At 63.9% G+C, this 54,750-nt stretch carries 56 protein-coding genes (1 of these 56 only partly in view); 33 read left to right on the top strand and 23 right to left on the bottom strand.

All coding sequences use genetic code 11. The annotated features are described in order from the left end of the window. Positions 1-548, top strand: the 3' end of a protein-coding gene (locus tag FJV80_RS23550) for an HlyD family type I secretion periplasmic adaptor subunit (protein WP_246689034.1). Its footprint begins 778 nt before the window's first position; the window shows 548 of its 1,326 coding nt (coding positions 779-1,326); the start codon falls outside the window, past its left edge; its stop codon occupies positions 546-548. A 42-nt stretch (positions 549-590) separates the two neighbouring features. Here the strand turns inward: FJV80_RS23550 and FJV80_RS23545 are convergent, their stop codons facing one another. Further along, positions 591-1,901 (bottom strand): hemolysin family protein, encoded by a 1,311-nt coding sequence (locus FJV80_RS23545; RefSeq protein WP_095789100.1) that lies wholly within the window; start codon positions 1,899-1,901, stop codon positions 591-593. A gap of 228 nt (positions 1,902-2,129) precedes the next feature. Continuing rightward, on the bottom strand, positions 2,130-3,044 hold the full coding sequence (locus FJV80_RS23535; RefSeq protein WP_095789101.1) for a LysR family transcriptional regulator: 915 nt from the start codon (positions 3,042-3,044) through the stop codon (positions 2,130-2,132). A 125-nt stretch (positions 3,045-3,169) separates the two neighbouring features. Between FJV80_RS23535 and FJV80_RS23530 the strand changes: the two genes are divergently transcribed. Beyond that, complete coding sequence (locus FJV80_RS23530; RefSeq protein ID WP_142877537.1) at positions 3,170-4,192, top strand: NAD(P)-dependent alcohol dehydrogenase; 1,023 nt, start codon at positions 3,170-3,172, stop codon at positions 4,190-4,192. A 13-nt stretch (positions 4,193-4,205) separates the two neighbouring features. Here FJV80_RS23530 and FJV80_RS23525 read toward each other — a convergent pair whose 3' ends face one another. After that, positions 4,206-4,913: an LssY C-terminal domain-containing protein gene (locus FJV80_RS23525; protein WP_142877536.1), complete on the bottom strand. Its 708-nt coding sequence runs from the start codon at positions 4,911-4,913 to the stop codon at positions 4,206-4,208. A 100-nt stretch (positions 4,914-5,013) separates the two neighbouring features. Here FJV80_RS23525 and FJV80_RS23520 point away from each other — a divergent pair, with 100 nt between their 5' ends. Next, complete coding sequence (locus FJV80_RS23520) at positions 5,014-5,724, top strand: gamma-glutamylcyclotransferase (RefSeq protein ID WP_095789103.1); 711 nt, start codon at positions 5,014-5,016, stop codon at positions 5,722-5,724. A gap of 16 nt (positions 5,725-5,740) precedes the next feature. Here the strand turns inward: FJV80_RS23520 and FJV80_RS23515 are convergent, their stop codons facing one another. The 3 genes from FJV80_RS23515 to FJV80_RS23505 all read right to left on the bottom strand — a co-directional run bounded on the left by FJV80_RS23515 (position 5,741) and on the right by FJV80_RS23505 (position 8,404). Next, positions 5,741-6,547: an extensin family protein gene (locus FJV80_RS23515; RefSeq protein WP_095789104.1), complete on the bottom strand. Its 807-nt coding sequence runs from the start codon at positions 6,545-6,547 to the stop codon at positions 5,741-5,743. A 193-nt stretch (positions 6,548-6,740) separates the two neighbouring features. Further along, on the bottom strand, positions 6,741-7,778 hold the full coding sequence (locus FJV80_RS23510; protein ID WP_185975254.1) for an extensin family protein: 1,038 nt from the start codon (positions 7,776-7,778) through the stop codon (positions 6,741-6,743). 200 nt (positions 7,779-7,978) lie between these two features. Further along, positions 7,979-8,404 carry a DUF3775 domain-containing protein gene (locus FJV80_RS23505; protein ID WP_095773590.1) on the bottom strand — a complete coding sequence of 142 codons (426 nt, stop codon included), beginning with the start codon at positions 8,402-8,404 and terminating at the stop codon, positions 7,979-7,981. A gap of 141 nt (positions 8,405-8,545) precedes the next feature. On the opposite strand from FJV80_RS23505, the gene FJV80_RS23500 reads away from it, so the two are divergent. Together FJV80_RS23500 and greA are read left to right on the top strand one after the other, a co-directional pair. Further along, positions 8,546-9,082, top strand: a complete 537-nt coding sequence (locus FJV80_RS23500; RefSeq protein WP_142877535.1) for a tetratricopeptide repeat protein — start codon at positions 8,546-8,548, stop codon at positions 9,080-9,082. A gap of 270 nt (positions 9,083-9,352) precedes the next feature. Further along, positions 9,353-9,826, top strand: a complete 474-nt coding sequence (gene greA, locus FJV80_RS23495) for a transcription elongation factor GreA (RefSeq protein WP_008877613.1) — start codon at positions 9,353-9,355, stop codon at positions 9,824-9,826. A gap of 31 nt (positions 9,827-9,857) precedes the next feature. On the opposite strand, the gene waaC is transcribed toward greA, so the two are convergent. The 3 genes from waaC to rfaD are packed head-to-tail and all read right to left on the bottom strand — an operon-like array spanning position 9,858 to position 12,759. Beyond that, the gene (gene waaC / locus FJV80_RS23490) at positions 9,858-10,832 is read right to left on the bottom strand and encodes a lipopolysaccharide heptosyltransferase I (protein WP_142877534.1); all 975 of its coding nucleotides are present in this window, start codon (positions 10,830-10,832) and stop codon (positions 9,858-9,860) included. After that, a complete protein-coding gene (gene waaF, locus FJV80_RS23485; protein ID WP_142877533.1) occupies positions 10,829-11,836 on the bottom strand; it encodes a lipopolysaccharide heptosyltransferase II in 1,008 nt (335 codons plus the stop codon). The genes waaC and waaF overlap by 4 nt, the downstream gene beginning before the upstream one ends. Beyond that, positions 11,809-12,759: an ADP-glyceromanno-heptose 6-epimerase gene (gene rfaD / locus FJV80_RS23480; RefSeq protein WP_142877532.1), complete on the bottom strand. Its 951-nt coding sequence runs from the start codon at positions 12,757-12,759 to the stop codon at positions 11,809-11,811. Before rfaD ends, waaF begins: the two co-directional genes overlap by 28 nt. Before the next feature lie 132 nt (positions 12,760-12,891). Here rfaD and FJV80_RS23475 point away from each other — a divergent pair, with 132 nt between their 5' ends. From FJV80_RS23475 to gmhB, 4 genes are all read left to right on the top strand, one after another. Further along, positions 12,892-13,524 carry a LysE family translocator gene (locus tag FJV80_RS23475; protein WP_095773595.1) on the top strand — a complete coding sequence of 211 codons (633 nt, stop codon included), beginning with the start codon at positions 12,892-12,894 and terminating at the stop codon, positions 13,522-13,524. A gap of 114 nt (positions 13,525-13,638) precedes the next feature. After that, positions 13,639-15,129, top strand: coding sequence for a D-glycero-beta-D-manno-heptose-7-phosphate kinase (gene rfaE1, locus FJV80_RS23470; protein ID WP_142877531.1), 1,491 nt, complete (start codon positions 13,639-13,641; stop codon positions 15,127-15,129). A 7-nt stretch (positions 15,130-15,136) separates the two neighbouring features. Further along, positions 15,137-15,709: an SIS domain-containing protein gene (locus FJV80_RS23465; protein WP_095773597.1), complete on the top strand. Its 573-nt coding sequence runs from the start codon at positions 15,137-15,139 to the stop codon at positions 15,707-15,709. After that, positions 15,702-16,355: a D-glycero-beta-D-manno-heptose 1,7-bisphosphate 7-phosphatase gene (gene gmhB / locus FJV80_RS23460; protein ID WP_142877530.1), complete on the top strand. Its 654-nt coding sequence runs from the start codon at positions 15,702-15,704 to the stop codon at positions 16,353-16,355. The genes FJV80_RS23465 and gmhB overlap by 8 nt, the downstream gene beginning before the upstream one ends. Positions 16,356-16,370: 15 nt before the next feature. Here gmhB and FJV80_RS23455 read toward each other — a convergent pair whose 3' ends face one another. Both FJV80_RS23455 and FJV80_RS23450 read right to left on the bottom strand, forming a co-directional pair. Beyond that, positions 16,371-17,165, bottom strand: a complete 795-nt coding sequence (locus tag FJV80_RS23455; RefSeq protein WP_095773599.1) for a glycosyltransferase family 2 protein — start codon at positions 17,163-17,165, stop codon at positions 16,371-16,373. A gap of 246 nt (positions 17,166-17,411) precedes the next feature. Beyond that, a complete protein-coding gene (locus FJV80_RS23450) occupies positions 17,412-17,891 on the bottom strand; it encodes an Lrp/AsnC family transcriptional regulator (protein ID WP_019860544.1) in 480 nt (159 codons plus the stop codon). A 247-nt stretch (positions 17,892-18,138) separates the two neighbouring features. On the opposite strand from FJV80_RS23450, the gene trxB reads away from it, so the two are divergent. After that, positions 18,139-19,113 (top strand): thioredoxin-disulfide reductase, encoded by a 975-nt coding sequence (gene trxB, locus FJV80_RS23445; protein ID WP_032931359.1) that lies wholly within the window; start codon positions 18,139-18,141, stop codon positions 19,111-19,113. A 90-nt stretch (positions 19,114-19,203) separates the two neighbouring features. After that, positions 19,204-20,100 (top strand): LysR family transcriptional regulator, encoded by an 897-nt coding sequence (locus tag FJV80_RS23440; protein ID WP_095773600.1) that lies wholly within the window; start codon positions 19,204-19,206, stop codon positions 20,098-20,100. On the opposite strand, the gene FJV80_RS23435 is transcribed toward FJV80_RS23440, so the two are convergent. The 3 genes from FJV80_RS23435 to FJV80_RS35250 all read right to left on the bottom strand — a co-directional run bounded on the left by FJV80_RS23435 (position 20,092) and on the right by FJV80_RS35250 (position 23,765). Further along, a complete protein-coding gene (locus FJV80_RS23435) occupies positions 20,092-20,631 on the bottom strand; it encodes an isoprenylcysteine carboxylmethyltransferase family protein (protein WP_095773601.1) in 540 nt (179 codons plus the stop codon). The two genes, FJV80_RS23440 and FJV80_RS23435, sit on opposite strands and share 9 nt — an antisense overlap. Positions 20,632-21,361: 730 nt before the next feature. Next, on the bottom strand, positions 21,362-23,413 hold the full coding sequence (locus FJV80_RS23430; RefSeq protein ID WP_142877529.1) for an elongation factor G: 2,052 nt from the start codon (positions 23,411-23,413) through the stop codon (positions 21,362-21,364). 199 nt (positions 23,414-23,612) lie between these two features. After that, positions 23,613-23,765 carry an EAL domain-containing protein gene (locus FJV80_RS35250; RefSeq protein WP_245437788.1) on the bottom strand — a complete coding sequence of 51 codons (153 nt, stop codon included), beginning with the start codon at positions 23,763-23,765 and terminating at the stop codon, positions 23,613-23,615. Between the two features lie 161 nt (positions 23,766-23,926). Here FJV80_RS35250 and FJV80_RS23420 point away from each other — a divergent pair, with 161 nt between their 5' ends. Both FJV80_RS23420 and FJV80_RS23415 read left to right on the top strand, forming a co-directional pair. Further along, positions 23,927-24,322 (top strand): cupin domain-containing protein, encoded by a 396-nt coding sequence (locus FJV80_RS23420; protein ID WP_095789115.1) that lies wholly within the window; start codon positions 23,927-23,929, stop codon positions 24,320-24,322. Between the two features lie 105 nt (positions 24,323-24,427). Continuing rightward, complete coding sequence (locus tag FJV80_RS23415) at positions 24,428-25,945, top strand: MFS transporter (RefSeq protein WP_142877528.1); 1,518 nt, start codon at positions 24,428-24,430, stop codon at positions 25,943-25,945. A gap of 69 nt (positions 25,946-26,014) precedes the next feature. On the opposite strand, the gene FJV80_RS23410 is transcribed toward FJV80_RS23415, so the two are convergent. After that, positions 26,015-27,217, bottom strand: coding sequence for a pyridoxal phosphate-dependent aminotransferase (locus FJV80_RS23410; RefSeq protein WP_095773722.1), 1,203 nt, complete (start codon positions 27,215-27,217; stop codon positions 26,015-26,017). Positions 27,218-27,437: 220 nt separating this feature from the next. Here FJV80_RS23410 and FJV80_RS23405 point away from each other — a divergent pair, with 220 nt between their 5' ends. The 3 genes from FJV80_RS23405 to FJV80_RS23395 all read left to right on the top strand — a co-directional run bounded on the left by FJV80_RS23405 (position 27,438) and on the right by FJV80_RS23395 (position 30,073). After that, positions 27,438-28,325, top strand: a complete 888-nt coding sequence (locus tag FJV80_RS23405; protein WP_095789117.1) for an EAL domain-containing protein — start codon at positions 27,438-27,440, stop codon at positions 28,323-28,325. Further along, positions 28,322-29,170 (top strand): EAL domain-containing protein, encoded by an 849-nt coding sequence (locus FJV80_RS23400; RefSeq protein ID WP_095773607.1) that lies wholly within the window; start codon positions 28,322-28,324, stop codon positions 29,168-29,170. Before FJV80_RS23405 ends, FJV80_RS23400 begins: the two co-directional genes overlap by 4 nt. Positions 29,171-29,464: 294 nt before the next feature. Next, positions 29,465-30,073 carry a glutathione S-transferase family protein gene (locus tag FJV80_RS23395; protein ID WP_142877527.1) on the top strand — a complete coding sequence of 203 codons (609 nt, stop codon included), beginning with the start codon at positions 29,465-29,467 and terminating at the stop codon, positions 30,071-30,073. A gap of 345 nt (positions 30,074-30,418) precedes the next feature. On the opposite strand, the gene FJV80_RS23390 is transcribed toward FJV80_RS23395, so the two are convergent. Beyond that, positions 30,419-30,631: a cold-shock protein gene (locus FJV80_RS23390; protein WP_010910991.1), complete on the bottom strand. Its 213-nt coding sequence runs from the start codon at positions 30,629-30,631 to the stop codon at positions 30,419-30,421. Positions 30,632-30,904: 273 nt separating this feature from the next. Between FJV80_RS23390 and FJV80_RS23385 the strand changes: the two genes are divergently transcribed. Continuing rightward, on the top strand, positions 30,905-31,234 hold the full coding sequence (locus FJV80_RS23385; protein WP_064989843.1) for a hypothetical protein: 330 nt from the start codon (positions 30,905-30,907) through the stop codon (positions 31,232-31,234). A gap of 38 nt (positions 31,235-31,272) precedes the next feature. On the opposite strand, the gene FJV80_RS23380 is transcribed toward FJV80_RS23385, so the two are convergent. Next, positions 31,273-31,842: a methylated-DNA--[protein]-cysteine S-methyltransferase gene (locus tag FJV80_RS23380; RefSeq protein ID WP_095789118.1), complete on the bottom strand. Its 570-nt coding sequence runs from the start codon at positions 31,840-31,842 to the stop codon at positions 31,273-31,275. A gap of 181 nt (positions 31,843-32,023) precedes the next feature. Between FJV80_RS23380 and FJV80_RS23375 the strand changes: the two genes are divergently transcribed. The 12 genes from FJV80_RS23375 (at position 32,024) to dgt (ending at position 43,095) form a co-directional block, all read left to right on the top strand. Further along, entirely contained in the window at positions 32,024-32,941 is a 918-nt protein-coding gene (locus FJV80_RS23375; protein ID WP_142877526.1) for a lytic transglycosylase domain-containing protein, read from the top strand. 5 nt (positions 32,942-32,946) lie between these two features. Then, on the top strand, positions 32,947-33,435 hold the full coding sequence (locus FJV80_RS23370) for a GNAT family N-acetyltransferase (protein WP_142877525.1): 489 nt from the start codon (positions 32,947-32,949) through the stop codon (positions 33,433-33,435). Between the two features lie 190 nt (positions 33,436-33,625). Continuing rightward, on the top strand, positions 33,626-34,894 hold the full coding sequence (locus FJV80_RS23365) for an ABC transporter substrate-binding protein (protein WP_142877524.1): 1,269 nt from the start codon (positions 33,626-33,628) through the stop codon (positions 34,892-34,894). Positions 34,895-34,923: 29 nt separating this feature from the next. Then, entirely contained in the window at positions 34,924-35,838 is a 915-nt protein-coding gene (locus tag FJV80_RS23360) for a sugar ABC transporter permease (RefSeq protein WP_142877561.1), read from the top strand. Position 35,839: 1 nt separating this feature from the next. Next, positions 35,840-36,664: a carbohydrate ABC transporter permease gene (locus tag FJV80_RS23355; protein WP_142877523.1), complete on the top strand. Its 825-nt coding sequence runs from the start codon at positions 35,840-35,842 to the stop codon at positions 36,662-36,664. A gap of 129 nt (positions 36,665-36,793) precedes the next feature. After that, positions 36,794-37,216 (top strand): lysozyme inhibitor LprI family protein, encoded by a 423-nt coding sequence (locus FJV80_RS23350; protein ID WP_142877522.1) that lies wholly within the window; start codon positions 36,794-36,796, stop codon positions 37,214-37,216. 142 nt (positions 37,217-37,358) lie between these two features. Continuing rightward, positions 37,359-38,102 (top strand): DUF899 family protein, encoded by a 744-nt coding sequence (locus FJV80_RS23345; protein WP_142877521.1) that lies wholly within the window; start codon positions 37,359-37,361, stop codon positions 38,100-38,102. Between the two features lie 174 nt (positions 38,103-38,276). Then, a complete protein-coding gene (locus tag FJV80_RS23340; protein WP_142877520.1) occupies positions 38,277-39,275 on the top strand; it encodes a YihY/virulence factor BrkB family protein in 999 nt (332 codons plus the stop codon). A 126-nt stretch (positions 39,276-39,401) separates the two neighbouring features. Then, positions 39,402-39,947 (top strand): DUF4142 domain-containing protein, encoded by a 546-nt coding sequence (locus FJV80_RS23335; protein WP_142877519.1) that lies wholly within the window; start codon positions 39,402-39,404, stop codon positions 39,945-39,947. A 272-nt stretch (positions 39,948-40,219) separates the two neighbouring features. Further along, positions 40,220-40,684 (top strand): cupin domain-containing protein, encoded by a 465-nt coding sequence (locus FJV80_RS23330; protein WP_142877518.1) that lies wholly within the window; start codon positions 40,220-40,222, stop codon positions 40,682-40,684. A gap of 138 nt (positions 40,685-40,822) precedes the next feature. Further along, entirely contained in the window at positions 40,823-41,215 is a 393-nt protein-coding gene (locus FJV80_RS23325; RefSeq protein ID WP_142877517.1) for a RidA family protein, read from the top strand. Between the two features lie 278 nt (positions 41,216-41,493). After that, a complete protein-coding gene (dgt, locus tag FJV80_RS23320; protein WP_142877516.1) occupies positions 41,494-43,095 on the top strand; it encodes a dGTP triphosphohydrolase in 1,602 nt (533 codons plus the stop codon). A gap of 48 nt (positions 43,096-43,143) precedes the next feature. Here dgt and carB read toward each other — a convergent pair whose 3' ends face one another. The 3 genes from carB to FJV80_RS23305 all read right to left on the bottom strand — a co-directional run bounded on the left by carB (position 43,144) and on the right by FJV80_RS23305 (position 48,907). Further along, positions 43,144-46,647, bottom strand: a complete 3,504-nt coding sequence (gene carB / locus FJV80_RS23315) for a carbamoyl-phosphate synthase large subunit (protein ID WP_142877515.1) — start codon at positions 46,645-46,647, stop codon at positions 43,144-43,146. Between the two features lie 250 nt (positions 46,648-46,897). Then, positions 46,898-47,881, bottom strand: coding sequence for an SH3 domain-containing protein (locus tag FJV80_RS23310; protein WP_246689033.1), 984 nt, complete (start codon positions 47,879-47,881; stop codon positions 46,898-46,900). 267 nt (positions 47,882-48,148) lie between these two features. Further along, positions 48,149-48,907, bottom strand: a complete 759-nt coding sequence (locus tag FJV80_RS23305; protein WP_142877513.1) for a metallophosphoesterase family protein — start codon at positions 48,905-48,907, stop codon at positions 48,149-48,151. Positions 48,908-49,118: 211 nt separating this feature from the next. On the opposite strand from FJV80_RS23305, the gene FJV80_RS23300 reads away from it, so the two are divergent. Then, a complete protein-coding gene (locus FJV80_RS23300) occupies positions 49,119-49,589 on the top strand; it encodes a nucleoside deaminase (RefSeq protein ID WP_095792858.1) in 471 nt (156 codons plus the stop codon). Positions 49,590-49,621: 32 nt separating this feature from the next. Here FJV80_RS23300 and FJV80_RS23295 read toward each other — a convergent pair whose 3' ends face one another. Continuing rightward, on the bottom strand, positions 49,622-49,978 hold the full coding sequence (locus FJV80_RS23295) for a helix-turn-helix transcriptional regulator (RefSeq protein ID WP_095773624.1): 357 nt from the start codon (positions 49,976-49,978) through the stop codon (positions 49,622-49,624). A 206-nt stretch (positions 49,979-50,184) separates the two neighbouring features. On the opposite strand from FJV80_RS23295, the gene FJV80_RS23290 reads away from it, so the two are divergent. Beyond that, complete coding sequence (locus FJV80_RS23290; RefSeq protein ID WP_142877512.1) at positions 50,185-51,363, top strand: MFS transporter; 1,179 nt, start codon at positions 50,185-50,187, stop codon at positions 51,361-51,363. Between the two features lie 81 nt (positions 51,364-51,444). On the opposite strand, the gene FJV80_RS23285 is transcribed toward FJV80_RS23290, so the two are convergent. Further along, entirely contained in the window at positions 51,445-51,900 is a 456-nt protein-coding gene (locus FJV80_RS23285) for a MarR family winged helix-turn-helix transcriptional regulator (protein WP_142877511.1), read from the bottom strand. Between the two features lie 211 nt (positions 51,901-52,111). On the opposite strand from FJV80_RS23285, the gene FJV80_RS23280 reads away from it, so the two are divergent. Then, a complete protein-coding gene (locus FJV80_RS23280; protein WP_142877510.1) occupies positions 52,112-52,906 on the top strand; it encodes an SDR family oxidoreductase in 795 nt (264 codons plus the stop codon). 213 nt (positions 52,907-53,119) lie between these two features. On the opposite strand, the gene FJV80_RS23275 is transcribed toward FJV80_RS23280, so the two are convergent. Continuing rightward, positions 53,120-53,719, bottom strand: coding sequence for a LysE family translocator (locus tag FJV80_RS23275; RefSeq protein ID WP_142877509.1), 600 nt, complete (start codon positions 53,717-53,719; stop codon positions 53,120-53,122). A 96-nt stretch (positions 53,720-53,815) separates the two neighbouring features. On the opposite strand from FJV80_RS23275, the gene FJV80_RS23270 reads away from it, so the two are divergent. Then, on the top strand, positions 53,816-54,685 hold the full coding sequence (locus FJV80_RS23270; RefSeq protein WP_095773629.1) for a LysR substrate-binding domain-containing protein: 870 nt from the start codon (positions 53,816-53,818) through the stop codon (positions 54,683-54,685). Positions 54,686-54,750: the final 65 nt, after the last annotated feature.

Below are 54,750 nucleotides of genomic sequence, written 5' to 3'. Positions count from 1 at the left end.
TGGAAGAGGCGCTGACGAAGCTGGACGAGGTTCGCTCCAACCTGGCCGACATCGAGGAACAGATCAGGGCGGCCGAGGCGGTGCTGCGGCGGACGAGGATCAAGGCACCGGCCGCGGGCATCGTGGTGTCCTCGACCTACAATGCCAAGGGCAGTGTGATTGCCCGCGGTGAGAAGATCATGGAGATCCTGCCTACCGCACCGGGCCTGATTGTCGATGCAAGGCTGCGGCCGAAGGACGTCGATCAGGTCCGTGTCGGCCAACCGGCGAAACTGCGATTGTCCGCCTTGAACATGCGGCTCACCCCCGAGGTTTCAGCCACCGTGGCACAGATTTCCGCGGACCGGCTCGTCGACGAGGCTACGCATGAGCCCTATTTCCGGGTCAAACTCAGGATTGCCGCCGACCTGCCGCCCGGCGTGAAGCCCGAGCAGCTTTATCCCGGAACGCCGGTCGAGGCGTTCATCAACACTGGCGACCGGACTTTCTTCGAGTATCTGGCACGGCCGATGCTCGATTCCTTCGCTCGCGCGTTCACGGAGCGGTAGCTGTCGCCGGCGGCGCAATCCACCGGGCCGACATTCAGACAATCACCGCACCGCCTCGCGGTGGGTGCCGGACAGGCGGGTGGCGATCAGCTTGTCGATGCGGCGGCCGTCGAGGTCGACCACCTCGAAGCGCCAGCCTTGCGCGTCGACGCATTCGCCGGTCGCCGGCAGATGGTGCATGTGCGACAGCACATAGCCGGCGACGGTTTCGTAGTCGCGGTTTTCGGGCAGGTCGAAGCCCAGAATCTCGGCCATCTCGTCGGCCTGCATATAGCCGGCGAGCAGCCATGAGCCGTCCTCGCGCTTGACGGCGTTTTCCTCGTCGCCGGCATCGAGGTCCGCCCGGAACACGCCGGTGATGGCTTCGAGAATATCGGCCGGCGTGACGATGCCTTCGAAATGGCCGTATTCGTCATGCACCAGCGCCATCGGCACGTCGGATTCCTTGAGCTTGTGCAGCACGTCGAGCGCGTCGGCCTGGTCGTAGACGATGGGGGCGGCGCGCACATGCTTGCGCGGGTCGAGCGTGCGGCCGGCAAGGATCGCCGCCAGCACGTCACGGGTCTGGACGACGCCAACCATGACATCGACGCCGCCGTCACCCGCCGGCAGGCGTGAATGCTGCGTTTCCATGAGGAGCTTGCGGATCGTCGTGTCGTCGGACTGCAGGTTAATCCAGTCGACCTCGGTGCGCGGCGTCATCACAGCGCGCACGGCGCGGTCGCCGAGCCGCATGACGCCGGCGATCATGCGCCGCTCGTCGGATTCGATGGTGCCGTGATGCTCGGCCTCGGCGACCAGCATCTTGATCTCCTCGTCGGTGACCTTCTCCTCGCTTTCGCCACGCTGGCCGAGCAGCCACAATATGGCGCGGCCGGAAATGTCGAGCAGGAACACCAGCGGCGCCGAGATGGTGGCGAGGATGGTCATGGCCGGCGCCGCGCGGGCGGCAACGCGCTCGGGGTCGCGCAGCGCGATCTGCTTGGGCACCAGTTCGCCGACGATCAGCGAGAAATAGGTGATGATGGCAACGACGATGCCGACGCCGAGCGGATCGGCGACGCTTTCGCGCATGCCCGCCGAGGCCAGGAACACGGACAGCCGGTCGCCCAGCGTAGCGCCGGAGAAGGCGCCGGAGAGCACACCGACCAGCGTGATGCCGATCTGCACCGAGGACAGGAACTTGCCGGGATTAGAGCCAAGATCCAGCGCCCGGCCGGCGCCGTTGACGCCACGGTCGATCATCGCCTTGAGCCGTGCCGGGCGCGATGAAACGATGGCGAGTTCGGACATTGCCAGAAGGCCGTTCACGCAGATGAGGACGACCACGATGGCGATTTCGACGTATAGCATGAGGGCTCAATAGCATTGCGGCGGGCCGCTCGAAAATAGTGAAAGCGCGTCACGCGCAAATGGATGACACGCGGCCCGCTTTCAGTCTTTGTGTTGATGCATGTCGTTATCCCAAAACCGAAGCCACTTTTGGGCGACATGCATTGTGTTGAAGCATGTCGTCATACCAAAGCCGGGACCACTTTTGGGTGACATACATGAGGTATCTTGGAATATGACGCGTGTCTTTCAGGCCTTGTCCCAAGGCGGCGCCGAAAGATGTTCGACGAGGGCGTCGACGACAACCCGCACCTTTGGCGTGAGCGCGCGCGTCACTGGCCAGACGGCGTGCACGACGACGTTTTCCACCGCACAATCCGACAGGACCATTTCGAGGTCGCCCTGCCTGAGGCTGTCGGCCGCCAGCCAGGTCGGCAGGAAAGCGATGCCGCAGCCGGCAAGGGCGGCGTCGAGCATCGGTTCGCCATGGCCGAGGACAAGCCTCGCCTTGGGGGCGAAGGTCGTCTGGCGGCCGTCGCCATGTCTGATCAGCCGGGGGCGGACGACGCCGTCGCGGCCGTAGCCGATGACGCTGTGATGGGCGAGATCCTCGACCGATCGCGGCCTGCCGTGCTCGTCGAGATAGGCGGGAGCGGCGCAGATGGCCGAACGCTGGGCATAGATGCGTCTGGCCGCCAGCGACAGGCTGTCGTCCAGTTCTCCCATGCGGATGGCAAGGTCGATGCCTTCCTCGATCAGGTCGACGCGGCGGTCGTTGAAGGAGATCTCGACCGTGAGTTCGGGGAATTTCCTGGAAATCTCGAACAGGACGGGTGCGACGCAGCGCCGACCAAAGGCGAGCGGAACATCGACACGCAGCCGGCCGGAAGGGATCTGCCGGCGCGCGGCGAGCAGCGACTGCGCCGCCTCGATCTCGGCCAGCGCCCTGATGCAGGCCTCATAGTAGCTCACGCCTTCGCTGGTCGGCCTGAGACTGCGCGTGGTGCGGTTGAGCAGGCGAACGCCGAGGCGCTGCTCCAACTGGGCGACCGACTTGCCGATCGCCGACTTCGTCACATGCAGCCGCTCGCCGGCGCCGGTGAAGCTGCCGGCCTCCACGGCCTGGACGAATGCGATGATGCCTTGCAGGTCGGTCGTTTCCATGATGATTCCAATTGGCGAATATTGATCCTCAATCAGTCGTCAGATATGCCGCATTGGAGCTCTATTTTCCATAGCCGAAGAGCATAAATGTCTCGCGTGGCCATCAATCACGGAGCGCGAGCAAGATGAGCACCCAAATCAACCGATCCTGGCAGATGAGCGGTTTCGGCCTGTCCAGGCTGAGCCAGGTGACGGGCAGGATGCCGCAACCCGGGCCGCACGGGCTTCTGGTGCGCACGAAAGCCGTGTCGCTGAATTACAAGGACAGGCTGATCGTGGACGGGACGCTGATCCCCGACCTTACCTTTCCCTTCGTGCCGACCTCGGATGCGGTGGGCGAGATCGTCGCTGTCGGCAGCGCGGCCAGTCGCTTCCAGGTCGGGCAGCGCGTGCTTGGCCAGGTCATCGCCGACTGGCCGGATGGCGATGCGCCGCCGATGCTGCACAAGCATACGCTGGGGTCCTCGCTGCCGGGCGTGCTTTCCGACCATGTTATCTTCGGCGAAGACGCCGCCGTGCTGGCGCCGCCATCGCTCAGCGATATCGAGGCGGCGACGCTGCCGATCGCCGCCTTGACCGCCTGGTTTGCGATGGCCGAGGCGACAAGGCCGGTGGCGGGCCAGACCATCCTCATCCAGGGCACTGGCGGCGTGTCGCTGTTTGCCTTGCAGTTCGCCAAGGCGTTCGGCCTGCGCGCCATCGTCACCTCGAGCAGCGACGAGAAACTCGAGCGTGCAAGAAAGCTCGGCGCCTGGCAGGTGATCAACTATCGCACCCGGCCGGCATGGGACGAGGCGGCGCGTGAACTGACCTGTGGGTTGGGCGTGAACCATATTCTGGAAATGGTCGGCGGCGACAATGCGCGGCGATCGCTGAACGCGCTGGCGTCTGGCGGCCGCCTGTCGATCATTGGTCTCCTAGGCGCGATGGAGCTCAATTTCCCGATCGTGCCCTTCATGCGCAACCGCATTGTCGTGCAGGGCCTGTCGATTGGCCATCGCCGGTCCTTCGAGCGGATGAACCAGGCGATCGAGGCGCTCGGCATCAGGCCGGTCATCGACAAGGTCTTTGGCTTCGACGAGACGCCCCAGGCCTTGCAGCATCTCGAGAAGGGGCCGTTCGGCAAGATCGTGATCCGCACGGGCTGACCTCGCCGTCCGGTCACTGCGGCCGCTTCAGCACGCCGATGATTGCCTTGCCGTCGGTGAAATAGGGGTCGCCGCCGCCATTGCGGCCAGTCCTGGTGGCGCCGATGCCCGCCATGTCGCTGGTCGATGCCAGCAGACCGGCCGCCTTGAGGTCGCCGATCAGGAAGTCGCGTTCGGCGTCGATGTCGGGACCGATGTGATGGGTGATGGCACCGGTGTCGTGGCTGAGGCCGACGCCGCGATCGAAGCTGGCGGCACCCAGCCAGAGCGGACGGCCGTCGTCGCCGACCGTATCGGTCTCCCAGAAACGCACGTGATGGCGCTGGTCGGCGCTGTCGCCGACCGGCTTTTCGAAAGCGAGATCCTGGGCGCGGCCCTCGAACAGCAGGCGGCTCATCGGCGCATCGGGATAGGGGCGGGAAAACAACACACTTTCGCCGATGTCGATCGCCGTTCTCAAAGTGATCGCGTCGGCTGTATCCCAACCGGCAATGGCGAAGGCGTGGACCACCTCCCTGCCGGTGCCGACAAGGCCGACATTGATCGGGTCGCCTGGAATGCCTTGCGGCGTGTGCGTCACCATTTCGAAGCGGTGGTCGCGGAAGCCGCGCTCGCGGAACGTCCAGAATTCCGGCGCGGCGACATAGGCGAGAACGACCCAGGCGCCTAGCAAGGACGCCAGCCAGATTGTCGCGCGTCGCCGAAGGCTTCGTTGGCTCATGAAAGAGGCTCGATTCGTGCCGTATCTGTTGCCCGACGGTCCCTGGAAATCAATGGTCAGCCGGTCTATCGTCGGCCATCGTTTTTGCGCGGGGGCGAGAATGAAGGGGAAACCGGCAGGCCGCGGACCAATGGCGTTGACCGCCGACCTTGTCGCGAGGGTCGAACGCATCGAACCGGATCCCGGCCCCGAGCCTGGGACAGCCGAGCATAGCGACGCGGAGTTCGACGGCCTTGTCGAGCAACTCCTGTCGCAATACCGGCCTGAGGCGCTGTGGGTCTTTGCCTACGGCTCGCTGATCTGGAATCCTGAATTCGTTCCTGTCGAGCAGCGCCCAGCCACGGCGCCAGGATGGCACCGCTCATTCTGTCTGAAACTGACCCGCTGGCGTGGGACCCGCGAATTGCCAGCCCTGATGCTGGCTCTCGACCGCGGTGGCAGTTGCAACGGCATTGTTTACCGGCTGCCCGTGGAAGATCATTTCGGGCAACTCGGCCAGTTGATGCGCCGTGAGATCGATGCCAACCCGCCAACCAATGTGCCGCGCTGGATTAAGGTTCAGACGAGGGACGGTCCGCTACGCGCCCTGGCCTTCGTCGCCGCGCCGGATGGCAAGGCCTATGCAGGACGCCTGCCGCCGGAGCAGGTCGCCGATACGCTGGCGCGGGCTGCCGGACATTGGGGTTCGTCGGCGCAGTATCTCTTCCGGACCGTCAGCAAGCTGGAGGAAAGCGGTATCCACGACCGGAACCTCTGGCGCGTCCAGGATCTGGTGGCACGGCAAATCATCGCTTCCACCGCTGGCGCATGAGCCGCCTGATCATCTGTTACCGGCAGGCGCGATAGCCGTTCCTGCGGTTCTTGATGTCGAAATGGAAATGGTTGCGGTGGTCGTAATTGTAGCCGGGTCCCAGCACGGTGGTGAAATACTGGCAGCCATCGGCGCGTACATTGTTGAGGAAGCCGCGCGTGCGGAAGGCGAACAGGCCGGGCTTGCGCACGTCGATGTCGTCGCCATTGTTGAGTTCGATGCTCATCACGTCGAGCGCATTGCCCTTGCCGTGCTCGGACAAAACACCTTCGCCGGCGATGTTGCGGCAGGAGTAGCTCGAGCCCTGGTGGATGGTCTTGACGCCGGAGAAGTAGCGCCAGCGGGCGGAGGGAACGAGTTCGTTCTTCGTCCAGGCGGCAAAGGTGGCGGCCATGTCGCAGGTCAGCGTCGCTGCGGGCTTCATCTCGACACTGCCGATGGCCGTGACCTTTACGGGATAGTCGATGCCGCACTGGCCTTCATGGATCGGCGCCAGGTCGGTATAGGCGACATCGAGGCGCTTCAGCTGCTGGCGGCAATCGACTTCGCTGGCCGGTATCTGCTCGACCGGCGACATCGGCTCATCCATGCGTGGATAGGCGGCCTGCGTCATGTAGGGATTGGAGGGGACAAGCCGCTGCATGCCGGTATATTGCGGCACGGCCGCGGTTTGCGCGCCGACATCGACCGCCGGCTGCAGCGACAGCACGCTGCCGGTGTTGCAGGCCGAAACCGCCGCGAGGGTAAGGCCGGCGGCCAGCAGCGTCGCGGGTTTCGATCGGCGCGCGGTGGCGAAAAACACGGCGCGAAATTTGCCGGCCATTGGCGGAATCCTGTCCCCGAACCTGATCCCGATCAGGTTCTACCTTTTGCCTGGCCATGATCTTTTCCGAAAACCGGGTTCCACTTTTCGGGATCATGGCCGGATATCCGGCATTTTAACGATCAAGGGTAAAGGAAAACTCAGCGCCCGCGTTCACCCCTGCGGCGGAAATACGGCCGCGATCCCAGAGGGCCTACTGGCAGAACGTGCCGCCATGCCTGCGCGGTTCGAGATCGAGGTGGAAGTGCAGCGCGTGGTCGGCGTCGGCGCCCGGTCCGAGCACGGTCTTGAATGGACCGCAGGCCGCCTTGCGCACGGCGTTGAGGAATTTGGCATCCTTCTCCGGCGGCGTTGGGCCGACCTCGACCTTCCTGCCGTCGGACAAGGTGAAGCTGGCGATGTCGAGCGCATTGCCGAAGGCGTGCTCGGACAGTTTCCCGGTGCCGTGGCGCGGACGGCAGACGAAGGCCGATGCCTGGCCGATCGATTTGAGGTCGGCGCCGAATTCGGCTTTCGCCGCCGGCTGGATGATTTCGGCGGCAAAGCGCGCCGCCGCTTCGGCCATCGGGCAGTTGAGCTCGGTGCCGGGGGCGATGGCGATCGACTTGCCAAGGCTCTTCAGCACCAGGGGGTAGGGGATGGAGCAGCCGATTTCGGGATTGCTTTCCGCATTGTGCTCCTCGAATTCGACGCCGAGCGCCTTCAGCCGTTCGCGGCAGGCGACTTCCTCAGCGGGCATCTTTTCGCCAGGCCGGTCGGCCGAGCGCGGGTCGGGAAGCATTTTCTCATCGCCGGCATCCACCGGTTTTGGCGGCGGCTGCGGGGCCATGGCAGGAGGCCCAACCTCTGGTTCCGTAGTGTCGGGTCTTTGTGTCGGGATCGGCACCTCGGCTGGCGGCTCCGGCTCGCTTTCCGTTTCGGTAGACGGCTCTCGGGACGAAGGTTCGGGGGCTGACGGCTCGGGATGTGCCTGCTTTGCCTGACGAGACTTTTCCTCATTGAGCTGGTTGGAGGCGTCCGGGGCCTTTGGACCTTCCGTCTTTTGCTCTTGCGCCGGTGCGGCGTCGGCCTTTGGAGCGTCCGCGGGACGCGGCTCCGGCACTGGAACCTCGGCGGGCGAGGTCTGCTGCTCCGGCGTTTCCTGTGGCGCCTGCTTGCCTCGCGCTCTCACGCGGTGCTTGACCCTCGGCCTTCGCGGCTGGTCCAGACGCTGCGTCGACGACTGATCCATCCGAGGGGATAGTGGCTGGTAATGCCTGTGACGATGTCTGGCGTCGGCCGGTGTCGCCAGCAGGACCGTAGCCGCCAGAAGCAGCGCCAAGGTGCAAAGTCGGGAAAAGCTCAGCGTTGCCATCGCTCCGAAACGGCGCCGGCATGCTGGAAGTTGCCTCGACGAACGCTTTGCGCCGATCACAATCGGTTACCACGGCGTTACGCGCCGATCGCTTCGAGGCCTTCCTCCAGCCAGTCGGCGAGCAGTGGCATGCCAAGCAGGTACTTGGCCGTGCGCTTGTTGGCGCGTTCGCGCGCCGCCGTCACGGCGTCCACCCATTCCGAGGCGTCGTAGTCGCCGCGGCCGACCCAGGCGAGCGCGACCAGTTCGGCGGCTTCATCGACATTGAGGTCGTTGATCAGTTCGCGCAGTTCCTCTTCGGTCAGGTTTTCCGAACTTTCCTCGACAAGGCCGTCATGGTGATGATTGTCGTGCGTGTCGCCGTCGAACTCGATCTCGTGTTCGGCACCGTCGGCATAGTCCTCGTTGACAGCGGCACTCAACGCCTTGGCCTTGAGGATAAACAGGCGCACGGTATCGGGGCCGATCGTAAGATCCCAGTCCTTTTCAAGCCGCCGCTGCACGGGCCGTCTCCGTCAGTCGTTTGCCCGGATGATAGCGGATTTCCGGCCTCCGTCACCTGATGTTCTCAACGTGATTTTTCCGGGATGAAACGCGGGACGCTTGGCGTTAGTGTTGCATTCTCACCCCTCAAGGAGGCTTCGATGCACAAAAGAATGCTGATCCAGGCCGCGACTGCCCTTGTCGCGCTGCAGTTCTTCGCTGTCCCGGTATTCGCCGCGGGCAGTAGTGGTGGCAGCGACCAGACTGTCACCCAGTGCAAGAAGGGAGAGGTCTGGGACAAGAAGAAGAAAAAGTGTGTCGCTCCTCAGGAAGGCATGCTGGACGACGACAGCATCTATGATGCAGGCCATGCGCTGGCGATGGCCGGGCGCTATGACGAGGCGATCTCGGTGCTTACCCTCGCCGCCAACAAGCAGGATCCGCGCATCCTCAACTATCTCGGCTATTCGCACCGCCATTCTGGCCGTGTCACGGTCGGTCTCGGCTATTACGAGGAAGCGCTGCGCATCGACCCGAACTACACCCTGGTGCGCGAATATCTCGGCGAGGCGCATCTGCAGATCGGTTACCTCGCCGGCGCCCAGCAGCAGCTGATGGAAATCGAGAAGCGCACCGGCAAGGGCTCGCGCGAATATGGCATGCTGTCCGAGCAGATCGAGCATTTCATGCGGAGCTGATCAGGCTCCCAAGCTTATCAAAGCGGCCGCGAGCGATCGCGGCCGTTTTTTGTTGCCGCCCGCCTCACCTGCCACCTCCTCTGGTGAAAGCGGGGATGATTTTTGCAAAACCGATTTTTGGGCGTGAAAAACCCGCGAAGATTGCTATATTGGGGGAAATTGCGGTGAAACGGTTCCGTTAGCCCGAGGCTGCCGGACCGTTTTCTTTTTGTACCCAACGACAAGGCTTCCCCCGAAACGCGGGGGTGGCGGCAGGAAAGGTCAGGCATCATGAACAAGGTCCCGATGACAGGCGAGGGGTTCGCGTCATTGAAGGAAGAACTGCGTTGGCGCCAGCAGGAAGAGCGGCCGCGCATCATCGAGGCGATCTCCGAGGCGCGCTCGCATGGCGACCTGTCCGAAAATGCCGAATACCACGCCGCCAAGGAGGCGCAGAGCCTGAATGAGGGCCGCGTCAACGAGCTCGAGGACCTGATCGCGCGCGCCGAGGTGATCGACGTCACCAAGCTCAGCGGCGACAAGGTCAAGTTCGGCGCCACCGTCGTGCTGGTCGACGAGGACACCGAGGAAAAGAAGACTTATCAGATCGTCGGCGACCAGGAAGCGGACGTGAAGTCCGGCCGCATCTCGATCTCCTCGCCGATCGCGCGCGCATTGATCGGCAAGGAAGTTGGCGACGCCATCGAGGTCAATGCGCCCGGCGGTGCCAGGGGGTATGAGATCGTCCAGGTGCAGTTTATTTAGGGCCTCTTGATAGTTCTATTTTTAAAAGGCCCTAAGCCGGCGCCTGCAATTTGAGATTAAGCAGCGTGCCGGCTTCCGCCACCACCTCCGCGGGCGTCAGACGTCCACCAGGGGCGGCCAGCAGTGTCGACGCAAATTGCCCACGCGGACCCGTCAAACCCGGCTCCGTCGCCAAAAACACGGCAACTGTCGGCAGGCCGAAGGCGCTGGCGAGGTGGGTCAGGCCGGTGTCGGCGCCGATGACCAGCGTCGAGCGGCCGAGAATGGCGGCGATGTCGGCCAGCGGCGATTTTGGCACCACGACCGTGGACGGCACGACCCTGGCGATGGCATCGGCAACGGACTTCTCACGTTCGTTCGACCAGGTGGTGACCGGCATCATGCCGCGCTCGACCAGCAGGCGGGCGGTTCCGATCCAGTCCTCGACAGGCCATTTCTTGTCCTCGCGGCTGGTGCCGTGCAACAGGAAGGCGGTTTTTCCGGTGATGCCGGCGAGAGCGCCGGGTGGCGGCACGATGCCTGAAGCAAGCGTCGACAGATCTGGCTGATAGCCAAGCGCCAGCCCGAACAGCCGCCGCGTCCGCTCGATGGCGTGCAGGTTGCGCGGCACGCCGTAGGTGACGTCGTAGAACAGGGTCGCCGAGGGTTCGCGTGCGCTCGACCGGTCGAAGCCGGCGATCGGTGCGCGCGCCTGCCGCGCCACCAGGGCCGATTTCAGCAGGCCCTGTGCGTCGATGACCAGATCGTAGCGGCATTTACGCAAGGTTCGGCGCAGCGCGGCCGCCTCACGCCAGGTGCTGTCCCTGAAAAGCGCCTTGCGCCAGCGCCGGATGGCCACCGTATGGATCCTGCCAACCGCCGGGTGCAGGGCGACAATGCCGGCAAACGCCTCCTCGACGCACCAGTCGAAGGAAACGTCGGGCCGGTGCAGGCTGGCATCCTCGACGGCCGGAAAGGTGTGGATGACATCGCCCATCGACGATGTCTTGACGATCAGGACCTTCATGCCGCGGCCGGGATTGCCAGCAGTCGCTCCGCCGCCGCCGCGACTTGGCCGACTTCCAATGTCTTCAGGCAGTTGAGATGGCCGAGCGGGCAGATCTTCTGGTGGCAGGGCGAGCAGGAGAGGTGCAGCCAGACCAGCTCGCGCCGTTCCGCCAGCGGCGGCGTGTTTTCGGGCGAGGTCGAGCCGTAGACGGCGACGATCGGCGTGCCGACGCTTGCCGCGACATGCATCAGCCCGCTGTCGTTGGACACAGCCAGCCTTGCCGCGGCGATCAGGTCGATGGCGTCCTCCAGACGTGTCTGGCCGGCGAGGTCGACGACGCCGGGGGCAAGGGCAGCGATCTCGGCAGTGACGTCGCGGTCGTTCTTCGAACCGAACAGGGCGACCTTCAGGCCCTTGTCCACGAACTCGCGGGCAAGGCCGGCATAGCTTTCGCTCGGCCAGCGCTTGGCCGGGCCGAATTCGGCGCCAGGCATCAGGGCGACGAATTTCTGCCGCGCCAGCCCGAAACGGTCGAGCAGGGCGGCTTGGTTGCCGGCATCCACGGTCAGATGGGGCGCGCGAAAACTGCCGCCCCTGGCGAGACTGAAATAGGCCTGCGCGGTGCGCCGTTTCACGGCGTTCGGCAGCGGCACGATGTCGGTCAGCAATCCATAGCGCATTTCGCGCAGATGGCCGACACGGCGCGGAATGCGGGCAAAGAAGGGGATCAGCGCCGATTTCCAGCTGCCCGGCAGGACATAGGCCATGTCGTAGCGGCCGCGCAGCAGGCGGCCGAAGCGGCGGCGATGGGTAAATTCGAGCGCGCCGGGTTTCAGCGGAAAGTCGATCTGCTGGCGGATCTCGGGCATGCGCTTGACCAGCGGTGCCGCCCAGGCCGGCGCCAGCACATCGATCGCGGCGTTGGGATGGAGCTCCTTCAGCGCCGAGAACAGGCACTGCGCCATCACCATGTCGCCCACCCAGCGTGGGCCGATCACGAGGATCGTTGGGCTTTCAGCCATTCGACATAGTCTCTGACACCGGTTTCCACTGTCCGGAACTGGCCGTTGTAACCGGCCGCGCGCAAACGGGACATATCAGCTTGCGTGAAGCTCTGGTAGCTGCCCTTGAGGTGGTCGGGGAAGGGGATGAACTCGATCTCGCCCTTGCCCAGCGTATCGATGACGGTTTCGGCGATGGCGCGGAAGGGTTGGGCGCGGCCGGTGCCGCAGTTGAAGATGCCGTTCGAGCCGCGCTTCCACAGCCATAGATTGACGTCGGCGACATCGCCGACATGGATGAAGTCGCGGCTCTGTTCGCCGGGGCCGAAGCCGTCATAGGCGCCGAACAGTTTCGGATTCTCGCCGCGCTCGACCTGGTTGAACAGATGGAAGGCGACCGAGGCCATGGCGCCCTTGTGCGCCTCGCGCGGGCCATAGACGTTGAAATAGCGCAGGCCCGCGACCTGCGAATGGTCGGTGTCGAAGACGGTGCGCCTGACATAGTCGTCGAACAGCTTCTTCGAATAGGCATAGACGTTGAGCGGCCGCTCGAGCGCCGGCTCCTCGCGAAACTCGGAACCGCCACCGTAGACGGAAGCCGAGGAGGCGTAGAGGAAGGGTACGCGCAGCGCCTGGCAGGCGTGCAGCAGCCGCTTCGAATAAGCAAAATTCACCTCCATCATGAACTTGCCGTTCCACTCGGTGGTGGTCGAGCAGGCGCCCTGGTGGAACACGGCCTCGACACGACCGAGCGAGCCGGCCTCGATGCGGGTCAGAAAATCGTCCTTGTCGAGATAGTCGGCAATGCCGAGGTCGGCGAGATTGGCGATCTTGTGGCCGTCGGTGAGATCGTCGACAACGAGAATGTCGTCATGGCCTTCGGCATTGAGCGCGGCGACGATGTTGGAGCCGATCATGCCGGCGCCGCCCGTGACGATGATCATGAAGGCCTCTGGTTGCTTGCGATTCCGGTCCTTATAAGGGAGGCCAGCCGGGCTGTCGACAAAGCAGGTGCAGGCGTCACAGTGGCGCCGCAAAGCTTCCGCTCAGTCAGCACCGATCATAAGGGACAGAAAATGCCGTCGACCGAACTGCTCATTGCGTTCTTCGCCACCACGGCGATCTTCGCCTATATCCCCGGTCCGGCCATGCTTTATGCGGCGGCGCAGACGATGGCGCGCGGGCGCTGGTCGGGACTGACGGCGGCACTGGGCATCCATCTCGGCGGTTATGTGCATGTCTTTGCCGCCGCCGCCGGCCTGTCGGTGCTGTTCCATGCCGTGCCGCCGCTCTACATGGCGGTCAAGCTGGTCGGCGCGCTCTATCTGATCTGGCTCGGCGTCTCGCTGTTTCGCAAACGCATCGAGGGCGACGTGGCGCTGCCCGCGATCGAGCGGAAATCGGCCCGCCGCGCCTTTTTCGAGAGCATCACCGTCGAGGTGCTCAATCCGAAAACCGCGATCTTCTTCATGGCGTTCCTGCCGCAGTTCATCGATGCCTCTGCGGCCCTCCCGGTGTGGCTGCAATTCGTGGTGCTAGGCACCATCGTCAACCTGATGTTCTCCTCGGCCGACATCGTCTGCGTGTTCCTGGCCGGCCTCGTCATCGGCCGGCTGCGGCGTTCGAGCCGGGCGCAGCGGCTGATGCAGCGGGCCGGTGGTGCCGTGCTGGTCGGGCTCGGCGTCCACGTTGCCTTGCAGAAGAGCTGAAGCGGCGCCGCCGTTGCGCCGGTTCGAATTGCGGTATATCGGCAGGCATGAACGACCGCCAGCCGACACCCCGTATGTTTCAGCGACTGTTTTTCCCCGCGCGTTGCCAGTGATATGATCAAGCACAATCCGCCTTCTCCCGAACCCTTGCACCGCGCCATTGCCCGCTTTGGCGGCGTCACCGTGCTGGTGGTCGGCGACCTTATCCTCGACCGCTTCGTCAACGGCGTCATCGAGCGGATTTCGCCGGAAGCGCCGATCCCCGTGCTGCATGGGCGCGGCGAGACCTCGGCCATGGGCGGCGCCGGCAATGTCGTGGCCAACATCGTCTCGCTTGGCGCGCGGGCCATTCCGGTTTCGGTGATCGGCACGGACACCGCCGGCGACAGCCTGGTGCGGATGCTCGGCGAGCTTGGCGCCGAGACAGCGGGGCTTTGGCAGCAGCGCGGCCGCATGACGTCGTCGAAGAGCCGCTTCAGCGCGCTCAACCAGCAGGTGCTGCGCTTCGACGAGGAAGAGATCAAGCCGCTGGACGCGACTGAGCGGGCAGGGCTGATCCGGCATTTCCGCGCGGCACTGGCGGGGGCCGACATCGTCATCCTGTCCGATTACGGCAAGGGCATCCTGCTCGACGGCGTCGCCGCCGAACTCATCGCCATCTGCCGCGAGGCGGGCAAGCCGGTGCTGGTCGATCCGAAGGGCCGCGACTATGCGCGCTATGCCGGCGCGACCGCCATCACCCCCAACCGCAAGGAGCTTGGCGAGGCCGTCGGCCACGCCGTGTTCGCCGATGACGAGATCGTGGCTGCCGCACGCGAACTGATTTCGGCGCATGGTTTCGACTTCGTCGTCGCCACGCGCAGTGAAAAGGGCATGAGCGTCGTCGGCCCGGTCGAGGCGCGCCATATCGCCACCCAGGCGCGCGAAGTGTTCGATGTCTCTGGCGCCGGCGACACGGTGATCGCGACGTTCGCGCTGGCGCTCGCATCGGGAGCCGATCCCGTCGCGGCGGCCTCGATCGCCAATGCCGCCGGCGGCGTCGTGGTCGGAAAACGCGGCACCGCGCGGCTGACGGTCGAGGAGCTTACCGGGGCGCTGTTTCGCTCGCACGGACCGACCGCCCACAAGGATGCCATTCTCGATGCCGCATCGGCCGCGCGCATGGTGGCGGCCTGGAAGGAAGAGGGCTTGAGCGTCGGCTTCACCAATGGCTGCTTCGATATTCTGCATGCCGGCCATGTCAGCCTGCTGCACGCGGCGCGCAGCCAGTGCGACCGGCTGGTGCTCGGCCTCAACAGCGATGCTTCGGTGCGGCGGCTGAAAGGGGCGGGCCGTCCTGTCAACGACCAGCACGACCGCGCCTGCGTGCTCGCGGCCCTTGCCTCGGTCGATGCCGTCGTTGTCTTCGAGGAGGATACGCCGCTGGCGCTGATCGAGGCGCTACTGCCCGACATCCTGGTCAAGGGCGCGGACTATACGATCGACACCGTGGTCGGCGCCGACGTGGTGCAGAAGGCCGGCGGGCGCGTCGTGCTGGTCGATCTCGTCGCCGGCAAGAGCACCACCGGCACCATCGGCAAATTGCGCGCCGGCTCTACAAGCTGAGGTTTTGATGTCTGAACTGAACGACTATCTGGTCCGCTCGGCGGCCGCGATCACGGCGATGGTCAAGCGTGACCTGACCGGCGAGATGGAACGGGCGGCGAGCGCCGTGGTGACGGCGCTTTCATCGGGCAAGGCCTTGCTGATCGCCGGCAATGGCGGTTCGGCGAGCGACGCCATCCACATAGCCGGCGAATTGGTCGGCCGCTTCCTGAAGGAGCGCAAGGCCTACAATGTCATCGCGCTGCCGGCCAATGCGGCGGTGCTGACGGCCTGGGGCAATGATTACGGCTTCGACACGGTGTTCTCGCGCCAGGTCGAGGCGCATGGCACGGTCGGAGGCGTGCTTCTGGCGATCTCGACCAGCGGCAATTCGCCGAGCATCCTGGCCGCCGCCGAACAGGCGCGGATGATGGACATGACGGTGATCGGCCTGACCGGCGACACCGGCGGCAAACTCAAGCCGCTGTGCGACATCCTGCTCAACGTGCCCTCGACCTCGACGCCGATCATCCAGCAGGGGCATCTGTGCCTCTACCATCACCTCTGCGAAGTGGTCGAAGCGCGTCTCAGCAATGGCTGACAGGACGGCGCCGCCACATCCGCTGACCGAGCCGGGCGTGTGGGTCGAGCGCCTCGGAAACCGAATTTTCCCGCCGCACCTGCCGGCGCTGTTCCTCGACCGCGACGGCACCATCAACGTCGATACCGATTATCCCAGCGACCCGGCCGAGATAGAGCTCAGGCCGCAGATGCTGCCGGCGATCGCAGCCGCCAACCGGGCGGGAATCCCGGTTGTGGTGGTCACCAACCAGTCCGGCATCGCGCGCGGCTATTTCGGCTGGAGCGCCTTTGCGGCGGTGAACGGCCGCGTGCTCGAGCTGTTGGGCGAGGAGGGCGTGTTCGTCGACATGGTGATTGCCTGCGCCTACCACGAGGCCGGCGTCGGACCACTCGCCATCCCCGATCATCCGATGCGCAAGCCCAATCCAGGCATGCTGGTCGATGTGGGCAAACGCCTTGCTCTCGATCTCCAGCGCTCGCTGATCGTCGGCGACAAGCTTGCCGACATGCAGGCGGGAAAGCGCGCCGGTCTGGCACTGGGCTGGCTGGTCGACGGCGAGGCTGCGGTCCAGCCCGGCTTCGCCATTCGGCCCCTGCGGGGCAGCAGCGACCTTGGTGAGTTGCTCGCCGCCGTTGAAGCGCTCGGCCGGGACAACCGTTCCTGATCCCGGCCTGACGGCTCACGCAGGATCGTTGCGTTCCGAGGCTTCGTAGAGCTTTGCCTCGGTGGCGAAGGAATAGATCATCACCGACATCGAGTAGACGAAGCCGTGCCGGCCGCACAGGAAATAGCGCTTGGCCAGGTAGAATTTCAGGAAGTTGCCGAGCGGCGACAACACCAGCCGCACAAGGCCGGGCTTCTTGCCCTTCTCGACCAGCGTGACGGCCTTGAGGCTGGAATAGGCGTTGGCCCGGGCGAGACCTTCCTCGATCGATATTTCACGGCGATGCAGCAGGACGCCCTCTTCGATCGTGCCGGTCTCGCCCGGCACGTGGAAGGCTTCGTGCACCCGCGCGGTGAGATCGATGGTGGCGCCCTCCCGACGGAAAAGCCGCATCAGCCTGTTGTGCAGCACCCAGCGATGCGCATAGCCATAGCCCTTCAGCCAATCGCGGCGACGGATGTACCAGCCGCGGATCTTGCCATCGGCGGCCTGCGTGATGGCCACGATCGACTGCCGCAACTGGTCGTCGACGCGCTCGTCCGGGTCGATCGAAAGGCACCAGGGCTGGGTCGCGTGGTCGAGCGAGAATTGCCGCTGACGGGGAAAACCCGGCCAGTCATTGTGCAGCAGCGTTATCGGGTAGCCCTTGGCGATATAGCTTTTGACGCATTCGATGGTGCCATCAGTAGAACCGGAATCGACGATGATGATCTCGGAGCAGAAGTCGATGCTTTCCAGGCACGGGCCGATCATGTCGGCCTCGTTCACGCAGATGATAAGCGCCGAGACCGGGCTTGCAAATCGAGTCATGGTCCCCCTCCCATGGCGGGCCGCCCCCAGAGCAACGCTGCTTTCGCCATCTGTACCCAAGCAAATCCGCACGGAAAACCGTTACACACTTTTCCTGGAATCGCTTGAGAAACCAATTAGCGGTCAGCCAAGCGACGAAGTCCGGCAGAGCCGTCCAGCCTTGTACATCAGCGTCTGTCGAATACCAACGCGGCGCCGGTGTGGCGAAGGCCAGGAATTCGCCAGCGCACAGGCGCTCGCCTCGCCTCAGGGGCGTTCGAAGGAAACCAGGCCCTCATCCTTGACCCGGCGTATGGTGAGAGCGGTGCGCACCGTGTCGACATTCGGCGTCGAGGTCAGCTCCTCGATGACGAAGGTCTGGAAGGCGCCGAGGTCGCTTGCCACGCAGTGCAGCAGGAAATCGGATTCGCCCGAGACCATCCAGGCATCGCGCACGATCGGCCAGCCGCGCGTGCGCTCGGCGAAGGTGCGCAGTTCGGCATCGGCCTGGTGATGCAGGCCGACCAGGCAGAAGGCGACGACATCGAGGCCGAGCGCCGGGGCATTGAGCAGCGCGCGGTAGCCGCGGATGATGCCGGCCTCCTCCAGCCGCTTGACCCGGCGCAGGCAGGGCGGGGCCGAAATGCCGACGCGGTTCGACAGCTCGACATTGGTCATGCGCCCATCCGCCTGCAGCTCGCGCAGGATCTTCCAGTCGATGGCGTCGAGGTCGGCTTTCAGCGGCATGGCGGTCTCAGCTCGGCGCAAGAATCTTTCGCGATTTTGTAATTAAACGACTTTTGTGTCGGCGCCAGCCCTCATCAAAGCGATTTTTGAATGGTAACGAAAGCGGCAATGGCGCGAATAAGCGCTTTGGGCCGAAGCTTTCCGGGGACGACGGCCCGTTCGTCTTGCTGGCGTGGTTGGCAACCCTTACATTGAGCGCGAATTCCACGTCTTTTTCCAAGGCATCGTCCGCCCGCAGAGGTTCTAGATGACCACCAAGCACGCGCCCGTTCTCATCATCGGTTCCGGCCCCGCAGGCTATACGGCGGCGGTCTATGCCGCGCGCGCCATGCTGAAGCCGATGCTGGTCGCCGGCCTGCAGCAAGGCGGCCAGCTGATGATCACCACCGATGTCGAAAACTATCCCGGCTTCGCCGATCCCATCCAGGGACCGTGGCTGATGGAACAGATGCTGAAGCAGGCAGAGCATGTCGGCACCGACATCATCAACGACATCATCACCGAGGTAGACCTCAACGTGCGGCCGTTTCGCGCCAAGGGCGATTCCGGCACCACCTACACCGCCGACGCGCTGATCATCGCAACCGGCGCGCAGGCCAAGTGGCTGGGCATTCCGACCGAGCAGGATTTCATGGGCTTCGGTGTCTCGGCCTGCGCCACCTGTGACGGCTTCTTCTATCGCGGCAAGGATGTCGCGGTGGTCGGCGGCGGCAATTCGGCGGTGGAAGAGGCGCTCTATCTGTCGAACCTCGCCAAGAGCGTCACGGTCATCCATCGGCGCAGCGACTTCCGCGCCGAGCGCATCCTGCGCGAGCGGCTGCTGCAGAAGGACAATGTCCGCGTCATCTGGGACACGGTGGTCGACGAGATCACCGGCCGCCCCGGCAAGGCGCCGCTGCCACCGTCAGTCGAAGGGCTGAAGCTCAAGCATGCGGTGACCGGTGCCGAAACCCACCTCAAGGTCGACGGTGTGTTCGTGGCGATCGGCCATGCGCCGGCGGTCGAGCTGTTTGTCGGCAAGCTGAAGCAGAAGCCGAACGGTTACTTGTGGACGGCGCCGAATTCGACCCGCACCGACGTGCCCGGTGTGTTCGCGGCCGGCGACGTGACCGACGACGTCTACCGCCAGGCGGTGACGGCGGCGGGGCTCGGCTGCATGGCGGCACTCGAAGCGGAAAAGTATCTCGCCGGCATCGAGGTGCACCGCGAAGCAGCCGAATAACGGCCGCTTTAAACTGTTAAAAAAACGGCTTAGAAACGCCGTGTAAAAGCCTGATTTTTCATTCAGACGCCAAACAGAACGAGGGGAATCATGGCGTTGGACTGGGACAAGCTACGCGTGTTTCACGCTGCGGCGGAAGCGGGGTCGTTTACGCACGCGGCCGAGACATTGCACCTGTCGCAATCGGCGATCTCGCGGCAGGTCAGTGCGCTCGAGCACGATGTCGGCGTGCCGCTGTTCAACCGCCATGCGCGCGGCCTGGTGTTGACCGAACAAGGCGAGATGCTGTTTCGCACGGCGCATGACGTGCTGATGAAGCTCGAGACCATCAAGTCGCGCCTGACCGAGACCAAGGACCGGCCCTCCGGCGTGCTTCGCGTCACGACAACGGTTGGCCTCGGCGCCGGCTGGCTGACCGAACGGGTGCAGGAGTTCATCGAGCTTTATCCGGAAGTCAGCCTGCAGCTGATCCTCGCCAATGAGGAGCTCGACCTCACCATGCGCCAGGCCGATTGCGCCATCCGGCTGCGCCAGCCCCAGCAGCCGGACCTGATCCAGCGCCGCCTGTTCACCGTGCATTTCCACCTCTATGCGGCACCCTCCTACGTCGCCAAGCATGGCAAGCCAGCCTCGGTCGCGGAGCTCAGAAACCATCGCATCGTCACCTTCGGCCTGCCGGTGCCGTCGCATCTGTCGGAGTTGAACTGGCTGGAGACGGTCGGCGATTTCGAGGGCGGCCAACGTGTGCCGTCGCTGCAGATCAACGACATCTTGTCGATCAAGCGCGCCGTGCAGGGCGGCGCAGGCATCGCCATGCTGCCCGATTATGTGATCAACAAGGACTCCGGCCTGGTGCAGCTTTTGCCGGAAACCGAGGTGCCGTCTTTCGACACCTATTTCGCCTATCCCGACGCGATGAAGAACCAGGCCAAGCTGCACGTGTTCCGCGATTTCATTATCGCCAAAGCGCGCAGTTGGTCATTCTAGCCCTAGCGGACGATCGGCAGCACTGGTGATCTGTTCGCCCCGCCAGGGCGTCAGGCGCGGCAGCCAGCCGGGGACGTTGCGTCGATAGGTTTCATAGTCGGCGCCGTAGCGGCGGGCGAGCGTCGGCTCCTCGTAGAATTTGACGAAGGAGCTCATGACAACAGCGCCGATGACGGCATAGCCGACAAGCGTCCAACTCGAGAACAGCAGCGCCTGGCCGAGGATGATCGACAGCACGGCGACATACATGGGGTTGCGGACATGGCGGTAGATGCCGCCGATCACGAGCTTCTCCGTCGGCGCGACCGGGGCCGGCGTGCCCAGCCCCTCGAGCGCGAAGCTGGCGAAAGCATGCAGCAGAACAGCAGCCGCGGCGACGATGAGGACGCCGCCGGCAGGAACAAAGCCCGGCATGGTGGACCACGGCAGGCGATAATGATCGCTGAGCAGCCAGGGAACCAGCCCGGCGACCACGCCGGGTGCCGCGATGAAGAAGGCCGTGCTGCCGGCGATCGCCGAAAACGTCCGCATTGGCTGCTTTCTCTCCGATTGCCTCAGAAATGGACGTCTGCTGCCTGCTTCGACATCATTGCGTAATTTTGGTGGTTTGGGGCGAAAACCGGTCGCGATTCACGCTTCTGTAGTGACGATTGCGTGGTTGAGCGCCCCATTTTTGACGATTCTGCTGGTCCTATTGGCTCGTGGAATGGGTTGGACCACAGCCTATGTCTTTTTGCATGCGTGTGTTGCAAAATAGATGCTTGTTTCTTGGGCATGTTGAGCACATATATAGATCATCTCCTGGGCGCGTTCTCCTCCCATTAGCGCCCTTGAGTGTTCCCCTCTGGAGGTTAGCCTTAACAGGCACTTCCAATCAAACTCAGCCGGATCTTCACTGATCCGGCTTTTTTGTTGCCCGGACCCTGCCGGGATGGCTGGGAATTCCACGAGAATTGCCGCGTAACAGTGTCATGTAACCTCTGGTAACATGACAACGATGCCTTCCGCTGCTATGAAGAGGCTAGGACGCGGTGTGGTTCGGACGGGAGATGGGGGCATCACTCGTACGGCCCGGGCTCAGGCGGCTACCGCGTCCGAACCCTTTTCCGCCGAAAGCGGCGACTGTACATGCGGCGGGCCTGCCGTTTCCCCTCCCGAGAAAACGGTCCGCAAACAAAACGACGTCCGGCTCCCCGGGCGTCGTTTTTGGTATTTATCCCCTCGAACAAGGGTTCGAGGGGATGGTGTGTCGAAATCAGGATCAGGCGGCCTTGCCGTTGGTATTCATCGCTTCGTCGGCGAGACGGCCGGTGAGTTCGGCCATATGGTCGAAGACGGCGCGATAGCTGGCGACGCCCGCGGTCGCCGAGCGCAGTTCGATGATCAGGTCGCCGATCTCGGCCTGCGGCATGGTCGCCTCGACGACGTCCCATCCCGGCCATCCCAGCCGCGCGTCATAGCCGAGGATCTGGCCGCGCCGCTGCGGGATCAGCGCGATGATCTTCGACGTCGCGTCGGACGGCGTGACGATCTCGACCTTCATCACCGGCTCGAGCAGCACCGGCGAGCAGGCGGCCATGCCTTCCTTCATCGCGAGCTTCGCTGCCATCTGGAAGGCCATGTCGGAGGAATCCACCGCATGGTAGGAGCCGTCCGACAGGTTGACGGCGACGTCGACGACGGGGAAGCCGAGCGGGCCGTTCTTCAAGTAGTCGCGTATGCCTGTCTCCACCGACTGGATGTAGGTCTTCGGCACGACGCCGCCGGTGATGGTGTCGGTGAACTGGAAGCCTGAGCCGCGCGGCAGCGGCTTGATCTCGATCACCACATCGCCGAACTGGCCATGGCCGCCCGACTGCTTCTTGTGGCGGCCGCGCTGCTGCGCCGATTTGCGGATCGTCTCGCGGTAGGGCACCGCGGGCGCGTGGCCTTCGACGGGGATCTGGTTCTTGCCCTCCAGCCGCTCGCGCACGACGCGCAGATGCATTTCGCCATGGCCCGACAGCACCGTCTCGGCCGAGTCCTGGTTGTGGCGCAGGCTGAGCGAGGGATCTTCCTCGGCCAGCCGCTGGATGGCGGCCGACATCTTGACCTCGTCCTTGCGTTCCTTCGGCCGCAGCGCGAAGGCGAAGACCGGCTGCGGCGGCTCGAACGTGAACAGCTGTTTGGTGCCGCCCTTGGCCGAGGTCAGCGTCTGGCCGGTCTTGACCTCGTCCAGCTTGCCCAGCGCCACCGTGTCGCCGGCCTTGGCGGCGGTGAGCTTGAACTGATCCTTGCCGAGCATCTTGTAGATGCCGGAAACCTTGGCGGTGTCGCCGCCGGGCAGCCACAGCTCGGAGCCGTCGGCGACCTGGCCGGACAGGATGCGCGACACCGACAGCTTGCCGCCATGCGGCGTGTGGATGGTCTTCATCACCTGGACCACGGTGGCCCCGCCGTCCGAGGCACCAAGCCGCTTGCGGGTCGCCTCGATGTCGGGTGCGTCGTGGCGGATCGCCTTCAAGAGGCGCAGCACCCCATTGCCCTTTTCGGCGGTGCCGATCAGCACCGGCGTCACCACGCCTTCGCGCAGGTCGGCGGCGAGGTCGTCGAAGATCGCGTCCTTCGGCGGTTCGATCTCCTCGAGCAACTGTTCCATCAGCTGGTCGTCGTGGTCGGCCAGGGTCTCGAGCATGGAGAAGCGCGCCTCCAATTCGCGCGCCTTGTCGTCGCCCGGTATCTGAGCCACCTCGCTTTCGGCATATTCGCGGTAGATGTAGGCGCGTTCCAGCGCCAGATCGATCGAGCCGATGACGACGCCGTCCTTGCGCAGCGGAATCTGGCGCAGCAACAGCGGCACCGAGCTTGCCGGCTGCAGCATCTTCAGCGTGTCGCGTACGCCTGAAATCGCCTTGTCGACCTTGTTGAGGAACAGGATCCGCGGCACGCCGAGATCGTCGAGCTTGCGGATGATGAGCTGCAGGGCAGGGATCTTCTTTTCGTCGGCCTCGGCAACGACCACCGCGAGGTCGCAGGCGGCCAGCACCGGCTCGGCCTCGAAGGAGAATTCGATCGAGCCGGGACAATCGACGAAGGTGATCTGCTCGCCCATGAATTCGGTGGTGGCGATCGTCGCCTCGACGCTCATGGCGTGGGCGCGCGCCTCCGGCGAATGATCCGAGACGGTGCTACCTGATGAAACGGGATTTTGTCGGGGGATGGCGCCCGTGCGGGCCAATATAGCTTCGAGAAGTGTCGTCTTACCGCTTGCAAAGGGACCGACTATGGCAATGCATTTCGGTCCCGTGCGTCGTCCTCCGGCGCGAGTACCCATGGCTGACCTCCACTCAGGCGTTTCCCTAGGGACCGACTGCTAGCATGGTTCAGGCGTGGTCAGTCGGTCCTGAGCGGCGGCCGGCCTGTTCGACCGTCGCGGGCGGGGTTCTTTTCCTGTTGCCACCTGCCCTGAAGCATCGTCCCACTTGTTTGCCGGCAGGGCAAGGAAAATAGAAATCCGCTGCCGTGTGGTGGTCTCAGGCGCTCAGCGCCAGGGGTTCGGCATCGATGGCGCGAAAGGGCGCCTTGTCGCGCGGCGCCGGCCTGCCAAAGAAGTAGCCCTGGAAACGGTTGCAGCCGGCGGCCTTGGCCAGCGCGAACTCTTCCTGCGTCTCCACGCCTTCCGCCACGATGGTGAAAGGTTCATGGTTAAGGAGAGAAAACCGCTTCTTCCGCCAGGCAGCCGAAACAGCCGGTTGCGCCTCGGGCGATATCGGCCGACAATGCGTTTGCCTCGACGAGCAGCGGCGTTTGCGGCCGGTCGCTTCACCACCAGTTTCAGGGTCAGACGATGAAGATCATTGCTTGCGGCAGCGTGTCGACCATCATAGCGCCGGAAAAATACTTCACCGGCCGGGTTCTGCAGACGCCGATCATCGAGGCGGAGGCGCCGGCGCGACTGAGGGCGACACTGGTCAGCTTCGAACCGGGGGCGCGCACCCACTGGCACACACATCCGCTCGGTCAGACGCTCTACGTCACCTCGGGCGCCGGGCTTGCCCAGACATGGGGCGGGCCGGTCCAGGAGATCAGGGCAGGCGACGTGATCTGGTTCGCGCCCGACGAAAAGCACTGGCATGGCGCCGGGCCGAAGACGGCGATGACGCATATCGCCATGCAGGAAGCGCGCGACGGCGTCCATGCCGATTGGCTGGAAGCGGTTTCCGGCGAGCAATATGGCAGCTGAGTCCTGGCCATCCGCGGACGGCAGGCCTATTCGGGCCGCACCATCCTGAGGAACAGAGCGGAAAGGTTTGCAGCGAGCTCTGCACGTTTCATGTTGGGATGGACCATGCCGAAGAATCGCCTGCCGCTCGTCGCCGCCGTCTATCTCGGCACGTTTGTCGCTTTGCTCGACGTCAGCATCGTCAATGTCGCGTTGCCGACCATCCAGCAGGCGCTGCACACCGATTTCGGCGGCATGCAATGGGTGGTCGATGCCTACACGCTGTGCCTGTCGGCCTTCATGCTGTCGTCGGGGCTGATCGGCGACCGCTATGGCCGCAAGCGCTCATGGTTGGCCGGCGTCGGCATCTTCGTTGCCGGTTCGCTGATCTGTGCCGTCGCGCCCAATTTGCCGACGCTGCTCGCCGGCCGGGTGGTGCAAGGCATCGCCGGCTCGCTGCTCATTCCAGGCGCGTTGTCGATCCTGACGCAGGCCTTCGCCGATCCGCGCCAGCGGGCCGGCGTCATCGGCGGCTGGGCCTCGTTCGCCGCGGTTTCTCTGGTCGTCGGCCCGGTGCTTGGCGGCATTCTGGTGCAGACGGTCGGCTGGCAGAGCATCTTCCTGATCAATTTGCCGCTCGGCCTTTTCACCATCGCGCTGGGCGCTGTGTCGATCGAGGAGACGGCGCATCCCGAACATGCCCATCTCGACCTTGTCGGCCTGGCGCTCTCGATCCTGTGGCTTGGCGCGCTGACCTTCGGCCTGATCTCGGCCGGCGAGAGCGGCTGGGGCGACACCTGGACCATCACGGCCATCCTTGCCGGCGTCGTCGGCCTGGTGGTCTTCCTTGGCTTCGAGGCGCGCACGCCACGGCCCATGCTGCCGCTTGGCCTGTTCCGCAACGTGCGCTTTGCCGTCGCCAACGTCGCCTCGTTCGCGCTCGGCTTCACCTCCTACAGCTGCGTGTTCTTCTTCTCGATGTTCCTGCAGCAGGTGCAGGGCTGGTCGCCGACGCAGACCGGCCTGCGCATGGCGCCGGCCTTTCTTATCCAGATCGTCGTGTCGCCCTGGATCGGCCGGCTGAGCGCCCGCTATGGGCATTCGCTCTTGATGACGGCGGGCTACGTGCTGATCGGGCTTTCGATGCTCGGCATGTGCTGGGCCGGGCCGTCGACGCCATACGCGCTGCTCTGCGCGCTGTTCATCATCAACGGTCTCGGCAACTCGCTGGCGATACCGACCGGCAGTGCCGCCGCAATGTCCTACGCGCCGCGCGAGCGCTCCGGCATGGTGTCGGCCGTCATCAACGCCACCCGCCAGGGCGGGCTGGCCATCGGCATCGCGCTGCTAGGCGCGCTGATGAGCATGCGGGCGACGAGCCTCTTGACCGGATATCTCGGTGACGCCGGTGTCGGCAATGCCGAAGCGGTGGCGCGTGCCGCCATATCACGGCATGATTTCGCGACCGACGCGGCAATCGGCGAGGATGGCGTGCATCGGCTGTTCGCCACCGCCTATGCCGGCGGCTTCCACGCCGCAATGCTGACGGCGGCGATCGCCGCGTTCCTCACCGCCGCTCTGCTGATCATGGTCCTGGCGCCGGCCGAGGCGCGTTCGGCCAGGCAAGCAAAGCAGCAGGCGTAAGGTGCCTGGCCGCCAACAACAACCCGGCGATGATGGCGCCGGGTTTCTTTTGTCGTCAGATCGATCTGATCAGGTCAGCGATGCCGTGAAGCGCTGGATGCGCGTGCAGGCTTCCTCCAGCAGTGCATCCGAGGTCGCATAGGAGATGCGGAAGTTGGGGCCGAGGCCGAAGGCCGAGCCGAACACCACCGCCACGCCTTCCGCCTCGAGCAGTTCCGAGCAGAAGGCCTCGTCCGTGTCGATCACCTTGCCGGCCTTGGTCTTCTTGCCGATCAGCTGGGCGCAGGAAGGATAGACATAGAAGGCGCCTTCCGGCGACGGGCACGTGATGCCGCGCGCCTGGTTGAGCATCGAGACGACGAGGTCGCGCCGCCCTTGGAAGATCGCCTTGTTCCTGGCGATGAAGTCCTGCGGGCCGTTGAGCGCCTCGACGGAAGCCCATTGCGCGATGGTGCAGGCGCCCGAGGTCTGCTGGCCCTGGATCATGTCCATCGCCTTGATCAGTTGGACCGGACCGGCGGCATAGCCGATGCGCCAGCCAGTCATGGCATAGGCTTTCGACACGCCGTTCATGGTCAGCGTGCGCTCATAGAGCTTCGGCTCGACCTCGGCGATGGTCTTGAAGACGAAGTCGCCATAGGTCAGGTGCTCGTACATGTCATCGGTCAGCGTCCAGACATGCGGATGCTTCAACAGCACGTCGGCCAGCGCGCGCAGTTCGGCTTGCGTGTAGGCCGCGCCCGACGGGTTGGACGGCGAGTTCATCAGCAGCCATTTGGTCTTCGGGGTGATCGCCTTTTCCAGCACTTCGGGCGTCAGCTTGAAACCATTCTCGATCGAGGTGTCGGCGAACACCGACGTGCCGCCGCAGATCGCCACCATTTCGGGGTAGCTGACCCAGTAGGGGCGGGGGATGATGACCTCGTCGCCGGGGTTCAATGTCGCCATGAAGGCGTTGAACAGGATCTGCTTGCCGCCGGTGCCGACAATGGTCTGCTCGGGCTTGTAGTCGAGATTGTTCTCGCGCTTGAATTTTTTTGCGATCGCCTCGCGCAGCGGCACGATGCCCGAAACCGGCGGGTACTTGGTCTCGCCACGGCGGATGGCTTCGATCGCCGCATTCTTGATGTTGTCGGGCGTGTCGAAATCCGGTTCGCCGGCGCCGAGGCCGATAATGTCACGGCCGGCATTTTTCAGCTCGCGCGCTTTCTGCGTCACCGCGATGGTGGCGGAAGGCTTTACGCGGGAAAGGGTGTCGGCAAGAAAGGCCATGACCAGATATCTCTCCTTGAGAAGATCGGCGCGGCCAGGAGCGGCCGCGGCGCTTCTCATGTCGCATGATTCCGCTCAGTGCAAGCTTTGTCGGCTGATCCAGACCTCAAGGAGCCGTGATTGCCACCTGTGAGCGGCAACAAAAAATTCATTAACGGGCGGTAAGGGCTTGAGTGGCAGGATCGCAATCCATTCCGCCATTTCGCGGAGCGAGGGACCCTTGTCACGCAGCGTCGGGCTTGCCCATATCATCCGTCATGATGACGGCACCTCGTCAGGTCTCTGGGGCATCTACACGCTGCAGAGCGCCTTCCAGCCGATCTTCGCCTTCAACCAGGGCAAGCTGTCGATTGCCGCCTTCGAAGGGCTGATCCGGCCGTTTCGCGACGGCGAGCCGCAATCGCCGATGGCCTTCTTCTCGACCTGTCCGGCCGCCGACCGCCTGCATGTCGAAGCGCTGACCAGGACGTTGCATCTGCTCAATGCCGGCGCCTGCCTGCCGCAGGAGGCGTCGATCTTCATCAATTTCGACCCGTCGGTGTTCACCGAGCGGTCGATTGCCGACAATGCCCTGCGCGAAATGCGGCTGGTGCTGCACGAGGCCGGCATCGATCCGGGCCGCGTCGTGTGCGAAGTGACCGAGCAGAGGTCGGCTTCGCAGGAGGTCCTGCACAGCTTCGTCGCGGCGTTGCGGGGCAACGGGTTTCGCATCGCCGTCGATGACTATGGCGCCGACGATTCCGATATCAACCGCATCAAGGAATTGCGGCCCGACATCGTCAAGTTCGACGCCACCTGGATCACGCAGCTGATGGAGTCCGGCGCCGGCTTCGCGCTGTTGACGACGATGGTCAAAAGCTTCGAGGAACAAGGCATCCGCACGGTGTTCGAGGGCATCGAGGAAAGGTGGCAGCTGGAACTCGCCGAGAAATCCGGCGCTTCCATGGTCCAGGGTTTCGTGCTTGCGCGGCCGGAACTGGCGCCGACGAGTTTCCGTGTTTTCGGAAAAACTCCGGACCCGGTTGCGGCCGCAAGCGATGCGTCCACCGCCGTCGCCCCACGTGCAGCGCGGCCGGCAAAAGCCTTCGGGCGCAGGGTCGCGCCATGAGGATCGAGCGGCGGCGCAATGTCGGCAAGGCGATCTTCGTCGACGAGATAGGCATCGAATACGGCGTCCACGGCGAGTTCCGCCTGCGCAGTGCCTACCAGCCGATCTTCGCGCCGCTTGGGCGATCGCTGCACGCGGTGGCGGTCGAGGGCCTGATCGAGCCGCACCGCGCCGGCAGGGCAGGGTCGGCGCGGGCGTTCTTCGAAAGCGTTGCCCCGGCGGACCGGCTGTTTGTCGAGACCATGTGCCGGGTGCTGCATCTCAGGAACTTCCACAATATCGGCGTCGACGGGCTCGATCTGTTCTTCAACTACAATCCGATGGTCAACGACCATTCCGGGCGGGCGCTGGCCGAGATCCGGCTGATGAGCCGGCATCTGGGCGAGCTCGGCCTCGCCCCTAGCATGCTGGTCTGCGAGATCACCGAACAGGCGGCGGACGACGCGCTTCTGGCGCGGCTGGTGCGGGAGATGCGGCGCGACGGCATCCGCATCGCCATCGACGATTTCGGCACCGGCCATTCGACCGAGGAGCGGGTGAGCCTGCTTCAGCCCGACATCGTCAAGATCGATGGCGGCTGGTTCGCGCAGTTCTGCCGCCATGCCGCCGCCGAACGCTTCTTCCGCCCGCTGGTCTCCAGCCTGCATGACCGTGGCGCCAGGGTGCTGGTCGAAGGCATCGAGCAGCCCGTCCACCTGCGCGTCGCGCTCGACGGCGGCGTCGACCTGCTGCAGGGTTATCTCCTCGCCCGTCCGGCGCTGGCCGGCACCATCTTCAACGAAGAGCCGCTATCAGTCGATGCTCTGCTGGGCAGGGAGAACAATGTCGTGCCGCTGTTCGGCTAAGCGACTTCGGCGACTGGCGAAAGCGGTGCCACAGCGTCCTTCTCCCCGCTCTACGGGGAGAAGATGGCGGCAGCCAGATGAGGGGCGGCGCCAGCCTTCGTTGTTATCGGCTGTATGATCATTCCTCTTGAAACGTCAGCGCCGCCCCTCATCGCCCTGCCGGGCACTTCTCCCCGTAAACGGGGAGAAGGATGCTCTCATCAGCGCCGCTGATTGTCCCACCAAAACAAATCATTGGTTGAAGGCACGGCGGCTGCGATAATCGCCTGGTCAAGGCAGCTCCGGGGACCCTCCATGATACTCTACAGCATGATCGACAGCGGCAATTGCTACAAGCCGCGCCTGCTGATGGCCAAGCTTGGCCTGGCCTTCACCACGATCGAGGTGAGTTCACATACTGGCGACACGCGAAAAGCCGATTTCGTCGCCAAGAACCCGAACGCCATGGTGCCGCTGCTCGAACTCGACGACGGCCGCCGGCTGGCCGAATCCAACGCCATCCTGCTCAATCTCGGCGAAGGCACGCGCTTCCTGCCGGCGGACAAGTATGAGCGTGGGCTCGCCTATCAATGGCTGTTCTTCGAGCAATACAGCCACGAGCCCTATATCGCCGTGCGCAAGGCGCTGCTGACCTTCCCCGAACGCGCCAGGGATGCGACGCCCGAGCGGTTGGCGATGACGCTGGAGCGCGGCCACAAGGCGCTCGGCGTGATGAATAGATATCTGGAGAACAACGCTTTCTTCGCCGGAAACGCCTTCAGCGTCGCCGACATCGCGCTCTACGCCTACACGCACACGGCCGAGCAGGGCGGGTTCCAGCTCGACGCCTATCCGGCTGTCATGGCCTGGCTTGGCCGTGTCGAGGCGGATCCGGGGCACGTGCCGATCGAGTGGGCGGGATAGGAAACCCTTGTCCTCACGCTCGTCGCCGCTTCGCGGCTCGCTCCGGACGGGGCGCGCCAACAGGCGCCACGCCCGGTTGGGCTGGCGGCCTCCGGCCGAGAAGCCACCGGTGGGACTATTGCGTTAGTTGCGGCACCCTAACCCCAGACAAACAAAAAGGCGGGATAAATCCCGCCTTCCCATGCTTGGTAGCCTGATCGGGAGCGTCCGGTCCGGGCTGGCAGCTATCTGCTGTTCCAGCTTGTCGGGTCTTTCCGCTCCGGGCGCGCTTCTCGCGCGACCGTCAGTACATCCGTGACTTGCCGCGCGCCCCGGGCTCTCGCCCGGCGCGCGCCATTCGCAAAATCAGGCTGCCTTGCTCAGAGATCCAGCGGACGACTTGCCAGTGCGGCGGTCCTGCTCGATCTCGAAGTTGATCTTCTGGCCTTCGACCAGGGTCGACAGTCCAGCGCGCTCGACAGCGGAGATGTGGACGAAAACGTCCGCGCCGCCCGCGTCAGGCTGGATGAAGCCGAAGCCCTTGGTGGCGTTGAACCACTTGACCGTTCCAGTTGCCATAAAAATAGTCCTTGCATTTGCTTTGGTTTGACCGGACCGAAGTCCAGCCGGTGTGCATCGAGATTTTGGAGATAGACGTCAGCAAACGCGAAGATCGCGAGGCCCGGATCGATCGGCCGAAATATCAATGGGGCTGATATAGGCTGCTTTCGTTCCAAAAACAAGACTGCGTGAGAAAGCCGTGATTGAGAACTGCCCAACCGCCGCCCCAATCTGGTGAAACCGTCGTGGCAGATCGCGCTGTCCGTGGGCGGCGGATCAGGGGAGGAGACCATGAAAACCATAGTGCTTGCCGCCTGTCTGACGCTGGTGGCCGCCGAGGCGCAGGCCATCTCGCGCTATGACCCGACGCATATGAGCTGCGGCAAGGTGCAGTCGACGATCGCCAGGCAAGGCGCGGTCATCCTGCGCTACCAGTCGAAGCGGGTGCCGGGGCTGCCGCTCTATGACCGCTATGTGCAGAGCCAGCAATTCTGCACAATGGGCGAGGTGAGGACGCGCGCCTATGTGCCGAGCGCTGACACCAAGTCCTGCCCGGTCTACAACTGCAAGCGGCCGGACAATGACCGGCATTTCCGCCGGCGATTTTTCCACAACAATTAGGGGCAGCGCCAATTAGGGGCAGCGTCCGCGCCGGCGGTTCAGAACCCGAAGGATACCTGCGCCGGTGGGGGCGGGCCGACGCGCACGCCTTCCATGGCCAGCATCTTTTCCTTGGTGACGGAGCCGCCCGGCGCCGAGAAGCCGCCAATCTTGCCGCCTGCCGCCAGGATGCGGTGGCAGGGGATCACCAGCGGCACGGGGTTGGCGCCAAGGGCGGCACCGGTTTCGCGCGGCAGGCCGGCATGGCCGGCGCGCTTGGCGAGTTCGCCATAAGTGGTTGTCTCGCCATAGCTGAGCTTGCGTGCCGCGTCGTAGATGGCCAAGCGGAAATCGTCGACGCCGTCGAGATCGACCGGGACATCGGAGAAATCGACGTCCTCGCCGGCGGCGTATGCCTTGATCGAGGCAATGAGCTCGACCACCCATGGCGGCTGGGCCGTCGAGGCGGAAACGCCGCCATGGCGCATCAGCCGCCGCTCCACTGATTCACGGCTGCGTTCGGGCAGGCAGAGCCGGATCAGGCCCTTTTTGCTCCAGGCGATGCCCATGAAACCGATCACTGTTTCTAACACTGCGTGGCCGGCTGTGATCGACGGTGTCGTTTCCATGATGCGCTCCTTTTCGCAAAACGGCGAAATCCGGGATTCCCGCCGGTACATATCAGGAACAATATGGCATCACCGCCCGCGTCTCGCCACCCGAAAACCACCAGATGGCCCCGATTGCTACCCTGGAATCGCTGGTGTAAGGGATTTCTTAACATCCCGACGAACCGGACCCGAGCGCGGCTTGCCAGCAAAACAAACCCTTATCGCGATCGGCGTGATTGTGGCGGCAGCCGGCATGAGTGGCTGCACCTCGACTTCGCAGATGAAAGCCGCGCCGTCCCTGACCGAAACCGCGACCGTTGCCGGCAGCGATGCCGGCTTCACCATACCGCTGCCGGAGACGGTTTCCGTGCTGCCGCAATCCTCCGGCATCGCCCCCGTCCAGACCGCCGAATTGACGCCTGGCGCAGCGACCCCGCCGGCGCTTGATCCAGCCGCCCAGCCGGCCGCGACGACCGCCGCCTTTGCCGGCCCGACGCCGGCCGCACCCGCCGTAACCGCTGTCATGACCGCCAACGCCTGGCAGGCGCCGCCGCCGGCCAAGGCGGCTCAGACCTACACCACCGCCGGGCTCATTGTGCCGGCGGTCGCCGGCAGCGGCCAGAAACTGCCTGGGGTGCAGCAGGTTGCCTATGTCGTGCCGCAGAACCCGGCTTCCCTGGTGCAGTTTCCCTCCGCGCCGGTTGATCCGGCGCAGGAGGAGCATACGGGCGTGCGCGGCGACGTCGACCGGCTGATCGTCAAATACGCCGCGCTCTACCAGGTGCCGGTCGATCTGGTGCGCCATGTCGTCAACCGCGAGAGCACCTTCAATCCCAAGGCCTACAACAATGGCCATTGGGGGCTGATGCAGATCAAGCACGCGACGGCGCGCGGCATGGGCTATGACGGCCCGGCCAAGGGCCTGTTCGACGCCGAAACCAATCTGAAATACGCGGTCAAATATCTGCGCGGCGCCTGGCTGGTGGCGGGCGGCAACGCCAAGAAGGCGGACTGGCTCTACCAGACCGGCTATTATTTCGACGCCAAGCGCAGGGGCCTGCTCGAGGCGACCGGCCTCGGTGTCGACCGCAGGCGGCGTCCGCAGCCCGACGCCTGAGCGCGATGCCTGAACCACGCCCGCCGGCCCTCAACGACATCCGGCTGCGCAAGCTTCTCGACGAGACGCTCGTTGCACCGCACTGGCCGGATGGTTTTGCCATGCGCTGCTTCGAGCCAGGCGACGCGCCGCCTTTGCATGCACTGCTGAGCGAGGTGTTCGACGACGGCGCCGACGGCCCGTTCGACGAATGGTGGCCGCGCATGTCGGCCGATCCCGAATTCGACCCGGCGCTGTGCTTCCTCGTCATCGACGCCAAGGGCCGGCTGGCGGCAGCGGCGCTGTGCTGGACAAGGGCTTTCGTCAAGGATCTCGCCGTTCATCCCGAGGCGCGCGGCAAGGGCATCGGCGAGGCGCTGATGTGGCAAGCCTTCGCCACCTTTCGCGGTCGCGGCGCGGCCCATGTCGACCTCAAGACCAACACGGTCGAGAATGCCGCCGCGGTGCGGCTCTACGAGCGGCTGGGGATGATGCCCGTAGCCTGGGAAGGCTAGGGTGCGTTCAGGTGATGCCGGCCTGCAAGCGTCGAACCCCTTCACTTCCCATGCTCACCTCGTCAAGGACGCTCCGCTGCGGTTTTGGGAACCCAAAGCGTCGTTCCGCATTCAGGGATTGGGTGGGGATCTGACGAGCTGTTGACGCGCGGAGGTTTCCGTTGCCGGCTCCAAAGGGAGACCCGCCACCGTGAAGCTTTTCCACGCATTTCTGGCGCTTGCGGTTGGTGTTGTGCTTTCGGCCGCTCCGGTGCACGCCGTCGACCTCTCGATCGTGTCGGGAGACACCGGCAACGGCATCAAGGTGCTTCGCGAGATACTCGACCGCTACGAGAAAGAGAGCGGCAACAAGGTTTCCATCGTCGTCCTGCCGCCGTCGACGACCGACCAGTTCGGCCTGTACAGACTGTGGCTTGCAGCCGGCAACAGCGATATCGACGTCTACCAGACCGACGTCATCTGGGCGCCGCAACTCGCCAGCCAGCTCGTCGACCTGACCGCGGCGGCCAAGGATGTCGTCGGCGCCCATTTCCCGTCGATCATCCAGTCGCAGACCGTCAATGGCAAGCTCGTCGCCTTGCCGATCTTCACCGATGCGCCGGCGCTCTACTATCGCAAGGATCTCCTCGACAAATACGGCGCCAAGGTGCCGGCAACCTGGAAGGAGCTGGCCGACACCGCCAAGCTGGTCATGGATAAGGAACGCGCGGCCGGCAACAAGGACATCTGGGGCTTCGTCTTCCAGGGCAATGCCTATGAAGGGCTGACCTGCAACGCGCTCGAATGGGTGATGTCGAATGGCGGCGGCCAGATCATCGGGCCGGATGGCACCGTCTCCATCAATAACCCGCAAGCGGCGGCCGCGCTCGACATGGCCAAGGGGTGGGTTGGAACCATCTCGCCGCCCGGCGTGCTTGCCTATCAGGAAGAGGAATCGCGCGGCGTCTGGCAGACCGGCAACGCCGTGTTCATGCGCAACTGGCCGTATGCCTATGCGCTTGGCAACAGCGAAGCCTCGCCGATCAAGGGCAAGTTCGACGTGGCGCCTTTGCCGGCCGGCACAGGTGAGGGCGCCCGGCCGGTCGCGACGCTGGGTGGCTGGAACCTTGCGGTCTCCAAATATTCCAAGCACACCGGCGCGGCGATCGAGCTGGCCAAGTTCATCGCCTCGCCAGAAATGCAGAAATTCCGGACGCTCAAGACATCCAACCTGCCGACCATCCAGGCGCTCTACGACGATGCCGACATCGCCAGGCAACAGCCGATCGTGCCGCGTTGGAAACAGATATTCCTCAACGCGGTGCCGCGTCCCTCCGCCACCGTCAAGATCAAATACAACGAAGCATCGAGCCAGTTCTGGACGGCGGTGCATAACACCTTGTCCGGCGAAGGCAGCGCCGCCGACAATCTGGCCGACCTCGAAGCCAGACTGACCAAGCTGAAAGGCAAGGGCTGGTGAGCGTCACGCCTGTGAAGCGATCGCGACTGATGGCGCAGCGCGTGCGCTCGGCATGGCTGTTCGTGGCGCCGATGCTCCTGGTGCTTGCCGCCGTTGCCGGCTGGCCGCTCGCCCGCACCGTCTATTTCAGCTTCACCGACGCCTCGCTGGCGGATCTCGATGCCCGCCGGTTTGTCGGCTTCGACAATTATTTCTCGGTGCTGCGCCTGCCGAGCGGCCGGGTGATCCATGACGGGCTGCTGGTCGACCCGGTCTGGTGGCGCGCCGTCTGGAACACGGTGCGTTTCGCGGTGATTTCGGTGACCTGCGAGACGATCCTCGGCACGATCGTCGCCCTGGTGCTCAACGCCCAGTTCGCCGGCCGCGGCATCGTCAGGGCGGCGATCCTCATCCCGTGGGCGATCCCGACGATCGTTTCGGCCAAGATGTGGCAATGGATGCTCAACGACCAGTTCGGCATCATCAATGTCGTGCTGGTCAACCTCGGCCTGATCAGCGGCAAGATCGCCTGGACGGCCAGCGCCGACACGGCGATGGTGGCCGTCCTCATCGTCGACATCTGGAAGACGACACCGTTCATGGCGCTGCTGATCCTTGCGGCACTGCAGATGCTGCCGGGCGAGATAATCGAGGTCGCCAAGCTCGACGGCGCCAATCCGTGGCAGATCTTCTGGCGGGTGACCCTGCCGCTGATCCGTCCGGCGGTGATGGTGGCCGTGATCTTCCGCGCGCTCGACGCGCTGCGCATCTTCGACCTGATCTACGTGCTGACGCCCAACAATGGGCACACCAAGTCGATGTCGGTGTTCGCCCGCGAGAACCTGTTCGAGTTCGACAAGTTCGCCTATGGCTCCGCCGCCTCGACCTTGCTTTTCCTGATCCTGGCCCTGCTTTCCATCGCCTATATCCGGATCGGCCGGATCAGCCTGGACGGAGGCCGCTGAGATGCGGATGCTGAAGCGAACGGCCTTCTACCTGCTGGTCGCGGTGATCGCCTTCGTCGCGGTGTTCCCGTTCTACTACGCCGTCGTCACCAGCCTGAAATCGGGAACCGAGCTGTTCCAGGCCGACCTCTGGCCGAAGACGCCAAGCCTCGCCAACTACCGCAACGTGCTGACCGAAGGCAGCTTCGTGCGCAACCTGGTGAATTCGCTGGTCGTCTCGAGCGCGGTCGTCCTGATCTCGCTGCTGCTCGGCGTCACCGCCGCTTACGCGCTGGCGCGCATCCGCTTCCGCGGCCGCTCGGCGCTGCTGCTCGCCATCCTGTCGGTCTCGATGTTCCCGCAGGTGGCGGTGCTGGCCGGGCTGTTCGAACTGGTGCGCATGTTCGGCCTCTACAATTCGCTGTTCGCGCTGATCTTCTCCTACATGATTTTCACCTTGCCGTTCACCGTCTGGGTGCTCACCGCCTTCGTCCGTGACCTGCCGGTCGAGGTCGAGGAGGCGGCGATCCTGGACGGCGCCACGCCATGGATCATCATCACGCGGATCTTCCTGCCGCTGATGTGGCCGGCGCTGGCCACCACTGGGCTCCTGGCCTTTATCGGTGCTTGGAACGAGTTCCTGTTTGCCCTGACCTTCACCTCCAACAATGCGCAGCGGACCGTGCCGGTGGCGATCGCGCTGCTTTCCGGCAACTCGCAGTTCGAGATCCCGTGGGGCAACATCATGGCCGCATCGGTGATCGTCACCGTGCCGCTGGTGGTGCTGGTGCTGATCTTCCAGCGCAAGATCGTCTCCGGCCTCACCGCCGGCGGGGTCAAGGGGTGACTCGGGATGGGTTCCCTGGGCAGATCTGGAAAGGAACTGTCCACCAAGACGGCAGGCCGTGTCTTGCCTCCACTCCTTCGGTTGCTAAGGTTCGCCTGCGTGGGGCTTGTTGAAACAGGAGGAAACACGATGCGGTTTCTGCTTTCCAGCCTTGCTACTCTGCTCCTTGCCGCTCCGCTGCTTGCCGTCCCGGCGCGGGCCGCCGCCGACTGCGCCAACGCGCAGGACCAGACGACCATGAATCAATGCGCCGGCAAGGATTTCGACGCGGCAGACAAGAAGCTCAACGACGCCTACAAGCAGATCGAGGGCCGGCTGAAGGACGATGCGGCATCGAAGAAGTTGCTGGTCGACGCGCAGCGCGGCTGGGTCGCCTTCCGCGACGCCGAATGCAAGTTCCAGGGTGGTCCGATCGACCAGGCGGGTACCGTCTATCCGATGGTCGTCGCCAATTGCCGGACGGCGCTCACCAACGATCGGCTGAAGGATTTCCAGACCTATCTCAACTGCCCTGAAGGCGAGTTGAACTGCCCGGTGCCGACGGCGCGGTAGCGTTCGTCCATCCCATCGGGAAGATATGCCCCTCCCGTCGCCGGGCGGCGTGCGAAAATGTCGGAACCGATTGTCGCCAAACGTCCTTGGGTCGCAGAGCAACAGCGCCGGGACGCCGGCGCCGACTTTAAGGGAGCCGATCATGATCACCTTTCCCAACGAATCCGCCAGATACCGCACCGCCCGCGAAAAGCTGCTGAAGAAGGAAATCGAGCTGCGCCGCGCCATGGAAGCCGTGGCCGAGGCGCGGCGGGCGCTGCCGCCGGGCGGGCTGATCCGCCAGGATTATGTCTTCGATGCGCTCGATGCCGACGGCAAGCCGGCGAAGACAAAACTGTCGGAGCTGTTCGCGCCGGGCAAGGATACACTCATCCTCTACCAGATGATGTTTCCGCGCCATCCCCAGGAAACACGCGACGTGGCGACATCGGGCGGCACGGCCAGGCTCGCCCGGCCGGACCAGCCGTGCCCGTCCTGCACGGCGCTGCTCGACCAGTGGGACGGCGCCGTCGGCCACCTCGAAGCCGCCGGCTTCAACTTTGCCGTGGTGGCCAAGACCGCATTGGAAAACCTGGTCACGCTCGGCCGCGATCGCGGCTGGAAGAACATGCGGCTGGTGTCGTCGGCCGCCAACAGCTTCAAGCGCGACTACAACGCCGAGGACGCCGACGGCGCGCAGATCCCGCTGCTGTCGGTGTTTCACCGCGACGGCGACGGCATCAGGCATTTCTGGTCGTCCGAGCTCGGCTTCGCGCCGCCGGAGCCCGGCCAGGACCCGCGCGCCATCGGCACCTGCGAGATCCTGTGGAACCTGATGGATTTTACCCCGCAAGGCCGGCCCGATTGGCATGAGCAGCTGCAGTATGGGGCGGGGTGTTGTCACTGACATCAGGACGTTTCGGCTTCAGTCGCCGCGCTTCAGCTTCGAATGCTTTTCGGCAAGCGGTCGCTATCCCACCTGCTCGATGAGCCAGGCGGGGCTCGTGCCTGCTTCGGCCGGAACATCGGAAGGCCCGCTGCATTGATAGGAGACGGTTTCGACGCCCTTCACGGATTCGAAATGCGACCGACAGTTAGCAGCCTGTGGGACCTGGTGCGAGAAAGCGTGGTTGGCTTTGTCAACGACAATGCCCTTAGCCATGGCGCGGCGATGGCCTTTTATGCCGCCACGTCGCTGGCCCCGGTTCTGATAATTGTCATCGCGATAGCGGGCATTGCGTTTGGGCATGACGCAGCGCAGCTGGCTTTGTCTGCTCAGATCTCCGGGCTGATGGGTTCAGAAAGCGCGGCGCTGCTTCAAACCGCGCTCGAAGGGGCATCCAGCAAATCATCCGGCACCTTGGCGGCCATCATCGGCACGGCCACTTTGCTCGTCACCGCCTCCGCGGTGTTTGGCGAGATGCAGCAGGCGCTGAATGCAATATGGAAGGTTGAAGCGAAAGGGAGTTCGCTGTCGCGGCTCTTGCGCGCCCGTGCGGCAAGTCTTGGCCTGGTCGCCGCCCTCGGCTTTATGTTGCTGGTCTCCTTGGTGGCGAGCGCGGCGATCTCGGCTTTGGGCGGCGTGATCAGCGCTCAATTGCCGTTCGGCGAATTTGTTCTGAGCGCGATCAACACCCTGATATCCTTTTCCCTGATCACCGTGATGTTTGCCGCGATCTACAAAGTCCTGCCGGACCGTGCCTTGGAATGGCGGGATGTCTGGATCGGTGCTGTCGTGACCGCCGCTCTGTTCACATTGGGGAAGTCGCTTATCGGTTGGTATATCGGCACAAGTGCAATCGCTTCCTCATATGGCGCGGCCGGAGGGCTGCTCGTCATACTGCTCTGGGTCTACTATTCATCACAGATCTTTCTACTCGGTGCGGAGTTGACCCGCGCCTATTCCGTTCGGCATGGCAGCAGATCCGATCTGTACGGGCTGGTTCACAATGCTCCCGTTTCAGAAAACCTTGTTTCAATTCGCCGCACGACCGGCGCTTCGGGCGTCGTCGCGTTGTTGGCGGTGGCGTGCGTGAGCGCAACGATGACGGCCTTCCTGCTGGGGCCTCGCCGCCCGTAGAGGAGCGGTCACGCCGCAATCGCGAGGCCGCTTTCATCCCTTCCCGGAAGGGAGAAGCGGCGCGTCGGCAACCTCACCGCCTCTGCCGCGTTGGGCCTTCGAGGACACCTCTCACGGAGCGCTTCGATGAAACCGCATCTCGCCGCCGCCATGCTGGCCCTTCTGGCCGGAACGCCTTCAGCCTTTTCCCAACAGCCGTCCAGCGACGTGCCGCCGGTCTCCGAGAACAAGGTCGACACCGAAACCTTCACCAGGACCCTGGCCAGCGCCGACCGCTTCGAGATCGAAAGCAGCAAGCTGGCCGAGAAAAAAGGCGTCGCGGCGGATGTGAAGGATTTTGCCGCGCTGATGGTCAAGGACCACACCAAGGCCGGCGAAGATTTCAAGGCGGCGCTTGAAAAGAGCCAGACCACGGCGTCCGTCACCCCGCAAGGCCCCCCGCTGCTGCCGAACGACCAGGCGATGCTCGACCAGCTCAAGGCGCTCGACGGCGACGCCTTCCAGGCCAAATACATCACCTTGCAGACGCAGGCGCACAAGCAGGCCGTGGCTATGGTTTCGACCTATGCGCAGTCCGGCGACGACCCGGCGCTGAAGGAATTCGCCAAGAAGACGCTCGAAACGCTGAAGATGCACGAGATGCATCTGAAGGATTTGGCGGCGGCGCATTAGGGGAGCGAGGCGGCCACTGCGGCACCATCCATTTGACGTTTGCGCTGCCCCTCATTGCCCTGCCGGGCATTTCTCCCCGTAAACGGGGAGAAAGACGCCTGCGCCGGGCTTCGCTAATCCTGTTCGCTGCCGGAGAAGAGCCGGCGTCGCGACAGCCCCTTCGCCCCGTTTACGGGGAGAAGATGCCGGCAGGCAGATGAGGGGCAGCGCTGACTTCGATGGTTTGGTGGTGAGCGGGCGTATAGACTTCCCCCACCACCATGGAGCCACCCATGCCCAAGATCGACCTCGCATCCGTGCCCGTCCGCAAAGGCTCGGGCTATCCCGCGCCGTTCGGCGCCCCTTGCGCCGAGCGTACGCGGCGGCGCCTGGGTGACGCCGGCGGGCTCAGCGATTTCGGCGTCAACCTGATGACGCTGCCGCCCGACGGCTGGTCGAGCCAGCGCCACTGGCACAGCCATGAGGACGAGTTCGTCTATGTGCTGGAAGGCGAACTGACGCTGGTCGAGGATGGCGGCGAGACGCTGCTCAAGGCGGGCGATAGTGCTGCCTTCGCCAAGAACAGCGGCAACGGCCATCACCTGATCAACCGCTCATCGGTCACGGCGCGCTACATCGAGGTCGGCTCGCGCAATCGCGACGATGTCATCACCTGCTCCGACATCGACATGATGAGCCCGAGCTCGGATGGCCGGTTTTTGCACAAGGATGGCACGCCGTATCCGCGGCAGGGGTGAGGCCGATCGCACAGGATGGCGCCAGCGCCATACGAGATTCTCTGGGGCAGTGACGAACTCCGGCTCTGAACCGAGGGTTTGCCACTGGCGTTCCGCCAGTGCCGGGATAAGCTCCCTGCCAACCCAGGGAGCATCACCATGAAAAAACAAGTCATCGAAGTGCCTGTTATGTCGGACAAGGTGCGGGCGCTCGGTCTGCCCTGTTCGACGGCGGTGAAGGCCAATGGCTTCGTGTTCATCTCGGCGACGCCGCCCGTGGACATGGTGACCGGCGAGATGGTGCGCGGCGACATCGAAACGCAGACCGAGGCATCGCTGAAGGCGCTGAAACATTGCCTGGAAGCGGCAGGCACCTCGCTCGACAATGTGGTGATGGTGCGCATCTACGCCGTCAATTCCGGCTTCTACAACGCGATAAACAGGGTGTATGCCCGGTATTTCAGCGTGAACCCGCCGGCGCGGAGTTTCGTGCCGGTGGCGTCCTGGCCGATGGAGTTTGATATCGAGATCGAATGTGTGGCGGTGGCTTGAGAGGTGAGAGCGTAGCCAAGTCAGGTTTTGCATTAGAAAGCTGGCGCGGTTGCCACACAAAAGGCGGAACCAGCTTCGATAGTTCAAAACCTGCTGTCACTCAGGCAAATTCACGTGACATGTTTCTCGATTCATGGTCTCCTATTTCGCACGTATGTTCCTTATTTGTTCCCTTAATTCGACGTTAACGCGCCCTATCTAACATGTCTCTAACGGGAGAATCCTCTTGGCTATAGCTGCCGTTCGATCGCATCCTAACGAAAAGAGCGCACTGTCTGATGCGCGCGATTCAGCGTGGAAAAAAAGCGAATTTATTCGTAGTGCTCTCTCCGGGAGTACCGATAGCGATCGTGGGGAAGCTGGTGGGGCAAGCAGTAAGAACGACGATCGGAAAGAGAAAGCGGAGTAGTCCGCTTTATTCCGCTAGGGATGAATATCGCATTGTCGGGACTAATCCAGACAAGCCCGCTGAGGAGTTTAGGTCTCCTTGGCGTAGAGATATTGCTCGCTTAATTCATTCGCCGGCTTTCAGGAGGCTTCAGGGTAAGACGCAAGTCTTTCCGAGGTCGGAATCCGATTTCGTTAGGACTCGACTGACTCATTCTCTCGAAGTCGCTCAAATCGCCAAATCTATCGCTATTCGTCTAAATGCTAAGGACGATTTTTTTCGAGCCAAAACTAGGCAAATTCACCCTGATATCGTTGAGTTTGCTGGCATGGCGCATGATCTAGGTCATCCGCCTTTCGGTCATAACGGTGAAGAAGCGCTAGACAATCTCATGAAGGGTTATGGCGGGTTTGAGGGCAATGCTCAGACCTTGCGAATCTTAACTAAGCTTGAGAAAAAGCAGCTCCTAAACGGCGGCAAAAGTGTTGAGCAAGCCTTTGATGATAACGGCAATGACTTACGTTGTGGTCTCAATCTCGCGTCGAGATCCTTAGCTTCTATTTTAAAGTACGATTCTATGATTCCCGAGCGCCACGAAGATAGGCCGACCGAAGGTGTTCAGAAGGGTTTCTATTTCCACGAAGAAGAGATCGTAAAAAAGATAAAAAAAGACGTACTTAAGGGCAAAACTGTCAGTCGTTTTAAAACTATTGAATGCTCAATAATGGATGTCGCTGACGACATAGCGTATGCGACTTATGATATTGAAGATGTTGCCAAACTTAAATTTTTTCGCCTAGTTGACTATCTGTACCCTGGAAAAGACACGCTGAGCGAGATAGCAGAGACTATCGAAAAGAGGTCGAGAAAATATTATCGCGACTTGCCCGATTCTGCCCATGCGACATCGTCAAGAGATGTATTGAACAACATCTTTGACATAATTGGCGAGATATTTGACCTCGAGCCAGATCAAGCCAAAGCTATGAAGTCTTTGCAGAACGATCGCGCTAGAAATATAGTGACCGTGTTTACGGTTAACGAGGCTTCCGATAAAATAACCAACGATGGGTATAGAAGAACAAAATTTACGTCAGGGTTGGTTCAGGAGTTTCTTGATGCTGTTGAGGTTAAGTACGATGAAGAAAGCCCCCTCTTGTCTCAAGTTAGGGTGAGGCACAAGACATTCAAGAAGCTAGAGACGTTAAAGAACCTTACTTATTGTATGACAATAAATAGTAATGCGTTGAAGATATCAGAGTATCGGTCTCGTGATATAATAAATGGAATATTTGAAGCCTTTACGTCGGAGACAGGGTATAAGCTTTTCCCCGAAGATTGTAGATTTATATACGGGAAGGCTAAATCTACTGTCTTGCGGAAAAGAATTATTTGCGATTTTATTTCGGGCATGACTGATAGCTATGCTATCGAGGTTTATGATAAGCTGTACTCTTCCGCAAATGCTAGTATATTTAAAGGAACAAATTAGCAGCTTGGGCAGATTTGAGTTGGAGGCTCATTTGGAAGAGCGTGCCTGTCACGCAAAATACTCCTGCAGCGGCCTGACCTCGAGGCTCCCCGCCTTCAGCGCCGCGATCGCCTCCGCAACAGCCGCCGCACCCGACAGTGTCGTGTAATACGGCACCTTCTGCATCAGCGTCGCCCTGCGCAGCGACTTGGAGTCCGACACCGCCTTCTGGCCGTCCGTCGTGTTGAAGACGATCTGCACCTGGCGGTTGCGGATGGCGTCCTCGATATGGGGGCGGCCTTCCAGCACCTTGTTGATCTTCTCGGCGTCGACGCCGTTTTCGGCGAGGAAGCGTTGCGTGCCTGACGTCGCCAGCACCTTGAAGCCGAGGCCGGTCAGACGTTTGACGGCCGGCAAGATGCCCTTTTTGTCCTCGTCGCGCACCGAGACGAACAGCGTGCCAGAGCGCGGCAGGTCGACGCCCGCGCCGAGCTGGCTCTTGGCGAAGGCCAGCGCGAAATCGCGGTCGAGGCCCATGACCTCGCCGGTCGAGCGCATTTCCGGGCCGAGCAGGATGTCGACGCCGGGGAAGCGGGCGAACGGGAAGACGGCTTCCTTGACCGCGATGTGGCCGGGATTTCTGGGGTCGGGCATGGCGCCATAGTGGGCGAAGGCGTCTTCCAGCGTCTCGCCGGCCATGATGCGGGCGGCGATCTTGGCGATGGGCCGCCCGATGGTCTTGGCGACGAAGGGCACGGTGCGCGATGCGCGCGGGTTGACCTCCAGCACATAGACCGTGCCGTCCTTGATCGCGTATTGCACGTTCATCAACCCGCCGACATTGAGCGCGCGGGCAAGGGCGGCCGTCTGGCGCTCCAACTCGTCGACCAGTTCCGAGGGCAGCGAGTGAACGGGGAGCGAGCAGGCACTGTCGCCCGAATGGATGCCGGCCTCCTCGATGTGTTCGAGAATGCCGGAGACGAAGGTCGCCTTGCCGTCGCAGAGGCAGTCGACATCGACCTCGATGGCGCCCGAGAGATAGGTGTCGAACAAAAGCGGGTTCTTGCCCAGCAGCGTGTTGATCTGGCCGGTCTTGTCGTTGGGGTATTTCTGCTTGATGTCCTCCGGCACCAGGCCGGGCACGGTGTCGAGCAGGTAGGACTGCAGCATGCTCTCGTCATGGATGATCTGCATGGCGCGGCCGCCAAGCACATAGGAGGGGCGCACCACCAAGGGGAAACCGAGTTCGCCGGCGACGAGGCGGGCCTGCTCGACCGAATAGGCGATGCCGTTCTTCGGCTGGCTGAGGTTGAGCTTGTGCAGCAGCTTCTGGAAGCGGTCGCGGTCCTCGGCCAGATCGATCATGTCGGGCGAGGTGCCGAGGATCGGGATGCCGGCCTTTTCCAGCGCGTCCGCCAGTTTCAGCGGCGTCTGGCCGCCGAACTGGACGATGACGCCGACCAGCTGACCCGAGGCCTGCTCGGCGCGCAGGATCTCCAGCACGTCCTCCGCCGTCAGCGGATCGAAATAGAGGCGGTCCGACGTGTCGTAGTCGGTCGAGACCGTCTCCGGGTTGCAGTTGATCATGATCGCTTCATAGCCGGCGTCGCGCAGCGCGAAGGCCGCATGGCAGCAGCAATAGTCGAACTCGATGCCCTGGCCGATGCGGTTCGGACCGCCGCCGAGGATGACGACCTTCTTGCGCGACGAGACCTGCGCCTCGTTGGCGAGCGCGCCGGCGAACGGCACTTCATAGGTCGAGTACATGTAGGCGGTGGGCGAGGCGAATTCGGCGGCGCAGGTGTCGATGCGCTTGTAGACCGGATGAACGTCGAGCCTGTCGCGGATCTTCGCCACCACTTCGGCGTCGGTCCTGGTCAGCGACGCCAGGCGGGCATCGGAGAACCCTATGGCCTTCAGCATGCGCAGGTTGACGGCATCGGCTGGCAAGCCGTGCTCGCGGATGCGGGCTTCCATGGCGAGGATGCCTGCGATCTGTTCGAGGAACCACGGGTCGATCTTGCACATTGCGTGCACGTCTTCCAGCGAGGTGCCCATGCGGATCGCCTGCGCCACCATGCGCAGCCGGTCGGGCGTCGGCGTGCCGAGCGCGGCACGGATGGCGTTGCGGTCGTCGGCGTGGTTGGCAGCCGTCGCCCCATGGCCGAGGCCGGGGATTTCGATCTCGTCGAGGCCGGTCAGGCCGGTTTCCAGGCCACGCAGCGCCTTCTGCAGCGATTCCTGGAAGGTGCGGCCGATGGCCATGACCTCGCCTACCGACTTCATGGCTGTCGTCAGTACCGGCTCGGCGCCGGGGAATTTCTCGAAGGCAAAGCGCGGGATCTTGGTGACGACATAATCGATCGACGGCTCGAACGAGGCGGGCGTGGCGCCGCCGGTGATGTCATTCTCCAACTCGTCCAGCGTGTAGCCGACGGCAAGCTTTGCGGCGATCTTGGCGATCGGGAAGCCGGTCGCCTTCGACGCCAGGGCCGACGAGCGCGAGACGCGCGGGTTCATCTCGATGACGACGAGGCGGCCATCGGCCGGGTTGACGGCGAACTGCACGTTGGAGCCGCCGGTCTCGACGCCGATCTCGCGCAGCACCGCGATCGAGGCGTTGCGCATCATCTGGTATTCTTTGTCCGTGAGGGTCAGCGCCGGGGCGACGGTAATCGAGTCGCCGGTGTGGACGCCCATCGGATCGATGTTCTCGATCGAGCAGACGATGATGCAATTGTCCGCCTTGTCGCGGACGACCTCCATCTCGTACTCCTTCCAGCCAAGCACGCTTTCCTCGATCAGTACTTCGGTGGTCGGCGAGGCGTCGAGGCCGGACTGGACGATGTCGTAGAATTCGGCGCGGTTGTAGGCGATGCCGCCGCCGGTGCCGCCCATGGTGAAGGAGGGGCGGATGATGGCGGGCAGGCCGACATGGTCGAGCGCCTGGGCGGCGATTGCCATGGCGTGGCTGATGTAGCGCTGCTTGCGGTCGCCTTCGCCGAGGTTCCAGCGGGTTTCCAGCGCGTCGAGCTCGGCGTCGAGATTGTCAGGCTTCTCGGCCTTCAGCGCGGCGCGCTCCGCCTCGTGCGTCTTGCGGTCGGCGTTCTTGACGTCGGTGGCGTTGGCCAGCATCGACTTCGGCGTTTCCAGGCCGATCTTGCTCATCGCCTCGCGGAACAGCGCGCGGTCCTCGGCCTTGTCGATGGCCGTGGCGTCGGCGCCGATCATCTCGACATTGTAGCGGTCGAGCACGCCCATGCGGCGCAGCGACAAAGCGGTGTTGAGCGCGGTCTGGCCGCCCATGGTCGGCAGCAGCGCGTCGGGCCGCTCCTTGGCGATGATCTTGGCGACGACCTCCGGCGTGATCGGCTCGATATAGGTGGCGTCGGCCAGTTCCGGGTCGGTCATGATCGTTGCCGGGTTGGAATTGACCAGGATGACGCGGAAACCTTCCTCTTTAAGCGCCTTGCAGGCCTGGGTACCGGAATAGTCGAACTCGCAGGCCTGACCTATGACGATGGGGCCGGCCCCGATGATCAGGATCGACTTGATGTCGGTGCGTCTTGGCATGTCATAGGTCCGTTCGGCGGGCGGCTTGCACAAAAAACCGGGACGGGAAGACCCGGCCGGTTGTGCTCGCGATTCTGGTATCAGGCTAGGTGGGCCTTATAGGGAAGAGTTTTGGCGGATGTAACCCCGAAAATGCTGGATTAGGCAGTAGGAAATAGGCAGTAGGGATTGGGCAGCAGGCAGTAGGGCTTTTCAAGCGCCTTGGACGTACGTCCCTACTGCCCATTCCCTACTGCCTACTGCCTAATCCCTAGCGTCCAAACGCTACCGTGTCGGTGATCTCGAAGCGTTCGGAGACGCCGATGCGGATCATGCTCAGGCTGCCCTCGCGGGTGAAGCGGAAATCGCCCTTGGTGTCCGAGCCGGCCGGCAGGCCGGCATAGAAGGAGATGAGGCGCGTGCCGCCGTCGGGCCAGGTCACGGTGATATCGGCCTTGTCGGCGCCCTTGTGCACGATGGCGGCCGCGCAGCGCTGCATCGGCTGGCCGACATAGCGGGCGCAGGGGATTTCGACGCCGCCGCCCTGGGCAAGCGAGGTCGGCTGCGGCGGCAGTTCGGCGACGGTCTGCGTGTCGACGGCGGGCGCGGCGCCGTCAGGACGCGGTGTGGGAACGGGAAGCGATCCGGCCGGCGAGCCGCTGTCCGCGGCTGCATCCTGGGCGACGGCGGGGATTTCTCCGGTCGGCGGGGTTTCATTCGCCGCCAGCGCCAGGCCGTAGGCATCCTGCATGGCGATCTCGGCGGCGGACTTGACCGGGGCTTCCGGCGTGTCGGGATGGGCCGCGCCGCCGAGCCGCGCCGTCAGGTCGGGCTGTACCGCCGGCGGCGGCGCATCGGGCGCCGCGCCTGCATCGGCCGCCTGGCCGACGGGCACCGTTGCCGGGTTGACGGGAACGAGGTAGCGCGCCGGGGCCCAGCCGCTGGCTTTGGGGTTGTCTGTCTCGACCTTGCACCAGGGGTGCCCGTCAATGTCGTTGCAGCCGAGGTTCCTGACGCTGGCGCCGGCGGCCAGACGCGCCTCGGTCTTGCCGGTCGCCGACGGTTTGGCGCGGACATTGAGCAGGTCGTCAGGCGCGAGACCGGTGACGACGGAGATGAAGGGCGTCTCTTCGGCATGGGCCGGGGCAATGGCGGACCACGCCGCCATCAGCAGCGGAGCGGCCATCAGCGCCAAGAGCGTTGTCCGCAGCGTAATTCGGCGCCTCGTCACTTGGCTGTCGGCGATCAATTGCATTCCCAAAGGCACCGCCAGAACCCAAAACGCTGCCGCACGCGAAGCCGGTTTTATAAGCGACGCTGCGCCGCCGTGTCTACAAGCGAGATGTTTTGCGCCTTCGCGAAGGCGCTTGAGCAGGTCGGATGAGGCTACCGGCATGAACGCAAGGCATTCCCCGGGGCATGAGCTTCGCTCAGCCCGGGGCATGAAGCAAGCTTCAGTCCGGGGCATGAAGCAAGCTTCAGCCCGGCATGAAGCAAGCTTCAGCCTGGCATGAAGCAAGCTTCAGCCTGGCATGAAGCCGGTCCTCAGCGCGTTGGCCCATTCTGGGCGTCCCGCCTGTTCGGCCTGTCGTGCTGCCGCCTCGTGGTCGTAGTCGACGGCGATCGTCTCGAAACGGTCGGGCCGGCCTTCGCCACCCAAGGTGACGATGCCGTAGCGCGCATGCGGCGAACCTTGTTCGGAAACATGCGCCGGCGGGGTGGAATCATCATAGGCGGGGCTGCCGATGCTGCCCGGATTGAAGATGACGGGACCGTCGGGGATGCGGATCAGTTCCGGGCGGTGGCTGTGGCCGCACAGCGCGATGCGGCAGGCCCGGTCGAGCGCCTTGAGCCGCCGCCTGATCGACGCCAGCGGCGCGCGCACCAGCTGGCCATCGACGATTGCGTCGAGCAGGTATTTCTCGTCATGGTCGGGACGGGCATGGAAGGCGACGATGCCCGGCGCGATCTCCAGCGTCAGCGGCTGCGCGAACAGCACCTGGCGCTGCGCCTCAGTCAGCCGCTCCTGCGCATAGATGTCGGACGCCCACATGGTCTCGTCGGCCGGATCGACCGCGACGCGGCGGTCATGGTTGCCGCGCACCGTCGGCAGGTTCAGCGCTTCCAGGCGCTCAAACGTCTCGCGCGGCCAGAGCGGTCCTGAAACGCTGTCGCCGAGATTGACGGTGAGCTCAGCGCCGCCGCGACGCGCCAAATCCTCCAGCACCGCGTCAAGCGCAAGGACGTTGCCATGGATATCGGCGAGGACGGCTATGCGCATGCGACGGGCTCCCTTGGTGCGGCCCATCGGGACGCCGGCCCATCTTCGTTATCAAGCCACCGCCTTCCTAATCAAGTCCCCACCTTTGGGGCAGCCGGAACCACCGCGCAGCCCGCCCATGGCTATCGCGAGGCAGCATTCCATCTGCTACCATCCACGCCGTCCCAGAGTTCATGATATCCGCTGAGACAGGTTCGGAAGGCACCAAGCGATGACCCGCGACCAGATGTTCGCCCACCTGCGCGCTGCCAATGAGGTCGCGCGCGACGCCGCCGCGCATGGGCACCATCCTTTCGGCTGTGTGCTCGTCGGCCCCGATGACCGCATCCTGATGCGGCAAGGCAACATCAACACCGTGCGCCACGCCGAAACCGAACTCAGCCGGCGTGCCGCGGACGCCTATCCGCCGGAATTCCTGTGGTCCTGCACACTGGTCTCGACCGGCGAGCCCTGTGCGATGTGCACGGGAACGCTCTATTGGGCAAATATCGGCCGGCTGGTCTACGGCTTCGAGGAGACCAAGCTTCTCGCGCTGACTGGCGACCATGCCGAGAATCCGACGATGAACCTCTCCTCGCGCACGGTCCTCGGCTCCGGGCAGAAGCCGGTCGAGGTCCACGGCCCCATCCCCGAGATGGAGGAGGAGCTTCTCGCCCCGCATATCGGTTTTTGGCAGCGCTAGGGCGACAGCACCTTACCTTTGAACCTGCAAATCTAGGCCGGCATCTCGATATCGTGGCCGCCGACCGCCGGCAGAGCGGGGTCGTCGACGGCGGCGGCGATGACGCTGTCGAGCAGGCCGGGGAAGCGGGCGTCGAGATCGGCGCGGCGCAGCGTGATCATGCGGTTGGTGCCGACCACTTCGGCGCGGGTGACGCCGGCCTCGCGCAGCTTGGCAAGGTGGTAGCTGAGATTGGTCTTCGAGCCGAGATCGAGGAACCGGCTGCAGTTCAGCGCCACGCCTTCCTTGCTGGCGAGATAGCGCACGATGGCGAGCCGCGTCGGATCGCCGAGCACGCCAAGCACGATCGGGAGGCTGATCTGGTCCGTATTGGGATGAGGTAACGTCATGGCTGGAACCTAAGCGCAGTTCGGGTCGATTTCAACGCATCCGTCCTCGCCGGCCCGTGCACGCTGTTTCTCCATTTTTGTCCGTACCGAACGATTGTGCTGACACAGGGCTGACAGGATGGTTCAGCTATTTTGCCATGGCTTCATTGACATCATGCCCTGTTATGTCCAATTGTTCAATAACTTTTGAACTAAGGACACGCGCCATGGACAAGCGGCTCTTCTGGCTTGCGCTCGGATCGTTCACGATCTCGACCGAGGGCTTCGTCATCTCCAGCCTTCTGCCAGACATCGCCAGGGATGCCGGCATTTCCATTCCACTCGCCGGCACGCTGATCACCGCCTTCGCGCTCGCCTATGCGATCGGCACGCCGATCCTGGCGACGCTGACCGGCGAATGGGACCGGCGTCGCGTCATCCTTTGGACGCTGGTGTTCTTCGTCATCGGCAACATCGCCGCCGCCTTGAGTTCCTCATTCGAAGTGCTGTTGATCGCGCGCATCATCATGGCGCTGTCGTCGGGCCTGTTCGCCGCGACGGCGCAAGGCACGGCGGTGGCGCTGGTCGATGACCATCACCGGGCACGCGCCATCGCCGTGGTCGTCGGCGGCACCACGGTGGCCGTCGCCGTCGGTGCGCCGCTCGGCGCGCTGGTCGCGACGATCGCCGGCTGGCGCGGCACCTTCTATGCGATTGCCGGGCTCGGGGCGCTTGCCGGCGCCATCCTCTGGTACAGGCTGCCGCGCGGCATCGTCGGCACCAGGCTGCCGCTGAAGCGCCGGCTGGCGGCCGCCATGCGGCCGGGCGTGATGCCGATCCTGGTGACGACATTGCTGGCGCTGACCGGCGCCTTCACCGTCTTTGCCTATGTCGCGCCGCTCGCCATCCAGGGCGCCGGGCTCAGCCAGATCGCGCTGCCCGGCATGCTGCTTGCCTTCGGCGTCGGCGCCGTCATCGGCAACATTGCCGGCGGCCAGGCGGCAGACCGGTTCGGCGCCACCCGGACCGTCGGCTGGTCGTTGACGCTGAGTGCCGCCATGCTGGTGATGCTGTCGGTCGTGCCGGCCTTCCTGCCGCAGCACATTGCCGGTCCGGCGCTGATGGCGATGATGGTGCCGTGGGGCATTGTCGGCTGGGCGTTCCCGCCGGCGCAGGCCAGCCGCATCATCAAGCTGGCGCCCGATGCCGCCCCGATCGTGCTGTCGCTCAACGGCTCGGCCCTCTATCTCGGCGTGGCGCTGGGCGCGGTGGTCGGCGGTGGCGTGCTGCGCTACGGCGCGCCGGCCGATCTCGGCCTGGTCGCGGCTGCCTTCCCGCTGATCGGGCTTGGCATCGTGCTGGCCGGCCGCTGGGCGGCACGGCCGGTCGCGATGCCGGCCGAATAATCGCTTCGAAGGCCGCCGGCTGCCAATCCATTTTGACACAATTCCGGACGGAAAACCGTTTCACACTTTTCCTGGAATTGCTTAGGCAGCCGGCGGCAAAACGAAATCCAGCGCGCTGATGTCATCCAGCAGCGCGCGCAGGCGTTCCGCCTTCTCCTTGCCCACCACATCCTCGAAGCGCTGCTGGGCGAGCTGCCACAGCTTCATCGCCTCATCGAGCTTGATGCGCCCTTGCCGGGTCAGCCGCACCCGCTTTATGCGGCGGTCGTCCGGGTCGGCGAAGGTCTCGACATAGCCGTCGCGGATCAGCGGCTTCAGCGTGTGGCCGAGCGCCGACAGGTCCATGACCAGGGCAGCGGCAATGGCGCCCATCGCCGGCTCGTTGCCGATATGGATCTGGTATAGCAGGCCCTGCTGCGTGGCCTTGAGGCCTGACGGCGCCTGCACGTCGTCATAGAACTGGCCGAGCTTGCGCGTCGCGCGCCGCAGCATGGCGTAGTTGCAGGCTGTCAGCCCGGGCAGGGTGTCTTTCGGCATGGTGGTTCCTCGGCGCCGGTGAAAATTCTGTCCGGCCGCTGCCAGACAAATAATCCCGAACGCACTCATTGACAAGATAGTGGCATATGCCTACTTCGTAGAAAGTGGTATATGCCACTAAATCAATCAGGCGGCTTGCCGGCGAGCCGAGGCGAATGCCTGCGGCGCCGGCGGCCAGGTCGAAGCGAACAGAGATGGAAGGAACAGGACAATGAGTGGACAGGCAAACAAGGGAACGGCGGTCGTCACCGGCGCCTCGTCTGGCATCGGCGCGGTCTATGCGGACAGGCTGGCCGGGCAGGGTTATGATCTGGTGCTGGTGGCGCGGCGCGCCGACCGGCTCGAGGAACTGGCCGAAAAGCTGCGCTACGCCTATGACCGCAAGGTCAGCGTGATCAGCGCCGATCTCTCGGACGACGATGATGTGCGCCGCGTCGAGCAGGCGATATCGGCCGACGACAGCGTGACGCTGCTGGTCAACAATGCCGGCCTTGGCGGCCAGCAGGTGGTGGCTACGGCCGACGCCGACGCGGCCGAGCGCATGATCAAGGTCAATGTCATCGCCTTGACCCGCCTGACCCGTGCCGTGCTGCCGGGTCTTCTGGCACGCAACCGCGGCGCCATCGTCAACATCGCCTCGGTGCTTGCCTATGAAACCTCGTTCGGCGGCATCTACAGCGGTACCAAGGCCTATGTCGTCAACTTCACCGAGGCTCTGCACCGCGAGGTCGCGGGCACCAATGTAAAGGTGCAGGTGGTGCTGCCGGGCGCGACCCGGACCGATTTCTGGGAACTCGCCGGCAGCGATATCGACCAGCTTCCGAAGGAGATCATCATGTCCGCCGACGATATGGTCGATGCCGCGCTTGTCGGCCTGGCCAGGGGCGAAGCCGTCACCGTGCCGGCACTTGCCGATGTCGCCAGGCTGGACACATTCCTCGGCGCCCGCCAAGCCTTCTACGGCAGCCTGCACGCCGACAAGCCGGCGGCGCGTTACGCGGGTTGAGGGTTTCAGGATTTGAGTTCCTCGCCCCACGGGAGTGGGGGAGAGGTGGCCGCGAAGCGGTCGGAGAGGGGGCCTGCGCCAGCGGTGGAAAGGATTCTGGAAGCCCCATTCACGGACAGGATTCGCCATTCCCCCTCTCCGTCTCGGCTTCGCCGAGCCACCTCTCCCCCGCCTCTGGCGGGGGCGAGGAACCCAGGCTCTGCAAGGCCTCAGCTACGCCGCCCGCCACATCGGAATGATCGACGCTGCCAGCACCAGTGCCAGCACGATGTTGAGCGCTCGCCACTGCCATTCGGTCTTGAGCAGCCGGGCCAGCACCATGCCGGCCACGCACCAGGCGGAGAGCGAGATGGCGGCGGTGAGGCCGAAGGTTGAGCCGAGCAGCAAGGCGAGTTGTCCCGGCCCATCGGCCAGCGCGGCGAACGAGGCCGCCGCGCCGAGCCCCATCGCCCAACCCTTGGGGTTCATCCATTGGATGCCGGCGCCGCCAAGGAAGCTGTTGGGCTTGGCCATGGTCACGTCGAGATTGGGTGGCCCGGCACGGCCGATCTTGATCGCCAGCCACAGGAGATAGAGCGAGCCGATCACCTTCATCGCCAGTTGCAGCGACGGCACCGCAAGCAGCAGGCCCGCGAGGCCGGCGGCGGCCGCCCCCGTCACGGTAGCGAGGCCAGCGGCGCTGCCGATCATCAGCGGAACCGAACGGCGAAAACCGAACTGCGCGCCCGAGGCGGTGGACAAGGTCGTGGCAATCCCAGGCGTGGCGGTGGCCACGAAGGCAAACAGGATGAGCGGCAGGATCGGCTGGAGCATGGGGCGTCCTTTATCGGAGGCTCCATCGTAGGCTGGGTGCGTGCATCAGCAAATGCAATGTTTGCTATGATTAGCATTAGCATTTATAATGCAATTATGATCCGCAATCTCGATACGGCGCTGATGCGCACCTTCGTCACCGTCGCCGACAAGGCCAGCATGACGGCGGCCGCCAATGTGCTGCACCTGACCCAGGGCGCCGTCAGCCAGCAGGTCAAAAGGCTGGAGGACACGCTTGGCTGCAGCCTGTTCGAGCGCGACCGGCGCGGCCTGCGCCTGACGCGGTCCGGCGAGCGGCTGTTCGGCAAGGCCAAGCGCCTGCTCGGCCTCAACGACGAGATCTGGGCCGAGATGGCGGGCTCGGCCGTCGCCGGCCAGGTGCGGCTAGGCGTGCCCTACGACCTCGTCGGCACCTTGCTGGCGCCGGTGCTGAAGGCCTATGCCGAGACCTATCCGCAGGTCGAGATATCGCTGGTCTGCGCGTCATCGCCGGAACTGGCGTCAGCGCTTGCGGCCGGAACCATCGACCTCGCGGTGATCGAGGAACGCGTCGGCCCGACATCGGGCGAGTGCCTGGCCATCGACCGGCTGGTCTGGGTCGGCGCCCGAGGCGGCACCGCCAGCGCCAAGCGGCCGCTGCCGGTGTCGATCGTCGCCGACACCTGCGCCTTCCGCCCGGTGGTGCTGTCAGCCCTCAACGAGCATGGGCTGGAATGGCGCACCGTGTTCGAAAACGGCAATATCGACGCCACGACGGCGACGGTGCGCTCCGATCTTGCCGTCACCACCTGGCTGGCCTCCACCGTGCCGGCCGATCTCGACATCTTGCCGTTCGATGTCGGGCTGCCGCCACTGCCGAATTTTGCCATCAATCTGCATCTGCCGCGGCACGGCGTCGGGCCTGCGGCACAGGAGTTCGCGCGGCACATACGCGATGGGTTGGCGCGACGGCCACAGGCAGCTTGAGACCAAGCAGAACTTGGGTTCCTCTCCCCCGTCGATCGGGGGAGAGGTGTCGAGCGAAGCTCGAC

Origin of the sequence: Mesorhizobium sp. WSM4310 (assembly GCF_007003935.1) — a bacterium.
Lineage (GTDB): Bacteria > Pseudomonadota > Alphaproteobacteria > Rhizobiales > Rhizobiaceae > Mesorhizobium.
This window is presented reverse-complemented; position numbering and strand designations above follow the sequence as displayed.

What these genes read in the sequence shown, in the direction of transcription:
- FJV80_RS23370 (WP_142877525.1), top strand. Translation starts at nt 32,947, where the DNA reads ATGCCTGAACCACGCCCGCCGGCCCTCAACGACATCCGGCTGCGCAAG.
- FJV80_RS23510 (WP_185975254.1), bottom strand. Translation starts at nt 7,778, where the DNA reads ATGGATCAGTCGTCGACGCAGCGTCTGGACCAGCCGCGAAGGCCGAGG.
- FJV80_RS23390 (WP_010910991.1), bottom strand. Translation starts at nt 30,631, where the DNA reads ATGGCAACTGGAACGGTCAAGTGGTTCAACGCCACCAAGGGCTTCGGC.
- dgt (WP_142877516.1), top strand. Translation starts at nt 41,494, where the DNA reads ATGCGCGCGATTCAGCGTGGAAAAAAAGCGAATTTATTCGTAGTGCTC.
- trxB (WP_032931359.1), top strand. Translation starts at nt 18,139, where the DNA reads ATGACCACCAAGCACGCGCCCGTTCTCATCATCGGTTCCGGCCCCGCA.
- FJV80_RS23435 (WP_095773601.1), bottom strand. Translation starts at nt 20,631, where the DNA reads ATGCGGACGTTTTCGGCGATCGCCGGCAGCACGGCCTTCTTCATCGCG.
- FJV80_RS23360 (WP_142877561.1), top strand. Translation starts at nt 34,924, where the DNA reads ATGGCGCAGCGCGTGCGCTCGGCATGGCTGTTCGTGGCGCCGATGCTC.
- FJV80_RS23430 (WP_142877529.1), bottom strand. Translation starts at nt 23,413, where the DNA reads ATGGGTACTCGCGCCGGAGGACGACGCACGGGACCGAAATGCATTGCC.
- FJV80_RS23380 (WP_095789118.1), bottom strand. Translation starts at nt 31,842, where the DNA reads ATGGAAACGACACCGTCGATCACAGCCGGCCACGCAGTGTTAGAAACA.
- FJV80_RS23270 (WP_095773629.1), top strand. Translation starts at nt 53,816, where the DNA reads ATGATCCGCAATCTCGATACGGCGCTGATGCGCACCTTCGTCACCGTC.
- FJV80_RS23465 (WP_095773597.1), top strand. Translation starts at nt 15,137, where the DNA reads ATGTCTGAACTGAACGACTATCTGGTCCGCTCGGCGGCCGCGATCACG.
- FJV80_RS23355 (WP_142877523.1), top strand. Translation starts at nt 35,840, where the DNA reads ATGCGGATGCTGAAGCGAACGGCCTTCTACCTGCTGGTCGCGGTGATC.
- FJV80_RS23535 (WP_095789101.1), bottom strand. Translation starts at nt 3,044, where the DNA reads ATGGAAACGACCGACCTGCAAGGCATCATCGCATTCGTCCAGGCCGTG.
- FJV80_RS23420 (WP_095789115.1), top strand. Translation starts at nt 23,927, where the DNA reads ATGAAGATCATTGCTTGCGGCAGCGTGTCGACCATCATAGCGCCGGAA.
- rfaD (WP_142877532.1), bottom strand. Translation starts at nt 12,759, where the DNA reads ATGATCATCGTCACGGGCGGCGCCGGCATGATCGGCTCCAACATCGTC.
- FJV80_RS23285 (WP_142877511.1), bottom strand. Translation starts at nt 51,900, where the DNA reads ATGCCGAAAGACACCCTGCCCGGGCTGACAGCCTGCAACTACGCCATG.
- FJV80_RS23305 (WP_142877513.1), bottom strand. Translation starts at nt 48,907, where the DNA reads ATGCGCATAGCCGTCCTCGCCGATATCCATGGCAACGTCCTTGCGCTT.
- FJV80_RS23520 (WP_095789103.1), top strand. Translation starts at nt 5,014, where the DNA reads ATGAAGGGGAAACCGGCAGGCCGCGGACCAATGGCGTTGACCGCCGAC.
- FJV80_RS23335 (WP_142877519.1), top strand. Translation starts at nt 39,402, where the DNA reads ATGAAACCGCATCTCGCCGCCGCCATGCTGGCCCTTCTGGCCGGAACG.
- FJV80_RS23295 (WP_095773624.1), bottom strand. Translation starts at nt 49,978, where the DNA reads ATGACGTTACCTCATCCCAATACGGACCAGATCAGCCTCCCGATCGTG.
- FJV80_RS23500 (WP_142877535.1), top strand. Translation starts at nt 8,546, where the DNA reads ATGCACAAAAGAATGCTGATCCAGGCCGCGACTGCCCTTGTCGCGCTG.
- FJV80_RS23325 (WP_142877517.1), top strand. Translation starts at nt 40,823, where the DNA reads ATGAAAAAACAAGTCATCGAAGTGCCTGTTATGTCGGACAAGGTGCGG.
- FJV80_RS23450 (WP_019860544.1), bottom strand. Translation starts at nt 17,891, where the DNA reads ATGCCGCTGAAAGCCGACCTCGACGCCATCGACTGGAAGATCCTGCGC.
- rfaE1 (WP_142877531.1), top strand. Translation starts at nt 13,639, where the DNA reads ATGATCAAGCACAATCCGCCTTCTCCCGAACCCTTGCACCGCGCCATT.
- FJV80_RS23415 (WP_142877528.1), top strand. Translation starts at nt 24,428, where the DNA reads ATGCCGAAGAATCGCCTGCCGCTCGTCGCCGCCGTCTATCTCGGCACG.
- FJV80_RS23310 (WP_246689033.1), bottom strand. Translation starts at nt 47,881, where the DNA reads ATGCAATTGATCGCCGACAGCCAAGTGACGAGGCGCCGAATTACGCTG.
- FJV80_RS23300 (WP_095792858.1), top strand. Translation starts at nt 49,119, where the DNA reads ATGACCCGCGACCAGATGTTCGCCCACCTGCGCGCTGCCAATGAGGTC.
- FJV80_RS23525 (WP_142877536.1), bottom strand. Translation starts at nt 4,913, where the DNA reads ATGAGCCAACGAAGCCTTCGGCGACGCGCGACAATCTGGCTGGCGTCC.
- FJV80_RS23400 (WP_095773607.1), top strand. Translation starts at nt 28,322, where the DNA reads ATGAGGATCGAGCGGCGGCGCAATGTCGGCAAGGCGATCTTCGTCGAC.
- waaC (WP_142877534.1), bottom strand. Translation starts at nt 10,832, where the DNA reads ATGAAGGTCCTGATCGTCAAGACATCGTCGATGGGCGATGTCATCCAC.
- waaF (WP_142877533.1), bottom strand. Translation starts at nt 11,836, where the DNA reads ATGGCTGAAAGCCCAACGATCCTCGTGATCGGCCCACGCTGGGTGGGC.
- FJV80_RS23350 (WP_142877522.1), top strand. Translation starts at nt 36,794, where the DNA reads ATGCGGTTTCTGCTTTCCAGCCTTGCTACTCTGCTCCTTGCCGCTCCG.
- FJV80_RS23455 (WP_095773599.1), bottom strand. Translation starts at nt 17,165, where the DNA reads ATGACTCGATTTGCAAGCCCGGTCTCGGCGCTTATCATCTGCGTGAAC.
- greA (WP_008877613.1), top strand. Translation starts at nt 9,353, where the DNA reads ATGAACAAGGTCCCGATGACAGGCGAGGGGTTCGCGTCATTGAAGGAA.
- FJV80_RS23385 (WP_064989843.1), top strand. Translation starts at nt 30,905, where the DNA reads ATGAAAACCATAGTGCTTGCCGCCTGTCTGACGCTGGTGGCCGCCGAG.
- FJV80_RS23340 (WP_142877520.1), top strand. Translation starts at nt 38,277, where the DNA reads ATGCGACCGACAGTTAGCAGCCTGTGGGACCTGGTGCGAGAAAGCGTG.
- FJV80_RS23530 (WP_142877537.1), top strand. Translation starts at nt 3,170, where the DNA reads ATGAGCACCCAAATCAACCGATCCTGGCAGATGAGCGGTTTCGGCCTG.
- FJV80_RS23395 (WP_142877527.1), top strand. Translation starts at nt 29,465, where the DNA reads ATGATACTCTACAGCATGATCGACAGCGGCAATTGCTACAAGCCGCGC.
- FJV80_RS23515 (WP_095789104.1), bottom strand. Translation starts at nt 6,547, where the DNA reads ATGGCCGGCAAATTTCGCGCCGTGTTTTTCGCCACCGCGCGCCGATCG.
- carB (WP_142877515.1), bottom strand. Translation starts at nt 46,647, where the DNA reads ATGCCAAGACGCACCGACATCAAGTCGATCCTGATCATCGGGGCCGGC.
- FJV80_RS23475 (WP_095773595.1), top strand. Translation starts at nt 12,892, where the DNA reads ATGCCGTCGACCGAACTGCTCATTGCGTTCTTCGCCACCACGGCGATC.
- gmhB (WP_142877530.1), top strand. Translation starts at nt 15,702, where the DNA reads ATGGCTGACAGGACGGCGCCGCCACATCCGCTGACCGAGCCGGGCGTG.
- FJV80_RS23345 (WP_142877521.1), top strand. Translation starts at nt 37,359, where the DNA reads ATGATCACCTTTCCCAACGAATCCGCCAGATACCGCACCGCCCGCGAA.
- FJV80_RS23440 (WP_095773600.1), top strand. Translation starts at nt 19,204, where the DNA reads ATGGCGTTGGACTGGGACAAGCTACGCGTGTTTCACGCTGCGGCGGAA.
- FJV80_RS23275 (WP_142877509.1), bottom strand. Translation starts at nt 53,719, where the DNA reads ATGCTCCAGCCGATCCTGCCGCTCATCCTGTTTGCCTTCGTGGCCACC.
- FJV80_RS23280 (WP_142877510.1), top strand. Translation starts at nt 52,112, where the DNA reads ATGAGTGGACAGGCAAACAAGGGAACGGCGGTCGTCACCGGCGCCTCG.
- FJV80_RS23410 (WP_095773722.1), bottom strand. Translation starts at nt 27,217, where the DNA reads ATGGCCTTTCTTGCCGACACCCTTTCCCGCGTAAAGCCTTCCGCCACC.
- FJV80_RS23330 (WP_142877518.1), top strand. Translation starts at nt 40,220, where the DNA reads ATGCCCAAGATCGACCTCGCATCCGTGCCCGTCCGCAAAGGCTCGGGC.
- FJV80_RS23290 (WP_142877512.1), top strand. Translation starts at nt 50,185, where the DNA reads ATGGACAAGCGGCTCTTCTGGCTTGCGCTCGGATCGTTCACGATCTCG.
- FJV80_RS23545 (WP_095789100.1), bottom strand. Translation starts at nt 1,901, where the DNA reads ATGCTATACGTCGAAATCGCCATCGTGGTCGTCCTCATCTGCGTGAAC.